48 protein-coding genes are annotated in these 43,063 nt (G+C 38.6%); 17 read left to right on the top strand and 31 right to left on the bottom strand.

Translation table 11 applies throughout. The annotated features are described in order from the left end of the window. Nucleotides 1-325: 325 nt before the first annotated feature. From JF53_RS17120 to ytzI, 3 genes are read right to left on the bottom strand one after another with little or no spacing between them, the layout of a single operon-like run. A complete protein-coding gene (locus JF53_RS17120) occupies nt 326-631 on the bottom strand; it encodes a hypothetical protein (RefSeq protein WP_083443513.1) in 306 nt (101 codons plus the stop codon). Nucleotides 632-641: 10 nt separating this feature from the next. Next, nucleotides 642-1,301: a Gfo/Idh/MocA family protein gene (locus JF53_RS00230; RefSeq protein WP_083443512.1), complete on the bottom strand. Its 660-nt coding sequence runs from the start codon at nt 1,299-1,301 to the stop codon at nt 642-644. Beyond that, nucleotides 1,302-1,469, bottom strand: a complete 168-nt coding sequence (ytzI, locus tag JF53_RS17115; protein WP_083443511.1) for a YtzI protein — start codon at nt 1,467-1,469, stop codon at nt 1,302-1,304. A gap of 399 nt (nt 1,470-1,868) precedes the next feature. Between ytzI and ehuB the strand changes: the two genes are divergently transcribed. The 4 genes from ehuB (at nt 1,869) to ehuA (ending at nt 5,102) form a co-directional block, all read left to right on the top strand. Next, complete coding sequence (gene ehuB, locus JF53_RS00225) at nt 1,869-2,747, top strand: ectoine/hydroxyectoine ABC transporter substrate-binding protein EhuB (RefSeq protein WP_047980995.1); 879 nt, start codon at nt 1,869-1,871, stop codon at nt 2,745-2,747. Between the two features lie 164 nt (nt 2,748-2,911). Further along, on the top strand, nt 2,912-3,574 hold the full coding sequence (gene ehuC / locus JF53_RS00220; protein ID WP_169750773.1) for an ectoine/hydroxyectoine ABC transporter permease subunit EhuC: 663 nt from the start codon (nt 2,912-2,914) through the stop codon (nt 3,572-3,574). Between the two features lie 20 nt (nt 3,575-3,594). Next, nucleotides 3,595-4,287: an ectoine/hydroxyectoine ABC transporter permease subunit EhuD gene (gene ehuD / locus JF53_RS00215; protein WP_157052426.1), complete on the top strand. Its 693-nt coding sequence runs from the start codon at nt 3,595-3,597 to the stop codon at nt 4,285-4,287. After that, a complete protein-coding gene (gene ehuA / locus JF53_RS00210) occupies nt 4,284-5,102 on the top strand; it encodes an ectoine/hydroxyectoine ABC transporter ATP-binding protein EhuA (RefSeq protein WP_047980994.1) in 819 nt (272 codons plus the stop codon). The genes ehuD and ehuA overlap by 4 nt, the downstream gene beginning before the upstream one ends. Before the next feature lie 37 nt (nt 5,103-5,139). On the opposite strand, the gene murB is transcribed toward ehuA, so the two are convergent. The 10 genes from murB to JF53_RS00160 all read right to left on the bottom strand — a co-directional run bounded on the left by murB (nt 5,140) and on the right by JF53_RS00160 (nt 15,034). Next, the gene (gene murB, locus JF53_RS00205; RefSeq protein WP_269083290.1) at nt 5,140-6,057 is read right to left on the bottom strand and encodes a UDP-N-acetylmuramate dehydrogenase; all 918 of its coding nucleotides are present in this window, start codon (nt 6,055-6,057) and stop codon (nt 5,140-5,142) included. Between the two features lie 473 nt (nt 6,058-6,530). Further along, on the bottom strand, nt 6,531-7,232 hold the full coding sequence (locus tag JF53_RS00200; protein WP_047980993.1) for a SurA N-terminal domain-containing protein: 702 nt from the start codon (nt 7,230-7,232) through the stop codon (nt 6,531-6,533). 209 nt (nt 7,233-7,441) lie between these two features. Beyond that, nucleotides 7,442-8,401 carry a siderophore ABC transporter substrate-binding protein gene (locus JF53_RS00195; protein WP_047980992.1) on the bottom strand — a complete coding sequence of 320 codons (960 nt, stop codon included), beginning with the start codon at nt 8,399-8,401 and terminating at the stop codon, nt 7,442-7,444. A 367-nt stretch (nt 8,402-8,768) separates the two neighbouring features. Next, nucleotides 8,769-9,524, bottom strand: coding sequence for an iron ABC transporter ATP-binding protein (locus tag JF53_RS00190; protein ID WP_047980991.1), 756 nt, complete (start codon nt 9,522-9,524; stop codon nt 8,769-8,771). Continuing rightward, nucleotides 9,518-10,468 (bottom strand): iron chelate uptake ABC transporter family permease subunit, encoded by a 951-nt coding sequence (locus tag JF53_RS00185; protein ID WP_047980990.1) that lies wholly within the window; start codon nt 10,466-10,468, stop codon nt 9,518-9,520. The genes JF53_RS00190 and JF53_RS00185 overlap by 7 nt, the downstream gene beginning before the upstream one ends. Further along, nucleotides 10,458-11,411: an ABC transporter permease gene (locus JF53_RS00180; protein WP_047980989.1), complete on the bottom strand. Its 954-nt coding sequence runs from the start codon at nt 11,409-11,411 to the stop codon at nt 10,458-10,460. The genes JF53_RS00185 and JF53_RS00180 overlap by 11 nt, the downstream gene beginning before the upstream one ends. Nucleotides 11,412-11,617: 206 nt before the next feature. Further along, on the bottom strand, nt 11,618-12,337 hold the full coding sequence (locus JF53_RS00175) for a DsbA family oxidoreductase (protein WP_047980988.1): 720 nt from the start codon (nt 12,335-12,337) through the stop codon (nt 11,618-11,620). A 76-nt stretch (nt 12,338-12,413) separates the two neighbouring features. Next, a complete protein-coding gene (locus JF53_RS00170) occupies nt 12,414-13,256 on the bottom strand; it encodes an MBL fold metallo-hydrolase (RefSeq protein WP_047980987.1) in 843 nt (280 codons plus the stop codon). Between the two features lie 83 nt (nt 13,257-13,339). Continuing rightward, nucleotides 13,340-14,398: a type 2 isopentenyl-diphosphate Delta-isomerase gene (fni, locus tag JF53_RS00165; RefSeq protein ID WP_047980986.1), complete on the bottom strand. Its 1,059-nt coding sequence runs from the start codon at nt 14,396-14,398 to the stop codon at nt 13,340-13,342. 102 nt (nt 14,399-14,500) lie between these two features. Further along, the gene (locus JF53_RS00160; protein ID WP_047980985.1) at nt 14,501-15,034 is read right to left on the bottom strand and encodes a 2TM domain-containing protein; all 534 of its coding nucleotides are present in this window, start codon (nt 15,032-15,034) and stop codon (nt 14,501-14,503) included. Between the two features lie 110 nt (nt 15,035-15,144). Here JF53_RS00160 and JF53_RS00155 point away from each other — a divergent pair, with 110 nt between their 5' ends. Continuing rightward, a complete protein-coding gene (locus JF53_RS00155; protein ID WP_053071889.1) occupies nt 15,145-15,684 on the top strand; it encodes an HD domain-containing protein in 540 nt (179 codons plus the stop codon). 41 nt (nt 15,685-15,725) lie between these two features. Here the strand turns inward: JF53_RS00155 and rsgA are convergent, their stop codons facing one another. Then, nucleotides 15,726-16,778, bottom strand: a complete 1,053-nt coding sequence (rsgA, locus tag JF53_RS00150) for a ribosome small subunit-dependent GTPase A (RefSeq protein ID WP_047980983.1) — start codon at nt 16,776-16,778, stop codon at nt 15,726-15,728. Between the two features lie 267 nt (nt 16,779-17,045). After that, on the bottom strand, nt 17,046-17,870 hold the full coding sequence (locus tag JF53_RS00145; protein ID WP_047980982.1) for an aldo/keto reductase: 825 nt from the start codon (nt 17,868-17,870) through the stop codon (nt 17,046-17,048). A gap of 188 nt (nt 17,871-18,058) precedes the next feature. Here JF53_RS00145 and JF53_RS00140 point away from each other — a divergent pair, with 188 nt between their 5' ends. From JF53_RS00140 to JF53_RS00130, 3 genes are read left to right on the top strand one after another with little or no spacing between them, the layout of a single operon-like run. Next, a complete protein-coding gene (locus JF53_RS00140) occupies nt 18,059-18,841 on the top strand; it encodes a helix-turn-helix domain-containing protein (RefSeq protein ID WP_047980981.1) in 783 nt (260 codons plus the stop codon). 52 nt (nt 18,842-18,893) lie between these two features. Then, nucleotides 18,894-19,265 (top strand): VOC family protein, encoded by a 372-nt coding sequence (locus JF53_RS00135; protein ID WP_047980980.1) that lies wholly within the window; start codon nt 18,894-18,896, stop codon nt 19,263-19,265. A 2-nt stretch (nt 19,266-19,267) separates the two neighbouring features. Further along, nucleotides 19,268-20,167, top strand: a complete 900-nt coding sequence (locus JF53_RS00130) for a DUF899 family protein (RefSeq protein ID WP_047980979.1) — start codon at nt 19,268-19,270, stop codon at nt 20,165-20,167. A 101-nt stretch (nt 20,168-20,268) separates the two neighbouring features. Here JF53_RS00130 and JF53_RS00125 read toward each other — a convergent pair whose 3' ends face one another. Further along, on the bottom strand, nt 20,269-20,784 hold the full coding sequence (locus JF53_RS00125) for a GNAT family N-acetyltransferase (RefSeq protein WP_047980978.1): 516 nt from the start codon (nt 20,782-20,784) through the stop codon (nt 20,269-20,271). A 183-nt stretch (nt 20,785-20,967) separates the two neighbouring features. Here JF53_RS00125 and JF53_RS00120 point away from each other — a divergent pair, with 183 nt between their 5' ends. Beyond that, on the top strand, nt 20,968-22,743 hold the full coding sequence (locus tag JF53_RS00120) for a methyl-accepting chemotaxis protein (protein WP_047980977.1): 1,776 nt from the start codon (nt 20,968-20,970) through the stop codon (nt 22,741-22,743). Nucleotides 22,744-22,795: 52 nt separating this feature from the next. On the opposite strand, the gene JF53_RS00115 is transcribed toward JF53_RS00120, so the two are convergent. Both JF53_RS00115 and JF53_RS00110 read right to left on the bottom strand, forming a co-directional pair. Beyond that, the gene (locus JF53_RS00115) at nt 22,796-23,368 is read right to left on the bottom strand and encodes a DNA-3-methyladenine glycosylase I (protein WP_201777885.1); all 573 of its coding nucleotides are present in this window, start codon (nt 23,366-23,368) and stop codon (nt 22,796-22,798) included. Then, nucleotides 23,352-24,203 (bottom strand): sulfurtransferase, encoded by an 852-nt coding sequence (locus JF53_RS00110; protein ID WP_047980975.1) that lies wholly within the window; start codon nt 24,201-24,203, stop codon nt 23,352-23,354. The genes JF53_RS00115 and JF53_RS00110 overlap by 17 nt, the downstream gene beginning before the upstream one ends. A 160-nt stretch (nt 24,204-24,363) precedes the next feature. Between JF53_RS00110 and pepT the strand changes: the two genes are divergently transcribed. Next, nucleotides 24,364-25,593, top strand: coding sequence for a peptidase T (gene pepT / locus JF53_RS00105; RefSeq protein ID WP_047980974.1), 1,230 nt, complete (start codon nt 24,364-24,366; stop codon nt 25,591-25,593). 63 nt (nt 25,594-25,656) lie between these two features. Here the strand turns inward: pepT and JF53_RS00100 are convergent, their stop codons facing one another. Next, nucleotides 25,657-26,688: a serine hydrolase domain-containing protein gene (locus JF53_RS00100; protein WP_047980973.1), complete on the bottom strand. Its 1,032-nt coding sequence runs from the start codon at nt 26,686-26,688 to the stop codon at nt 25,657-25,659. A gap of 205 nt (nt 26,689-26,893) precedes the next feature. On the opposite strand from JF53_RS00100, the gene JF53_RS00095 reads away from it, so the two are divergent. Continuing rightward, nucleotides 26,894-27,964, top strand: coding sequence for a D-alanyl-D-alanine carboxypeptidase family protein (locus tag JF53_RS00095; RefSeq protein WP_047980972.1), 1,071 nt, complete (start codon nt 26,894-26,896; stop codon nt 27,962-27,964). Nucleotides 27,965-28,024: 60 nt separating this feature from the next. Here JF53_RS00095 and JF53_RS00090 read toward each other — a convergent pair whose 3' ends face one another. The 4 genes from JF53_RS00090 to JF53_RS00075 form a co-directional block, all read right to left on the bottom strand. Beyond that, complete coding sequence (locus JF53_RS00090; protein WP_047980971.1) at nt 28,025-28,774, bottom strand: amino acid ABC transporter ATP-binding protein; 750 nt, start codon at nt 28,772-28,774, stop codon at nt 28,025-28,027. A 15-nt stretch (nt 28,775-28,789) separates the two neighbouring features. Continuing rightward, nucleotides 28,790-29,500: an amino acid ABC transporter permease gene (locus tag JF53_RS00085; RefSeq protein WP_047980970.1), complete on the bottom strand. Its 711-nt coding sequence runs from the start codon at nt 29,498-29,500 to the stop codon at nt 28,790-28,792. Continuing rightward, on the bottom strand, nt 29,484-30,302 hold the full coding sequence (locus JF53_RS00080; RefSeq protein ID WP_047980969.1) for an amino acid ABC transporter substrate-binding protein: 819 nt from the start codon (nt 30,300-30,302) through the stop codon (nt 29,484-29,486). Before JF53_RS00080 ends, JF53_RS00085 begins: the two co-directional genes overlap by 17 nt. 173 nt (nt 30,303-30,475) lie before the next feature. Next, the gene (locus JF53_RS00075) at nt 30,476-30,925 is read right to left on the bottom strand and encodes an SRPBCC family protein (protein ID WP_047980968.1); all 450 of its coding nucleotides are present in this window, start codon (nt 30,923-30,925) and stop codon (nt 30,476-30,478) included. 164 nt (nt 30,926-31,089) lie between these two features. Between JF53_RS00075 and JF53_RS00070 the strand changes: the two genes are divergently transcribed. Continuing rightward, complete coding sequence (locus tag JF53_RS00070) at nt 31,090-31,653, top strand: nitroreductase family protein (RefSeq protein WP_047980967.1); 564 nt, start codon at nt 31,090-31,092, stop codon at nt 31,651-31,653. Between the two features lie 41 nt (nt 31,654-31,694). On the opposite strand, the gene ddlA is transcribed toward JF53_RS00070, so the two are convergent. Then, nucleotides 31,695-32,795, bottom strand: coding sequence for a D-alanine--D-alanine ligase (gene ddlA, locus JF53_RS00065; protein ID WP_047980966.1), 1,101 nt, complete (start codon nt 32,793-32,795; stop codon nt 31,695-31,697). Nucleotides 32,796-33,016: 221 nt separating this feature from the next. Between ddlA and JF53_RS00060 the strand changes: the two genes are divergently transcribed. Continuing rightward, a complete protein-coding gene (locus JF53_RS00060) occupies nt 33,017-33,574 on the top strand; it encodes a hypothetical protein (protein ID WP_053071888.1) in 558 nt (185 codons plus the stop codon). On the opposite strand, the gene JF53_RS00055 is transcribed toward JF53_RS00060, so the two are convergent. Beyond that, nucleotides 33,562-34,068, bottom strand: coding sequence for a D-alanyl-D-alanine carboxypeptidase family protein (locus tag JF53_RS00055; RefSeq protein ID WP_047980965.1), 507 nt, complete (start codon nt 34,066-34,068; stop codon nt 33,562-33,564). The two genes, JF53_RS00060 and JF53_RS00055, sit on opposite strands and share 13 nt — an antisense overlap. 573 nt (nt 34,069-34,641) lie before the next feature. On the opposite strand from JF53_RS00055, the gene JF53_RS00050 reads away from it, so the two are divergent. After that, the gene (locus tag JF53_RS00050) at nt 34,642-35,184 is read left to right on the top strand and encodes a CotY/CotZ family spore coat protein (protein WP_053071887.1); all 543 of its coding nucleotides are present in this window, start codon (nt 34,642-34,644) and stop codon (nt 35,182-35,184) included. Between the two features lie 96 nt (nt 35,185-35,280). On the opposite strand, the gene JF53_RS00045 is transcribed toward JF53_RS00050, so the two are convergent. Genes JF53_RS00045 through JF53_RS00020 form a run of 6 tightly spaced genes read right to left on the bottom strand, consistent with a single transcriptional unit; the run spans nt 35,281 to nt 40,542 of the window. Next, entirely contained in the window at nt 35,281-36,615 is a 1,335-nt protein-coding gene (locus JF53_RS00045) for an ABC transporter permease (RefSeq protein WP_047980964.1), read from the bottom strand. Then, entirely contained in the window at nt 36,612-37,304 is a 693-nt protein-coding gene (locus tag JF53_RS00040; RefSeq protein WP_047980963.1) for an ABC transporter ATP-binding protein, read from the bottom strand. Before JF53_RS00040 ends, JF53_RS00045 begins: the two co-directional genes overlap by 4 nt. 17 nt (nt 37,305-37,321) lie before the next feature. Then, the gene (locus tag JF53_RS00035) at nt 37,322-38,635 is read right to left on the bottom strand and encodes a hypothetical protein (RefSeq protein WP_047980962.1); all 1,314 of its coding nucleotides are present in this window, start codon (nt 38,633-38,635) and stop codon (nt 37,322-37,324) included. Between the two features lie 4 nt (nt 38,636-38,639). Further along, the gene (locus tag JF53_RS00030; RefSeq protein ID WP_047980961.1) at nt 38,640-39,470 is read right to left on the bottom strand and encodes a hypothetical protein; all 831 of its coding nucleotides are present in this window, start codon (nt 39,468-39,470) and stop codon (nt 38,640-38,642) included. Beyond that, entirely contained in the window at nt 39,467-40,156 is a 690-nt protein-coding gene (locus tag JF53_RS00025; protein WP_047980960.1) for an ABC transporter ATP-binding protein, read from the bottom strand. The genes JF53_RS00030 and JF53_RS00025 overlap by 4 nt, the downstream gene beginning before the upstream one ends. After that, entirely contained in the window at nt 40,153-40,542 is a 390-nt protein-coding gene (locus JF53_RS00020) for a GntR family transcriptional regulator (RefSeq protein ID WP_047980959.1), read from the bottom strand. Before JF53_RS00020 ends, JF53_RS00025 begins: the two co-directional genes overlap by 4 nt. 259 nt (nt 40,543-40,801) lie before the next feature. Here JF53_RS00020 and JF53_RS00015 point away from each other — a divergent pair, with 259 nt between their 5' ends. From JF53_RS00015 to JF53_RS00005, 3 genes are all read left to right on the top strand, one after another. Continuing rightward, nucleotides 40,802-41,557 carry an exodeoxyribonuclease III gene (locus JF53_RS00015; protein ID WP_047980958.1) on the top strand — a complete coding sequence of 252 codons (756 nt, stop codon included), beginning with the start codon at nt 40,802-40,804 and terminating at the stop codon, nt 41,555-41,557. Between the two features lie 86 nt (nt 41,558-41,643). Next, nucleotides 41,644-42,693, top strand: coding sequence for a selenide, water dikinase SelD (gene selD / locus JF53_RS00010; protein WP_047980957.1), 1,050 nt, complete (start codon nt 41,644-41,646; stop codon nt 42,691-42,693). A 25-nt stretch (nt 42,694-42,718) separates the two neighbouring features. Further along, the coding region (locus JF53_RS00005; protein ID WP_269083289.1) for a rhodanese-like domain-containing protein at nt 42,719-43,063 on the top strand (345 nt) is incomplete at its 3' end.

The raw sequence follows: 43,063 nt of genomic DNA, 5'->3' as shown, positions 1-43,063 counted from the left end.
GCACGATACCCGCTCCGGGAATATACTTCGCTTTCACTTCCAGCACAGGGGTGACATCTGCTCGAAACTACCTCGCAGTGTCTACCTTGCCGCGGGGCTGCTGAGCCTCCTCGCGCTGAAAAGCAGTGCGCCTGTGTCTGCTAGTATCGCTTCGGAGTATGCTTCCTCAGCGCAAGGGAACGAAGAAGGTTATTCAAGTAGCACCCTCACTGCGGGGGCTCACCTAAGCCCTTCCTCCCGCAGGACTCTACGTATATTCCCTACGCTAAATCAGTGCATTGTTCGTCCTTGTATCTTCTCATTTTACTTATGTCCCAGCCTGCTTTTACTCACCTGGAAATAAGATTCCGTTCTGTTTTCGAGCTATCTCCGTCCATTTTGCTACTTGAATACTGCGGTTCATCCACTTTTCAAAGCTTAAACGGTCGTTTGATTGAATCATTTGTACAAATTCATTAATTTCATAAACCATATCTAATTCTTCTTGGGAACCAGCTAATTCAATGGTTTGCTTATCCGTCCGAATCGTTAAGCCAATGCTTTCGATTGGGGCAATATGATCAATTATTAGCGTTCCATCCTCACCCTGAATTTCAGCAGCAAGCGTTGAATCCGTAATTTTTGAGGTCAAAATTGTTACATTAATCTTTATACGTTAAGACAAGGGTTCCACTGCCATCAATTCCATTGGATAATAACACAGGGGAATACTTTACTTCAGAAGGCTTTCCAAATAAATCAATAGCCATACTTACTGGATACACCCCTAAATCCATTAAAGCGCCTCCTGCAAAATCCCGTGAAAACACATTTGCTATCGTGCCTTCTTTAAAAAGATCATATCGAGAAGAGTACTGTAAGTAGGGCAATATAGCTCCGCGTACCTGCCCTATTTTACGAAGCGCTTCTTTTAATACGTTATAGTTTGGTGAAAACAAATGACGATAACCCTCGAACACAAATACATTTTTCTCCTGTGCCGCTTGGAAAATTGCTTCTGCCTGAGCTTTTGTGTAAGCCATCGGTTTCTCACAAAATACATGCTTGCCCTTTTCAATACAATCCATTACATGCTCATAGTGGAGCTTATTGGGGGATGCAATGTAAACAAATTCTGACTCATCCGCTAACAGCTCGTCCCAATTTGTGATTACTTGCTTACCACTATTTTTAGTCGCAAATGTACGAGCAGTTTCTTCATTCCGAGAATAGACCGATACTAATTCTGCCTGTTTTGTTTTTCTTGCCGCATGTATAAACATCTCTGTTATCCAGCTTGTTCCTACCACCGAATATCTCATCTAGGATTGTTCCCTTCCATTATGATCATTTTGTTGTTCTTCCTTCTCTTGAACCGTTGGTAATGGATCAACCGTATGCTTATAGGCATAACCCTTTGACGTAGTCATAACTGACAATGCTAACACGCCGATCACAATAATAATTCCTAATATAATAAACCAGATCATTCCTGACTCTCCTTTTCCATCCTGTATGACTCCTATTTTAACATAATTGTTAGATAAGTAAGACGCAAATTAATGCTAGTATTCTGTCAAAATATAAGGATTTTGTAGCATTTAATACGATATTTCAGTATCTTTTCGAATACACGAGCTGTTCGATTCTCACTCCATGAAACGGCAATTAATTTAAAATAATCTAACTATATCACGTTTGAACCTCCTACCTTGAACCGATACCATGAAACTATAACTGTTTGCAGCCAACTATTCTATCTTGCATGCAATAGGTAATTGGTAATTTTTACATACTTATCGGAACGTTCCTGAAAGTAAGCATACGTCATTCAAGCAGTTGACAGCTTGTCATTACAACTGAAAATTATGAGGAGGATTTTTCATTTTATGAAAAAAGTATTACTAGCTTCGATTGTATCCATATCAATCCTGTTAGCAGCTTGTGGTTCAGGCGAGACAAGTGGTAATGGGGAAGAAGATAAATTAGCCAGACTACAAGAAGAAGGAAAGGTAACCATTGGATTCGCCAATGAAAAGCCCTATGCCTATCAAGGAGAAGATGGTGAATTAAAAGGGGCAGCAGTAGATATTGCAAAGGCCGTATTTACTGAACTTGGTATTGATGAAATGGATTCACAGTTATTAGAATTCGGCCAGCTCATCTCTGGACTAAACGCTGGACAATTTGACGTGATTACGGCGGGTATGGCAATTCAGCCAAATCGTTGTGAGAATGCTGCATTCGCCGAACCGGAAATGATGTATGGGGAAGGTTTAATTGTGGAGTCTGGTAATCCACTTAATCTAGAAAGCTACGAGGATATTGCAGCGAATCCTGATGCCGTGATTGCGGTGATGACTGGTGCAACGGAAAATGACTTTTTAACAGACGCGGGTGTTGATCCTGATCAGATTCTAGCTGTTCCTGATATTCCAGCATCTATTGCCGCAGTGGAATCAGGGCGAGCTGATGCAACAACAGCAACAGAAATGACGATTAAGGATGCCATGAACTCGGCTAATTCGGATAACTTAGAGTTTGTGGAGACCTTTGAACAGCCTGATGTAGAAGGGGTACCAAGCTATGGTGCTGCGGCATTCAATTTAGAGGATGAAGCGTTAGTCGATGCCTATAATGAAAAGCTTGCTGAGCTTAAAGAAGATGGTACTATAGCTGAACTCTTAGAAAAAAATGGCTTTAGCGCACAAATGAATATGGTGCCTGATGACATTACAACCGAAAAAATTTGTAATGGTGACATATAAGACAAACTAACATGAGATGTAAACAAGACTCCATAGGGTTCACCCCGTTTAGGGGGTCTAACCCTATGGTTTTTGTCTGTTACGATACGTATTTTCACAAAAAATAAGTGAAAAATCAGCGATTGTTCAAGCTGTACTCATCATTTTTAGAAGGAGTGATTAAGATTAATGCCATTATAGATGTTTTTCCTATTTTAATGAAAGGGATCGATATAACCATTACTGTACTTGTCCTATCGGTCATTTTTGGTTATTTGTTTGCCTTTATTGCAGGGCTTTGCCGACTATCAAACAATCGGTTAATTAGTGGCTTAACCACCTTTTACGTTGAAATCTTTCGTGGGACGTCGTTAATCGTACAATTGTTTTGGTTATACTATGCCATTCCGATGCTGTTTGATTTATCAATCGATAACCAATTGTTTGCTGGCGTTCTTGCCATATCGTTAAATTATGGTGCCTATATGTCTGAAATTGTACGTGGCTCCATTTTGGCAGTGGATAAAGGACAATCAGAAGCCTCTATCGCCCTTAATTTATCTCGATTTCAGCGCATGCGCCTTATTATTTTTCCGCAAGCTGTTCGGATGATGCTACCTGAATTCGGTAACTACCTTATTCAAATGCTTAAAGCAACCTCACTTGTTTCCTTAATTGGTATGACCGATATTTTATACCATGGTAACATTTTAAGAAGTACTGACCTATCACAGGCACCAACTGTTTATCTATTACTATTAATTTTCTACTTTATTATGGCATTGCCATTAATCTTCCTTACTAGAAAAGGAGAACAAATTTCTAAAAGAGGGGTGGCGAGACTTTGAATATCAATTGGAAATGGGAGATGTTCTTTGAAGCCTTCCCAATCATTTTAAAAGGGATTGGTGTTACAATAGGATTAACATTTGCTTGTTATGTATTTGCACTAGTATTTGGATTTGTCTGGACCTTTCTAAGAAGAATCCAATTTAAACCAATCCATTGGCTCGTGACGTGGACAATGGAATTCATTCGCTCTACCCCACCACTTGTACAGCTTTTCTTTCTATTTTATGCTTGGCCAATGATTCCTGGAATTGGTGTAACACTCGCGCCTATTCCTTGCGCCATTATAGGGCTCGGTATACATTTCAGCACATACATTGGCGAGGTATATCGATCAGGAATTGAAGGTGTGGAACAAGGACAATGGGAGGCATCTAGAGCACTCAACTTTTCTACTAGGCAAAAATGGACTAAAATTATATTACCACAAGCAATTCCGCCTACTATACCAATGTTAGGAAACTACTTAATTATTATGTTTAAGGAAGTACCTTTAGCTTCAACCATTGGTGTAGTCGGAATTCTAGCGATGGCAGAAACATATGGTGCCAACAATTTCCGTTATTTAGAAGCCTATACAATTGTTGCAATCATTTTCTTAGTATTAAGCTATCCTTCAGCAATACTAATTAATAAATTGGAAACGAAATTAAATCGCCGCTTTGATAAAAAAGCTGCACTTCAAGAAAGTAAAGGAGCGATAATCTCATGACCATATCCGTAGATAGGAAACGAAACCATGTTACCACTAATACCAACACAAAACCGATTGTAGAATATAAGAATGTCCATAAATCATTCGGAGATGTCGAGGTTCTAAAAGGGTTGAACTTGGATATTATGCCGGGCGAAAAGGTGGCATTAATCGGACCAAGTGGATCTGGGAAAACAACTATTATCCGCATGCTTATGACCTTAGAGCAACCAACTTCAGGAGAAATTATTGTGGATGGACAAAACTTATGGCATATGGAGAAAAACGGCAAACTAGTTCCTGCAAATGAAAAGCATCTACGTGCGGTACGTGGTGATATCGGGATGGTTTTTCAGCATTTCAATCTCTTCCCACATATGACAATCCTACAAAATTGTATGACAGCACCTATTCAAGTGCAAAAGGAAGATAAGGAAAGTGCTAGAAAACGCTCCATTGAAATGCTTGAGAAGGTTGGGCTTGGAGATAAATTGGAACAATATCCGAATCAATTATCTGGTGGGCAAAAACAACGGGTTGCGATGGCTCGTGCGTTAGTAATGCGACCAAAAATCATGCTATTTGATGAGGTTACCTCGGCGCTTGATCCCGAATTAGTTGGCGAGGTGCTAGAGGTCATTCGCGATATTGCCAAAGAAGGCGAAATGGCGATGGTTCTTGTTACGCACGAAATGGAATTCGCACTTGATATTGCCGATCGCGTTATCTTCTTAGATAATGGTGTCATTGCCGAACAAGGAACACCAAGTGAAGTACTGGAAGAGTCTACCAATGAACGATTACAGCAATTCCTGCACCGGTTTAGAAACTAATAAAGAAGCTGCGCGATTGAAATTGCGCAGCTTCTTTTTACTCTAAATCTTCCCCAATAATGCGTACCTCACGTTCTAGCTTCACACCGAATTTTTCGTTTACGGTTGCTTGTACGTGACGGATTAAGCGAATATATTCCTCCGCAGTGGCATTGTCTTTGTTTACAATAAAACCTGCATGTTTTAAGGACACTTGTGCCCCACCAATCTGCGTACCCTGTAATCCACTATCTTGTATCAATTTACCTGCATAATAACCTGGCGGACGTTTAAATACGCTACCACAGGAAGGATATTCGAGAGGCTGTTTTGATTCTCGTTTATAGGTCAAGTCGTCCATAACCGCTTTTATTTCTTCATATTCTCCTGGCTTTAGTGAGAAGGTTCCCTCTAAGACAATATATCCGTTATCCGGGATATTACTTCGACGATATTCTAAGTTGAGTTCGGCAGCATTCAAGGTTACTAAATCACCATTTGAGTCGACAACAACCGCACTTTCTAGAACATCTTTTATTTCACCACCATAAGCACCTGCATTCATGTAAAGCGCACCACCGACAGATCCAGGAATGCCACAAGCAAATTCCAGCCCTGTTAGTCGTTGCTTTAAAGCTTCTCTCGACACATCAATAATCCGAGCACCACTTTGTGCAACCACTTTATTGCCCACCGTTTTAATGTCAGCTAAGCTATTCAAATTCAATACAATACCCCGAATGCCACCGTCTTTAACAATTAGGTTCGATCCGTTACCAAGTAAGGTAAATGGAATAGAATCTTGTTTGGCTAGCTTTACGATTTGTTGGACTTGTTCATAAGTCTCTGGTGTCACATAAAAATCAGCAGCTCCACCAAGACATGTATACGTATGTTTTTTTAAAGGCTCATTAACCATCACATTTTTCTCTGATGTAATGTTAATTAACTTTTCCAGTACATGATGATTGATCAATTAAATCATTCCTTTAACAAATTCCTTCGTTTCCATTCATCATCTGTTTTATTGTAAGGTATTTCCCAAATTCTTGCCACTTATTGAGGTGCTAAGTACATTTTTGAATATAGAAGACCTTTATAACTATATGGTAGGTAGCTCCTCTTTATGATTCGTCATGCTTATAGCCTGTTTAGTTGGACGGATACGGACTGGATTCAGCGATGATAGCTCTTAATTCAGCGGGAACCAAGCTATTTTAGCGTAAATAATGATTAATCAGCGTTGCCAACAATAATTCAGCGTACCTACCTAATATGAGAGGCGGGAAAAGTAACAGAAGAGACTGGTCAATAAGTGTCTATGGTTAGATAAAATCCGAACGTTGGTGCACGATACCCGCTTCGGGAATATACTTCGCTGAATCAGTGCATTGTTCGTCAATTCATCTTCCCATTTTACTTATGTCCTAGCCTCTTCCGTAACAAAACTTATATTAGTTTTTCAATTTCTGATTCTTTCATTAATGCTTCTACTTTTGCTTGTAGTGCATCTGCTTCACGTTGCTGCGCTAGCTGTTCCTTAATTAGCGGCTCCGCTTCTTCAAAAGCCATCATGTCATCCATTTCTTCTTTTAACTGATCATAGGTTTCTTTAATATCATCATCCGTGACTTCTTCTGTCTCAATGTGATCTGCCATATATTTTTCCAACGTAGTAGAGAAACGGATTTGATCCTTCAACGTTTCCTCCGTTAAATTATATTGCTCTAGATAGGAGGCAAATGACTCCTCGTTCTCTGATTTTAATTTATCAAATTCTGTTTGTACTTCCTCATCCGTTACTTCTACACCTTGCTTATCTGCTTCTTGCTTAATAAGCTCTTGTGCAATAATTTCATTTAGGGTTACTTCTTTAATATTGTCTTTATCCTCAATGTCTTGTCCAAATTGGTAGACACGCATTTTTGTTTGTAGGTATACCGTGTTATAGCGCTCACCAGTAATTTCGGTATCATTGATACGTACAACCACTTTATCATTTTCTACCTTTTCGTCTTCATTCATGGTAATTTCGGTTGGTGCAGCTTCTTCTTCCTTATCCTTCTTACTTTCTTCTTCCTTATCATCACCGCAAGCTGCTAAAACGACTATTAAACCAAGTATCATTAGTAAACTAAATAGTTTTTTCATGCTATTCCTCATTTCCTAAACGTTGTATTACTATTCAACCATACTTCCCACTAGTAACGCAAGGCAGAGGTATAGGCTAGAAGCGTCAGCGTCCCTGCTATATCAACCATTTAAGGCACTATTAACAAGTTCATTACAAATAAGACGATTTTTACAAACTGATTGCATAGAAAAAGCAACCCACAATTTGTGGATTGCCTTTATTTGTTTTACTCTACACTTGCAGTAATTTCCTCAACCATTTCAGCAACAGAGATTAATCCGCCACCTGATAGGTACCAGTAATCTGGATTTAGATATACGATATTGTCGTTTTGATATGCTTTCGTATTCTCTACTAATTTATTTTCTACAAGCTGTGATGCTGTAGTTTCACCAGCGTCAATAGCAGCGCCTCGGTCAATAACATAAAGAATATCCGGATCCTTCTCGACTACATATTCAAACGTTACATTCATCCCGTGAGTTGAAGCTTCAATATTAGTATCAACCGGTTCTAAACCAAATACATCATGAATAATACCGAATCGAGAATTAGATCCGTATGCACTAATCTTATCGTCATTCGCTGAAATGATAAGGGCATTATTCCCACTTGCTTCTGCTTTTTCTTTCAAACCTGTAATTGCATCTTCAATTGCAGTTAACTCTGTTTGTACTTCGTCTTCTTTTTCAAAAATCTTTCCAATTACATCTAGATTTTCTTTAAAGGAATCCATATATCTAGTTGTATCCACTCCTAAATAAATGGTTGGCGCAATTTCCGTTAGTTGATCATACAGCGAAGATTGTCTACCAGAAATGATAATAAGATCTGGATCAAGTTCTGCAATTGCTTCAAAATCAGGTTCTTTTAGCGATCCTAGATTTGTATAGTCATCACTTTCATATTTTGCTAGATATTCTGGAATATTTCCTTGTGGCACACCAGCTACCTCAACACCTAGCTTATCTAGTGTATCTAAAGTACCAAAATCAAACACAGCAACTTTCTCAGGATTAACTGGCACATCTGTTTTGCCAAGCTCGTGTTCAATGGAAATGGTTGTAGCAGTTTCAGCACCATCCGTTGAGCTTCCCTCACCTGAGTTTCCTTCATCTGTACTTCCACAAGCTGCCAATATAATAAATAGTATACTGATACCTAATAATAATGATAGTTTCTTCATATTTTACTGCTCCTTTTTAGATAATATATTTTAAGCTAATGTTGCGGATGAAACGAATGAGAAGAACCTAACTCTTCATAGTAAAAACAAGTAACAATCGTATCTATGGTTAAAAAGTTTGACCAACTACTCCAGCAAATGAGCTGAATAGGAGAAATTTGAGCGCTCAAAATTTCTAATTATGTACGTTGGATCAACATAAAAACGTAAAACATAATCATTTACCAAACCATTTAGATAAGGTAAGATAAAGTTGTAAGGGTCCTTTATAATGGCTTGGTGATGATTATCATCCCTCTATTATAGAGGGCTTTTTTTGAAGGTTCATTCTTTCCATTCGCTTAACCACAGCATTAGTTCTTAACCATTAGTAATAAACACAAATCCTCTTGTCGCCTACTTCTTGGATTTCAATATCCATGTCATATAATTCCTTTAAGACACAGGCATCGATAATATCGCAAGTGCGACCTTGTTTCATAATCTTCCCATCCTTAAGTGCAACAATATTGTCTGAATAACAGGATGCAAAGTTGATATCATGGATGACGATTAGTATCGTTTTTCCTAACTCATCGACTAATCGTCGTAATATCTTCATGATTTGTGTTGAGTGACGCATATCTAAGTTGTTCAGTGGTTCATCCAAAAAGATGTACTCGGTATCTTGGGCGATGACCATGGCAATATGGGCGCGTTGGCGCTGACCACCACTAAGTTCATCCAAGAATTTATCCTGCATGCTCCCTAGCTCCATATAGTCAATTGCTTCGTCAATTTTTGTTTCATCTTCTTTGGTCAGCTTCCCTTGTGAATAAGGAAATCGTCCAAACGAAACGAGCTCTCGAACAGTTAATTTCAGATTAATGGAATTCGACTGCTTCAATACGGATATTTTCTTGGCTAGCTCATTACTATTTGTCGCTAATACATCTTGACCATCAATCTCAACATTCCCCTCATCCTTTGTGATTAACCGGGTGATGATAGAGATCAAGGTACTCTTACCAGCACCATTTGGACCGATAAATGACGTCATGGTACCTTTTTCGATTGTCAAGGTAACATCATCGACTACCTTTTTACGGTTATAGGTCTTTAACAGGTTCTTTACCTCTACCATGATCGATTCTCCTTTAACAATAGATATAGGAAGTACACACCACCGACAAAGTTAATAATCACACTGATTGTTGTTTGGAAGGTGAATATTTTTTCGACTATAAATTGTCCACCAACTAGCGCGATAATACTCATAAATACCGCTGCTAGAATAATATAAAAATGCCGGTATGTTTTCAAAAATTCATAGGTTAAATTAACAATTAGTAATCCTAAAAACATCATCGGTCCTACTAATGCTGTAGCAACCGCCGTTAGAATGGACACGATTATTAATAATCGTTTCACAACGTAATCATAGCTAACTCCTAAGTTAACCGATTCGTCTTTCCCTAACGCCAATACATCTAAATACTTGTAAAACCGGATGAAGTATAGAAAAACAATTACAATAATTCCAATCGATAAGTACACTAAATCTTTATTAACATTATTAATACTAGCAAAGCTTCTATCTTGCACAATCATAAACTCATTCGGATCAATGAGCACTTCCATAAACGATGTAAAACTATTGAAAAATGTTCCTAAAATCATTCCGATGAGTAGCAGGAAGTAGATATTATTCTTCTCACCCTTAAATAAAAACCGGTAAAGAACTAAGGAGAATAGTATCATCATGCAAATTGATAGTAGATAGTTAATACTACTATTCATCATAACAATAGAATTTGATCCAAAGACAAAAACAATGAAGGTTTGAATTAACAGATAGAGCGAATCTAATCCAAGAACACTTGGTGTTAAGATTCGATTATTCGTAATCGTCATAAATACAACTGTAGAAAACGCAATGGCTCCACCTGTTAAGATAATTGCCAATACCTTAATGATTCGTCTTGGCAATATGTAGCCAATATTTCCACTTAAATCATAAAATAAAAATAGCATGGTAAACACTACTGCGATTGCGGCGAGAATGATTGTTTTTTTCTTATAGCCCATATTTCTTTCTCCTTAACAACAGGTAGATGAAAATAGCACTACCTATAACACCAACCGTCAAGCTAATCGGAATCTCATATGGATAAATCAATGTTCTACCGATAATATCACAAGCTAAAACGAAGATGGCACCTAGTAAGGCAGTATGCAGTAATGTTTTCTTTAAATGGTCTCCCTGGTAGATGGTTACAATATTAGGGATAATCAAGCCTAAAAACGGAATGACACCAACCGTTAAGACCACTGATGCTGTGACAAGTGCTACGATGACTAACCCAAGATTGACAACCTGCCGGTAATTCAAGCCAAGATTCTTGGAAAAATCCTCACCCATTCCGGCAATGGTAAACTTGTTTGCATAAAAGAACGCAATCGCTAATATCGGGATACTAATATAAATCGCTTCATAATTTCCACTCATAATCATGGAAAAATCGCCTTGCATGAACGAAGACATATTCTGGATTAAGTCATTCTTGTAGGCAATAAACGTTGCGATGGAGCTAATAATATTCCCAAACATGAGACCGACTAACGGAATAAATATTGCATCCTTAAACTTAATACGATCTAGCACCTTCATAAAGATAAAGGTACCAGCTAGCGCGAATGCAAAGGATATCAGGATTCGTTGTAATGGATTTGCAGCCGTAAACACAAGTAAGGAAACCAATATTCCTAATCTCGCAGCATCTAACGTACCCGCTGTTGTCGGCGAGACAAATTTATTACGACTGAGCTGCTGCATAATTAGTCCGGCAACACTCATACTCATTCCTGCTATTAAAATACTAACTAACCTTGGAATTCGACTAACAACTAAAATTTGCGCCTGCTCATCGGTCAGATGAAAAATATCTAGTGGCGTTAGATTGGAAACACCAAAGAAAAGTGAAGCAACCGATAATATGGCTAGTATAATAACAAAATATCGTAATTTCATAGAATATAATCCTAACTATACCTTTTTTGAACTCCAACTAAGAATGAGATTCATTATCAATTAACTTTCTAAATTGAGTATAGCACAATTGCCTTATCCGTCAATACAATTCCACACACAATTTTCAACATTTTCTGAACGAATCGAATGTAAAAAAGCCTGTGCGCGGGATTCTAATAGATTCCGGGGCACAAGCTTTTTTTCAATTACTCATTAACTTCGCATCCATCATCCGTACAATAAGATGTTTTAGAATCGTTTGGGTTTAACGATTGAAGGGTTGGCTTAGCACTTTCTTCTTCCCAAACTTTTTCTAAAACCTCAGCAAAGACTTCTTTCGGTTGTGCGCCAGACACGGCGTATTTTTCATTGAAGACAAAGAATGGTACGCCTTGAATACCAATTTGCCCTGCCATCTCTTCATCTGCTCTTACGCGGTTGGCATACCGATCTGTTGCTAATAAATCTGCTACTTCATCGCCACTGAGACCTGCATCTGTTGCTAATCTCACTAATGTCGCATGATCACTTATTAATTCGGAATCAGTAAAATACGCACGGAAGATTTTTTCCGTTAGCTCTTTGCCTACATTTTGTGTTTCTGCGTATTTTAAGACGCGATGCGCATCAAATGTATTCGTATGCTGCATCGTATCGAAATTATAAGTTAACCCAACTTCAGCAGCTTGTTTCCCAACACTCTCATTCATTTGTTTCGCGTATTCAACGGACATACCTTTATTAGATGCTAAATATTCATGGATAGATTGGTTCGGGTTTATTTCAGCATTTGGATCTAACTCATAGCTTTTAAATTCTATTTTCACATTATCTTTATGATCGAATGCTTGCAATGCTAATTCAAATCTGCGTTTTCCAATATAACAAAAAGGACAGACAAAATCAGACCATACTTCAACTTTCATAGACTGCACCTCACTTTATTTAAGAATATTTTAGCATACCTACGAATACGGCAGTTAGTTATGTGCTTAAACAGAATTAGCTATATTTCCCGTAATCAGGTACGGCCATATCGTCAAAGTTGTCTACTAAAAAGGTGAGCCCTTCTTGTAATATATTTCCCGATAAGGAAACCCCATGCCCCGGAATCATTATGTTAGGATGCAGGGCATGTATCGTCGCTACAGATTGTTTCGCTGCCTCCCAATCCGTTGTGAAATATCTAGGAGGGCCGTTCACCTCTGCCTTTTGTAATAATACTTGATAGAAGGAATCCTGTCTCACGGTGATACAGGCATCCCCAGAAATTAACAATCCATCGATCGAACGATAAAACGATACGTGCCCAGGACTATGCCCTGGAGTATGAATCCACTCCCAGTCAGTCATGCCTGGAATGCGATGATCATTAGGTAGGGCTTTCAACTGTGAACCAATAGTAATCGGTTCATTGGGATATATCGCAGAAATTTTCGCCAGCAACCCGCCCTCCACCGTGCTGTCGGGTTCGGGATAGCTTTGCTTGCCGGTAAGATACGGAAATTCCGCTTCATGCGCATATACCGGAACATCCCATTTCCCAAGTAAATCAACTAACCCGCCAACATGATCAAAATGACCATGGGTTAATAAAATTGCCTTTGGTTTAGCACCAACACCATAGCGTTCCTCTGCCACCCGCCAGATTTCCTCAGCAGATTTTGGCATGCCTGCATCAACTAAATACCAGTATTCGGATGCTGGTTCACCGATAAAAATTACATTTACAAGTTGATTCGTATAATAATAGACATCCGCTGTTACAGCTTCTCCAACTGTACTTTTGATTGACGTCATCGGTATAAATTTCATATCACTACCTTCATGCATACCTTTATTCATCGTCAACCTCCTTTTTATCCTTAGTATTTGAAAGAGCGGATTATTCATGCCAAAAAGAAACAAGGCTAAAGCGTTTGGTTGCTTTAGCCTTGTTCATCTAATAGTGATCGCCCCATAATCGAAACGCGATTCGTATTTTTTAATTCCGTTAAATCCTTTGCCCCAATACCAAACATGGTAATTTTCAATTCGAATTCGATTTGTTCCATTACTTGTAAGACCGCTTCCACAGATTCTGTTGCTGCTTGGAGCAATGATCTCGCAAATCCAATAACATCGGCGCCAATCGTTAATGCTTTCGCTGCATCAAGACCTGTTTTCATTCCGCCACTTGCAACAAGCGGGGAATCTTCTAATTTACTGCGAACAGATACAATACAATCCTTCGTCGGTATTCCCCAATTATTAAATGCCTCTGCTGCCGCTTTTCGTAATGGATCCTTTGATCGTAACTTTTCAACCTGACTCCAGGAAGTTCCACCGGCACCTGCCACGTCAATGAAGGAAATACCAACATCCGCTAACTGTTTCGCCACTGTTCCATCGATTCCAAAGCCAACTTCTTTCACACCAACAGGTACGGATAAAGCTTTACAAACCGCTTCGATTTTCGGAAGTAACGTATCGAAGTTCAAATCCCCTTCATCTTGAATAACTTCCTGAAGTGTATTCAAATGCAGATAAAGTGCATCTGCTTCAGTCATATCGACAATACGCTGCGCTTCTTCTGCGCCGTACCCGTAATTCAGCTGTACCGCACCAAGATTAGCAATCAACGGAACCGTCGGAGCTTGCTTTCGAATTAAGAAGGAGTCTTGGTGTTTATCACTTTCTAACAATGCTCTCGTTGATCCTAATGCAATTGCCCATTTCCGTTCCTCAGCAGCGACGGCTAGGTTTTGATTGATTTCTGTTGCTAACTCTGAGCCACCTGTCATCGAGCTCACCAAGAATGGCGCCCCGAGTGACTTATTCAAGAAGCTAGTTTCAATCGATATATCGTTAAAATTAATTTCTGGTAACGCATTATGTATAAAGGAAATTCCCTCTAGTCCAGTCGATTTATTAACACCTTCCACTTGATCGGTTAAGCACAAGCGAATATGTTCTGTTTTACGTTTATTAATTCCTTGTTCTGTCATGTTCACACTTCCAATCCACAATATGTCCCCTTTAGTGTACTTGTTTTTCAACTCGATGGAAAGCAATGTGCAAGGAAACACACCTCACACTATCCCATGCATCTAACTCTCTTTTTTAGGAAAAAAAGTGTAGCTAAACGCAATGATAAAATCAATCGCCAGTACAAGTGACCAAATCCGAATCGTCCCGAGCAACGCCTCTGTTTGTGCTTCGTTGTTTATATATAAGATAATACCAAACAAGAGCACACATCCGATTGCCCATGCTAGTAAGTGTCGGTACCAACCTGCTCGTTCTTGCCTCGCATATTCTTTCCCAAATTTTTTCTTGCGCGGTGGTTTTGCGCCACCAGCAAAACGATAAGCAAATTGCTTATCCGCCCACTGAATCATTTGATGTCCAAATGCCACACTAACACCTATATAGACTGCCGCAACGCCATGAACTGTACTGGCAACAGAACCTTGATTCAAATCTATGACGGTTGCAACCAGCAATACCAAATCAACAATCGGTGTACAAATAAGTAACACATTACTCAACCGCTTCTGTTTAAATACATACCTCGAAATAAGACCAGCTAGAACAAACAGCCAAAAGCCTACTTCACAGGCAACTATTAACCAAGCTAGCAAAACACTTCCCCCTCTACCTTATAAAATGTTACACCAACCATACCTTATTATTTTAATCTAGTCCATCTTCGTTATAATAATATTACGGTAAATGGAAAGGAGATATTCATTTGAAAGAAAAGGCAAAGCAATTCGCCACCAAGGCACATGCTGGACAAACACGAAAGAACTCAGACGCAGCCTATATCACACACCCAATTCGCGTTGCTGAGCGCCTCGAGCAGGAGGGATTCTCCGAGGAATTGGTTTGTGCTGGATACTTGCACGACGTCGTCGAAGATACTATTTATGAGATTGAGGATATTGAAAAACTGTTTGGAAAGAAAGTTGCTGCCCTAGTAGCTGCACACACGGAGGACAAATCAAAATCATGGAGAGAACGGAAACAACATACGATTGATACTATTAAACACGCTAACAAGGAAGTCAAATACTTGATTATAGCGGATAAACTCGATAATTTATTAGGACTGGAAAAGGATCTTAACGAACAAGGCAATGCGGTTTGGGAGAAGTTTAACGCAGGTGTGGACGAGCAAAAATGGTATAACGAATCATTAGTTCAGAATATGCGTATTGGACTAGCGGATCATGAAATACCTTCTTATTTTCTAGAATATGAAGAAGCTGTAAAACGTGTTTTTAGATGAACAAAGGGATACTCCAACTAATTGGACTATCCCTCTTTATTTTATCTATGCTTATAGTTTTCTTTTTGGTATTTGCTAATCTTTTTCCATTTATTCTTATCTTCTAGCTTTGCTTTCATATCCTGCTTGCGTTTTTCAAATGCAAGCTCCCTCTGTAGCTTCAAATAGCTTTGATAACGTTCCTCGGTTAATTCGCCCTTTTCGATTGCTTCCTGCACACGGCATCCAGGTTCTGTTTTATGCTTACAATCGGAGAATCTACATTCATCAATCAATGACTCAATATCTTGGAATGTCGTCTCCATCGCAGCTTCCCCATCCCAAAGCTTTATTTCACGCATACCGGGCGTGTCAATCAGCAATGCCCCATTCGGTAATACGAACATTTCCCGATGTGTCGTTGTATGACGCCCTTTACTGTCATCTTCACGAATTCCCTTTGTTTCTTGAATCTCTTCATCGAATAAGGAATTAATTAAGGTTGATTTTCCAACCCCAGATGAACCGAGTAATGCAGCCGTTTTACGAGGCGGTAAATAACGAAGAAGCTCTTCCATCCCGTCACCAGTAAGACTGCTAATGGCAATAATCGTAACTCCAATCGCAACCTCACTTACCCGAGCAATAGCAGCTTCTACCTCTTCCTCGGACACTTGATCCTTCTTCGTAAGTAATACGATAGGTGTTGCACCGCTCTCATAAGCCAATAAGACATAGCGTTCAATTCTTCGTTCATTTAAATCGTGATTTAATGAATTAACGATAAAAACGCTATCGATATTCGCAGCTACAATTTGTGCTTCTGTAACTAAACCCGCTGCTTGACGGACAAATTTACTTTTTCGTGGTAATACTTGGTGAATTACTGCTTTCTTTTCTGCTGGTAGTTTCTGTACTTTTACCCAGTCACCTACCGCCGGGAAATCTAACGTACCCGCAGCTTCATTTAAAAATTTCCCACTCAGATGAGCTAGATAATCTGTTTCCCCATCTGAGATACGATAACTATTTTTTTGCACGGTGAAAACACGTGCTAGTTGTTCTTCATTTTGGTCTTCTGCTTTTTCCCAACCTAGTGTTTCTAAATTTTGCAATTAATTTCCTCCTGATTTTAAGGAGGATACGTCACTCATTACGCCGAACGTTCCTCCATTTTAATACCTGTATTCTGTTTTACTGTAGTTTGATTAAGTTCTCTCATAAAACATCACTCCTTTAAAATGGATGAACCATAAATTTATTATAGTCTACTACATTTCCCCCAAAATGTAACTAGTTTATTGTCCAAAAACTGCAATAGTTTCGATTTAATTTAAAAAAGAAGCGTTAGGCATCGATTTACCTAACACTTCTTCATTCACTTATCGTACATTCATCTCAGCAGGATCTGCACCATTTCGTTTGTTTTCATTCAGTGCTGCGATTTTGTTCATATCCTCAGCGGTTAATTCAAAGTCAAACACATCAAAGTTTTCTTCGATTCTAGAAGGTGTTACAGACTTTGGAATCACAATATTATCATATTGCAGATGCCAACGAAGGATAGCTTGTGCAGGTGTTTTACCATGAGATTCAGCAATCTCCTTCACAACTGCATTATTTAATACTTCCCCACCATTCATCAATGGGCTCCATGCCTCTACATAAATATTATGCTTCGCACAGAATTCTTTTAGTTCTGCTTGTTGTAATAACGGATGACATTCCACCTGATTTAACACAGGAACTACGTCACATTCTTTAAGCAAGCGCTCCAGGTGCTCAATATGGAAATTGCAGACCCCGATTGCTTTTACTTTACCATCGTTGTAAAGCTTCTCTAGCGCTTTGTATGTCTCCACATAGTCATCAAACTGCGGTGTTGGCCAGTGGATTAAATATAAATCTACATAATCAAGTCCAAGTCTCTCAAGACTCTCATCAAAAGCTTTTAATGTATTGTCATAGCCTTGATCACTATTCCACACTTTTGTTGTAATAAAGAGTTCTTCACGCGGAACGCTCGATGCAGCAATAGCTCTACCAACACCTTCTTCATTCCCGTAAATCTTAGCCGTGTCAATTGAACGATACCCAACCTCAATTGCTTTCTTTACTGCCTGTTCTGCTTCATCATCTGGCACTTTCCAAACACCAAAGCCAAGCTTAGGCATTTCTAAACCATTGTTTAACGTAACAAACTCCATCCATATCGCTCCTTCTATGTAGAATAGTTTCTATCTTACCATATCCAATATCAGAGAAAAAAGTATCCTGCTTATACCCATATGTACCCAAAATAACAACTAACTAGCAGGGATTTTTTCATCAAATGTTGAATTAATTAATAATTACAGATTTTTCAGTTCACAACGTTTAAGATAGGGGAATTCATATGAGGAGCGAAAAAGAACAACTTATTATCCGAGCTATTTCATATATGAAAGAACATTTAGATGAAGAACTCACCTCTGAAGAACTAGCTAGTCATATTGGTTATAGCCCTTACCATTTTAGTAGGGTTTTCAAAGAAATAACTGGTGTATCCCCACGACATTATCTATCCGCATTACGGATTGAAGCAGGAAAAGAACTATTAGTGGACCCCTCAAATTCCATATTAAAAACACTATTAAATGTTGGGTTCCGTAGTATCGGTACCTTCAGCTCTAAGTTTAAACAATTTGTTGGACTATCTCCTAAGCAGTTCCAAAAGAGCATGAAACCATTACACCAGTTCATAAATGAGTATGATTTTTCAAAAGAACTACAGCCATTAAATCTGTTAACACCTTCTGTCACTTGTCGGGTTGTTACACCAACTTCATTTAAAGGTATTGTATTTATTGGCTTATTCCCTAGGCCAATTCCAGATCAAGAGCCGATTGTCGGAACTGTCTTAAATCATCAAAAGGCAAGCTGCACCTTTTCCAATGTACCGATTGGAACCTATTATATTCTGGCTACCACTCTACCAAAGAGCCTAAATCCGAAAAGTTATTTTGTATTAACCAACACATATAGAGGGAAAGGAGATTCACCGGTTGTAATCGAACAACATACCTCTCTATACACCGAAATTGTGTTACGAGAGCCATTGCCATTCGATCCACCAATCCTAATTAATCTACCTAAACTTCTATTAAGTACCGAAAAGCGCAAACAAGAAGAAAAATAATCTGCTTTTAAATGGTAAATTAGTCTTACATAACACTATTGGGGGTATGTACATGCTAAATCAGGTTTGTGTTTTAACGGTAAAAGTGCAAAACATAAAAGAAGGAGTTCATTTCTACACAAATCTCCTTGATTTTACCGTCTTAAAACAATATGGGGAGAATATCATCAGCCTTAATAATAACGGGCTTCCACTGATTTTAGAGAAAGCTGAAAAATCTGATACGCCATCCTCATCAACTTTATTATTTGGAATTCAATCTACTAATATTCAAGAAGATTTTAGAAGACTTCAAGAAAAGGGAGTCAAGATTATATCTGACGAACCGATTCCGTGTCCACCTGGTTACTATTTTGTTGTTGAAGATAATTCTGGAAATCAGATCGAAATTGTTGAATATGTCAATCATTCACTGGAGGTATAACGATGGAAACTACTAATTTAGCATCCGAAATTAAAGCATTAGAGCAAGAATTGCATGAAAAGAAAAACCGATTAATGGAGTTACGGAAATCTGTTCCACGGAAAGAAGTTAAGAACTACCAGTTTTTAGACTCTACTAATCAGAAAAAAAGCCTACTGGAGTTGTTCGGAGAAAAAGAAGAACTCATCATGATACAGAACATGGGAAAATCATGTTCCTATTGCACAATGTGGGCTGACGGATTCAATGGGGTATATCATCACCTTACTGAGAAGGCAGCATTTGTTGTAGCAACCCCGGACATACCAGAAGTTCAAGATGCATTTGCAGCAGAACGCAGGTGGCAGTTCCCTATGGTGTCAACAGCTGGCACGACATTTAAAGAGGACCTTGGCTTTTTGAAGAATGGGGTTCAATATCCTGGTGTTTCTACATTCCAAAAAGATGAATCTGGTGCTATATTTCATGTTGCCGATGCTCCATTTGGACCTGGAGATGACTTCTGTTCCGTATGGTATTTATTCGACCTGCTACCATCCGGTTCAAACAATTTCCATCCAACAAAGAAAATGAATAAAAACGCCGACTATCAATTAACGAACAATATTGCGGTACAGGTGACAAATAGCGCAGCGGCGGTTGATTTCTACACAAATACGCTTGGTATGACAAAGGTTACGCAAGGCAAAACCGATACAAAATTACAAATTGGCGGGCAGAATTTTTATATTGAAGAAAGTAGCGCAAATAATGTGTTTTTCGAGCTTGCTGTTAAAGATTTTCAAGAAGCAAAACAAGAGCTGCTTGCAAAAGGTTGTACTATAACCAATACGTTTCACGAGAAAAGTATGATGTTTTCTGATCCTTATGGTTTACATTTTCATTTATTTGAACGGGTTTGATTGCGATAACTATCGGGCAATCCTTGCATCATAAGGATTGCTTTTTTTCACCCATTGTAAAGCAAAAAATAAGACCACCTTTATTCAAAAGTAGTCTTTGTTCATTCATCATTCCAAACTATTTCTCCGCACTGTTCTTCATGGTCTACCGTTACATCAAAGTTATGTTTCTCATAGAAATGCTGTAGACGGTCTACATGATCAAAATCACGTTCTACCAGGTCGCCAGTAATATACTGTACATTTTCTTCCCTTGCAATTTCTTTTAAGTGTTTCATTAAAACGGAGCCATAACCCTTATTCTCTTCTCCTTTTATTGCTGCGATATGAATGGTACTATCGTCCTTCACCTCAGCCTGCAGTGCTGAATTCCAACTTCCGCGAAAGGCACGTTTGCAGCTGTGAAGCATGATTTGCCAGTTATCTTCTTCCCAATCAGCATAAACCACTACCCATTCATCATTTGGGGTTTGATCAATACTGATTACTTCTGCTGCTGTTTTAGCGATTTTCTTTATATTATCTTTCATTCGAAATAGTTGTATTTCCAACGAATCCAGCTCTTGCTTCAATTCTTCTTTATTTTTTTCCTCTTGTATAAATGCTGATTTTGCCACGTTTTGTCACCTCCATTCTTAGTAGTTAGCGAAGCACACAGTTTGCTATTTTACTAGAAATCATGTGATAATATCAAGTGTTAGAAAATTCCGTTTCAAATAATTTAAAATAATACTTCAAAAACTGAAAAATATGTCGATATAGAAAGAAAACCGTTTATATCTACAATTGGGGGATACATAATGAAGAACAAAAAATTAAAAGTACCAAAAATCAAGCGAGAAAAGAAAGAGAAAAAACAAAAAAAATCTATATCTTTTCTTAACTTTCAAAACGTAAAGCTAAGTCGCAAGTATTTATATGTATTTTTAGTAGCGATTGTTCTCTTCTTACTTTCCGGGGCTGTTGTCTATTATCAATTGAGTAAGGGACAAAGTGATGTTGATTCAATAGACCAATATAGTGCTCGTGTAAATGAAATGGCAGATCTGGCATCGATTATTCAAGTAAAGGACGTTCAGATAGCAGATTACTTACTTGCTGGTAAATCACGTTATGTCGATTCCTTTGAGCAATACAAGAGTGAATTAGATGGATTATTTGGCGAAATTGAACCTACCTTGGAAACAGAGGAACAAAAACAGATTTTCACTAAAATTGTAGAAAACGATACAAAAGTTAACGAAATGTTCTACGGTGAAATTAGTGAAGCGGTAAAGAATAGCCAAACATACATGGCTGCATCTATTAGAACACGTTCAACTGAATTACGTACAGAAACGGTAGACCTTGTGAATCAACTCATGAACATGGTTAAAGTAGATCAACAAGCAACTGTTAAAAATTCAAAGAATAGTTTACAAACTGGTGTTATCGTATTAAGTGTCTCAACCATATTAGTAATTGTACTTGGTACCCTGCTCTTATTAACGGTCAGCAAACGAATTACTACTAGTCTCCGAAAAGTTGTGGAAATGACAAACGAAGTTGCAAACGGAAACTTGCTAGTAGAGTCAGTAGATTATAACGGAAAAGATGAAATCGGACAGCTTGCAAGTGCAGTTAATTTAATGAAGGATAATATACAAGGTATTCTTTATAAAGTAGCTTCCGCCGCTAATACGCTCTCCACTCGAAGTGAAGAGTTAACCCAATCAGCAGGAGAAGTTCGCGAGGGTAATGAGCAAATTGCTTCTACCATGGAAGAATTGTCCTCCGGAACAGAAAACCAAGCAAATAGTGCTTCGAATTTAGCAGAACGAATGAATGATTTCGTACACAAAGTTCGTACATCTGAGGAAAACGGACTTGAAATTTCAGGAACCTCTGAAAATGTCCTAGCGTTAACCAATGAAGGTACAGAGTTAATGAAGACTTCTGTAGTTCAAATGAAACAGATTGACGCAATCGTTTCTGAAGCAGTGGAAAAGGTTCAAGGACTCGATAAGCAATCAAATGAGATCTCCAAACTTGTATCCGTGATCAAGGATATCGCCGATCAAACTAATCTTCTATCTCTGAATGCAGCGATTGAAGCAGCTAGAGCCGGAGAGCATGGTAAAGGATTTGCTGTTGTTGCTGAAGAAGTTAGAAAGCTTTCCGAACAGGTAGCATCATCTGTTGGTGAAATTACGACGATTGTGACAAAAATCCAAGGTGAAACTGGACAAGTTGTCAACTCCCTAAATAGTGGTTATACAGAGGTAAAAGAAGGTACGGCGCAAATCGAAGAAACCGGAAAGAACTTTGCATCCATTCAGAACTCTGTCTCAGAAATGGCCGCAAAAATCTCTACGATTTCTGCAAGCTTACGTGAAATTGCAGACAATAGTAATGATATGAATAATTTAATTGAAGACATTGCAGCTGTATCAGAGGAATCAGCTGCTGGTGTTGAACAAGCTGCAGCATCTGCAGAGCAAACATCAAGTTCTATGGAAGAAGTATCCAACAGCGCAGAAGAACTAGAAAAACTAGCCGAACAGCTAAACAATGAATTAAAAGTTTTTAAATTATAATTCAGAATCTAAAAAGCTACTTTCAGGATTGAACTGAAAGTAGCTTTTTCTTTTATGCTTGAAATAAAAAACAGTCCATTGTATGATCATTTACCATACCTGTTGCCTGCATGAATGCGTAGCAAATGGTTGGACCAACAAAGTTAAACCCTCGTTTTTTCAAATCTTTGCTTAAAGCTTGCGATTCCTTTGTTTGAGCAGGAACTTCAGCTGAGCTTTTCCAATGGTTGTATATCGGCTTTTCCCCGACAAAACTCCAGAGGTACTTGTCGAAGCTACCAAATTCTTTTTGTATCAGCAAGAATGCTTTTGCATTGGCAACAACAGATCTAATCTTTCGTTCATTACGGATAATTCCTTCATTCTCACGAAGCGATTGAATCTTTTCCTCATCATAATGCTGAATAACAGTCGGATCGAAATCGTCAAATGCCACGCGGTAATTCTCTCGCCTTCTAAGAATCGTTATCCAACTAAGACCAGCTTGTGCTCCTTCTAATATAAGCATTTCAAAAAGTTTGCGATCATCATGTACAGGTCTTCCCCATTCCTCATCATGATAGGCGGTGTATAACGCATCTTGCTCGGGTACCCATGCACATCTTTTTTTACCCATTTGTCTCATCCTCTGTCTCTATTCTATTATCCTCGTAGGAAATCCAATCACTGAAGCTACCTGGATACAATTTCACATTGGTATAACCAGCCATTTTTAATGCAACAACATTCGGGCAGGCAGAAACACCAGATCCACATGATACGATGATCTCAGATTTTTTATCTAAATTGGCAAAGTGTTGTTCTAATGCTGCTTTATTTTTCCAATTGCCTTCCTCATCCAATACATCCATCCAGAAGTAGTTCTTGGCTCCTGGAATATGCCCAGCTTTTTTATAGAGGGGCTCTGTTTTCCCAAGGTAACGCTCCTTACTCCTGGAATCTATCAAAATAGCCTCATCTGAAGTTAATTTTCCTTTCACTTGCTCGATATGGACAACCTCATCATGACGGACGCTCGGGATAAAGCTTTTCGGTTCATGAACTGGAACTTCTTTCGTTACCATGTTCCCTTCTGCAACCCAACGCGCATAACCACCCTCCAGTATATATACAGCATCATGCCCTAGATAATGTAATAGCCACCAAAATCTCGGAGCAAACATATCATTTCCTTGATCATAAACGATTACGGTTGTTTGCTGATCAATTCCAGCATTACCGAGCTTTGTTGCTAACATAGTAATAGCTGGCAGTGGATGATTTCCACCATGTTCGTTTGGTACCGCTGAGAGATCTTTTTCTAAATCAAAATAGATAGCACTTGGTAGATGTCCTTCATCATAGTCTCTCTTCCCTGCGTCAGAGTCATGTAATTGAAAGCGAGCATCTACAATAACAACATCATTTTTAGGATTCGATATGATTTCTTTTACTTCTTTACCAGTTAGCAAATAGGACATAACTAAATTCCCCCTAATCGATTACTTCCTATACTTATTCGGCACATGTATTCGTTTTTCCTTTACCCTAACATAATCCAGCGAATTAAATTTCAATTTATTTCGTGTTACGGTATAATTATAGTCAGAAAAATAAAATTCCAGCAAGGAGAGAAGTCAATTGAAGCAAGAAATTATTAAACGATTTACTACCTATGTAAAAGTTGACACGCAATCAAACGAGGACAGCCAAACAATCCCATCGACTCCAGGTCAGCTAGACTTAGCGAACTTACTTGTAGAAGAATTAAATGCAATCGGTATGCAGGAAGTTACCATCGATGATAACGGCTATGTCATGGCAACATTACCATCTAATACGGATAAAGAAGTGCCAACAATTGGATTTCTCGCCCATGTGGATACAGCTACCGATTTTACTGGAAAAAATGTAAACCCACAACTGATTGAAAACTTTGACGGAAACGATATTGTCTTAAACAAAGAACTTAATGTTGTGTTATCTAGCAAGGAATTCCCTGAGCTTCCAAGCTATAAAGGCCATACCCTGATTACAACAGATGGCACAACACTACTCGGCGCTGATAATAAAGCCGGTGTTGCTGAAATTATGACCGCAATGGACTATCTAATTAAGCATCCGGAAATCAAGCACGGTAAAATTCGTGTTGCTTTCACACCTGATGAGGAAATTGGTCGTGGACCACATCATTTTGACGTTGAACGTTTTGGTGCAGACTTTGCTTATACGATTGATGGTGGGCCATTAGGGGAGCTTCAATACGAAAGCTTTAATGCCGCTGCAGCAAAGGTAACGTTTAAAGGAAATAGTGTACACCCTGGTACTGCCAAGAACAAAATGGTTAACTCCGGAAAGATGGCAGCAGAGTTTGTAAATAAATTCCCTACCGAGGAAACTCCAGAGCGTACAGATGGCTATGACGGCTTCTTCCATCTCATCTCTATTACTGGTGATGTAGAACAAACACGTGTTTACTACATTATTCGTGACTTTGATCGTAATAGCTTTGAAGAGAAAAAGGCTAGAATGGAACGTTATGTTAACGAAATGAAAGCTACTTACGGGGAAGAAAGCGCCGTGTTGGAGATGAAAGATCAATATTACAACATGCGTGAAAAAATTGAACCGGTAATGGAAATCGTTGATGTTGCAAAGCAAGCCATGCAAAATCTAGCTATTGAACCGGTCATCGAACCAGTGCGTGGTGGAACAGACGGATCACAGTTATCATACATGGGATTACCAACACCAAACATCTTTACTGGTGGAGAAAACTTCCACGGTAAATTTGAATACATCTCTGTGGATAATATGGAAAAAGCAACAAACGTAATTGTTGAAATTTGTAGGTTGTTTGAAGCAAGATAACAAAAAGAAGCTAAGAGGCTGGCGTTCCCTGTTCTCTTAGCTTCTTTTTTTCATTCTCCCATTTTACCGTTTGGGCTCAGTTGCCCCAATAAATTCTTCAATAGCCTTCATAATACTAAATGCACCATCATTTTTATTCGAGGCAATAACCACCTTCGCACCATCTAGATATACCGCGGACCGAAAATTCACCCCTGGGTCATAGCCCATCACATGGTATTTGGTAATTTCATTATCACGCATTGAAATCCAAATACCATAGCCATAAGCAAGCTCACGATTACTGTTAGCATGGGGCGTTAATAATGTCTCAGTAGTTTCCTTCGTTAACAACTCGTTCGCAAACAACGCTTCCCAGAAGTTCATCATATCGCCAGCGGTAATAAAGGCACCACCATCTGCCCCGCCTTTTACCGGTATCGAATATAGATTACTTTTCCACTGCCCAGTTTCTTCATCATCAATGTACCCAATTGCCGTATTAGCTGGTAGCTGGTCCAGTGAAAAATAACCCGATTGATGCATCTTTGCTTTCCTAAACACATTTTCCTCGATAAAATCTGTGAATGACATTCCCGTTACCTGTTCAATGACTAGTCCTAATACAATATAACCCGCATTATTATATTGGAACTTTTCACCAGGCTGAAACAGCATTTCCCGATCTTGAAACATGAAAAGAAAGTCTTGTAGATGACGCATTGTGTACATGGGACGGTTAATCCAAAGCTCTTCAAAGTCATCCATTACCGATTCATCAAAATAATCGGGTATGCCAGCGGTATGTGTTAACAGATGGTGGATCGTTACATCCTCTGAAAAATTAGGAAATGAAATGTCTAAACAATCTTTTAAGCTTGTTTGGAAGGATAGTTTTCCTTGATCCACTAATAGTCCAATCCCTACTGCCGTAAAAATTTTGCAGCCTGAGGCAATTCCAAATCTCGTGTTCACTGTGTTTGCTACCTGATCGGAGCGATTGGAGTAGCCATAAGCAGCCTCAAAAAACTCATCCTTATTTCGAAATTGTATTGCTCCTGAAAACCCTACTTCTGATGCAACTTCTGTAATTATTTTCTCTATTGATTTACCCATAATACTCATCCTCACTACCTGAAAAAGCACAATTAATCCCTGCATTTTCTATCATATCATAATTATATAAAAATTCCGATGTTTCCCATTAGAATTAAACCGTCACACCATTGACCTATTTTTACTAGTTCCTGAGGTAATTCTAATTGCTTCATAGTATAATAGAATAGTTAGGTGTAATTATCCTAAAAGGGAGAGACTTCATATGACCAACAACAAAATCATTCACATACTTATAATAGGCAGTATATTAGTTTCCCTTACTGCTTGTAATCTATTAACCAACAGCGACGATGCTGCTTTGCAAATAAATGAAAATAATCAAGAACAAGTAACAGATAACGAAGAAACCGAAACGACACCAGAACCAGAAGAGGAAGTCATCACCCTTCCAACCGAAGAACTTCAAAAAGGTGACCAAAGCGATGAGGTGAAAGAACTTCAAAAGGCACTAGCTCAAATTGGCTATCCAGTCGAATTGTCCGGTATCTATGATTCTAAAACAGTTTGGGCAGTTACAGATATCCAGCTACAAGAAGAACTAACCGTAACTGGAATATATGGCCAAGATATGAAACTAGTACTGGAAAAAATACTTGCTGAAGAAATTAAAATAACCGTCGGAAAAGGATTACCTTACCAAGCGGATAAAGTATTAGATGATGACACCGTCCTACTCGGCAACCCTTATGAGGCACTTGCTTTAGTCAATAAGCAACACGCGCTACCTGAGGATTACATTCCAAGTGATCTTGTGATCCCAGATGTCCGTTTCCCATTTGTAGAAGACGTTCCCAAAAAACAAATGCGGAAGGTCGCGGCGGAAGCACTCGAAAAATTGTTTGCTGATGCAGACGCAGAAGGTCTTGATCTATTCGCACAGTCTGGTTACCGTTCCTACGCGAGACAGGATGTGCTTTTCGCATCGTATGTGAGCGTGAACGGGGAAGAAGAGGCGAACAACTTTAGTGCTAAGCCTGGTGAGAGTGAGCATCAAACTGGTTTATCCATCGATGTAACAAGTCCACATGTGAATTATGAATTAGTTATTGAATTTGGTGATACAGAAGAAGGGAAATGGCTGAAAAAGCATGCAGCGAAATATGGTTTTATCATCCGTTATCCTGAAGGTAAAGAGGATATTACCGAGTATCAATACGAACCATGGCACATTCGCTATGTCGGTGTAAAAGCAGCAACAGAAATTATGAATCGTGGCATCACATTAGAGGAATATTTAGCGGAAATATTACCAGAACAGACGAGTCAGAATTAATTTTCTGGCTCTTTTTTTGCATACAAAAGGACATTCACCAAATGATGAATGTCCTCTCTATTATGCCGGGTTCAAAATCCGATGTAGGAACTGCTTTGTTCTTTCTTCTTTCGGATATTTCAAGACTTCTTCGGGTGGTCCTTGTTCAACAATATAGCCACCATCCATAAAGATGACATGGTCTGACACTTCACTAGCAAATTGAATCTCATGGGTAACAATCACCATCGTCCAATTCTCCTTAGCTAAATCCTTGATGACGCGCAGGACTTCCCCAACAAGCTCTGGATCAAGCGCTGATGTCGGCTCATCAAATAGCATGAGTTCAGGTTCCATGGCTAGTGCTCTAGCAATCCCAACGCGCTGCTGTTGTCCGCCAGATAATTGATGCGGATACAAATCCATCTTGTCCTCAAGCCCCACTTTTCTCAATAGCTCACGAGCCAGTTCTTCTACCTCGGTCTTCTTGCTTTTTTGAACGTTGATTGGCCCTTCTGTAACATTTTGGAGAGCCGTTTTATGCGGAAACAGGTTATAGGATTGAAACACCATGCCTGATTTCCTTCTCAGTTCAAGTAGCTCTTTTTTCGTTACTTTTTTTTCGAAGTTTAATTGAAGCCCATCATCAAAGAGAAACATTCCCTTATCTGGTTGTTCTAATGCATTCAAGCATCGTAGCAAGGTCGTTTTCCCTGAACCAGAAGGGCCAATAATGGAGACAACTCGCCCTTTTTCAACCGAAACATCAATATTCTTTAAAACTTCATTAGCGCCAAATGACTTTGCTAATCCATTAATCGTTAAAAACATATGCAACCCTCCCCTTTACTTGGCTACGAACCGATCATACCGCTTTTCAAGTTGATTTTGGAATAACGATAGGATAAAACAGATGACCCAATAAATTAGTCCTGCCTCTGTATATAACAACAGAAAATCAAATGTGCGGGCGGCAATTTCCTGTGCTTGACGAAATAACTCCGCAACTAAGATAAGCGAAGCTAATGAGGTATCCTTAACTAAGCTTATAAAGCTATTTGATAAAGGCGGAATCGAAACCCTTGTAGCCTGCGGAAGAATAATTCTTCTTAACGCCATTGATCTCGTCATACCAATTGTAAATGCTGCTTCCCATTGCCCTTTAGAAATCGATAAAATAGATGCCCGAACAATCTCCGAAGCATAAGCACCAACATTCAGTGTAAACGCAATAACTGCACTCGGAAATGGATCGATTGTTACTCCAATAGAAGGTAAACCAAAGAATATAATAAATAATTGCACCAATAGTGGCGTCCCTCGAATTGCCGATACATATACCACTGCAGGAATCCGCAAGATCCTTGATTTTGATAGGCGCATCATAGCTGTTAATAAGGCAACGAGTAACCCTAATATAAATGCAATAATTGTTAATGGAATCGTATATTTAACGGCACCTAAAATCATAGGGAGGAGAGAATTAACGAATAACTCCCACGCTCCCATACCTTGATACGAAACTGTAGCATAAATCATACTATTTAGTTGAAACATCTTCACCAAACCATTCAGATGAAATTTCAGCTAGTGTACCATCTTCACGCATCGCTGCTAGTTGTTCGTTGATAGCATCTACTAATGCTTCATTTCCTTTATTAAATGCAAATGCCATTTCTGAAACATCGTCAGATTCGGCAACAATTTTAATACTTTCATCACCCTGTTGCTTGGTATACTCTAGAACAGCAAGCTTATCGTTTACCGTTACATCAGCACGTCCCTGTTTAATTAATTCAATTGCTTGAGCAAGACCTTCGATACCAATTAACGTAGCACCATTTTCTTCTGCAGTTGCTGCGTAGTTACTTGTTAATGATTGTGCAGACGTTTTACCATCTAAGTCTTCAAATGATGTAATGTCATTATTCTCTGCTGGTACAACAACAACCGATGAAGAATACGTGTATGGTGTTGAAAAATCATAGTTTGCCAGACGTTCTTCATTAATACCAACCTGATTTGCAATCAGATCAAATCGCTCGGAATTAAGACCCGCAAACATGGAATCCCACTGTGTTTCCATAAATTCAACCTCAAGTCCCAAACGATTAGCAACTTCTTTGATTACCTCGACATCATAGCCAGTTAATTCGCCTGCCTCATTGTGGAAGGTAAAAGGTGCATAAGTTCCTTCCGTTCCCACGGTTAAGACCCCTTTCTCCATTACTTCATCATAAAGATTTGCAGTTGAATCTTGATCATTTGCTGCTTCATTATTTCCCTCTTCATTATCTGAACCACATGCCGCAAGTAGAGCTAGTAGTAATAATAAAATACCTAAAGTAATTTTTTTCATGTTATTAACCCCCAGTAAGTTTATCGGAATTATCAAGATACCACGGTTTCAAGATATTGTAAACGAATTTGCTTTTTAGTATTTACCTTTTTTTAGAAAACAAACAAAGTAGTTGCAATCTGGCTATATAAAAAAAGCATTAAACGAAAATATGTTTAATGCTTAGAACTTCATTATTCTGCTTCCGCCACTCGCTTTACACGTTCCACAAATTGGACTACAACCTTATCACTGTTTACTAGTTTCAATAAAATTTTTAAAAACCATTTTAATGGAGTGTTTGTTGTCGTATACCGAAAATAGGTCTTGTTATTCGCTAGTTTTCTTACCTCATACGTGGTTGTAATTTCAAACATATTCGCTAATGTGAAACCTACCTTCATTTTCTTAAAGTCTATCTCATTTTGATAGAAGAGTGTCTCTACATCATACTCTTGAACACGCTTGCCTTCGCGATACTTCTGACGATAAACCGTCCCTATCCCATCTTTCGTCTCACTGATTAATTGATTTTCAACCACGTTTGGCATGATTTTTTGCATATCCTGTAAGGAGCCTTCAAAAAGCTTCCATACTTGATCAATTGGTGCATTAATTTCCGCATCCTTAGTCCATTCCTTCATTGGAAAATTACTCCTTTAAGCATTTAATAATTTCATTCTATCATAAGTATACATTACAAGAGGAACAGCATATTGCTTTTCCAATTCAAATCATATACTATGTTAATTGAAAATGATTATCAATCGCAAAATGTACGTTAATCCAACAAAAGAGGTGGTTATTCATGCAAGTTTTAAACGAACAAGCATTGCTTGCTGATGTCATACGAGAGCGGCGTTCCATAAAAAAAGGCTATACTAAACAGCCTGTACTAAAAGAAACGGTCATTGAATTATTAGAGGTTGCGATTTGGGCGCCTACCCACGGAATGAGGCAGCCATGGCGATTTCTCTTTGTAGGTGAAGAGCAACAGAAGCAATTTGCGAAACAGATTGCCAGCACCTATCCAGAGGAACGCCAACAAAATCGTGAAGCTTACTTAAATGAACCAAGCGCGATTCTAGTCATGATCATGCAGTCAGGCGAAAACCAGAAGCAACAGGATGAAAATTTCGGTGCAACTGCTTGCATGATTCAAAACTTCCAGCTACTAGCTTGGGAACAGAAGCTAGGTGTCGTTTGGAAGACCAATCCTCATATCTATGACCCTACAGTTGCAAAAATGCTTAACGTACAGGATAACGAAAGAATTATCGGATTCCTGCATATGGGGTACTTTGATGAACTTCCAGAGAATAAAGAGCGTATTCCAGTAATTGATAAATTCTCTACGTTTCACGTGGGATAAAATAAGCGTCTTGTCCGTTTTTTGGACAAGACGCTTATTCTTTATTCCCACATGGTGCTCTTTAATTTTGAATCATTTTGATGACGTTCAATTGCTAAGTCAATTAATCGACTAATCAGTTCAGAATATGGGACCCCACTAATTTCCCAAAGCTTCGGATACATGCTAATTTTTGTGAAACCAGGAAGTGTATTTACTTCATTAACATATAGTTGATTATCCTCGGTTAAGAAAAAGTCTACTCGTGCTAATCCTTCACACTCTAATGTTTTAAATGCTTCAATAGCAGCTTCTTGGACCAGTTTAATTTGCGCATCGGTTAGGTCGGCTGGAATAGCTAAGTCAGCGCCTTTTTCATCGATATACTTTGATTCATACGAATAAAAGTCCGTATTTGGCAAGACTTCTCCTGGAACAGAAGCGATTGGTTCATCATTTCCTAATACGGCGCACTCGATTTCACGTCCGACAATATTTTCTTCAATAACAATTTTATGATCATATTGGAATGCTGATTCCACCGCAGCATCGAATTCTTCTTTTGTAGTCACCTTGCTAACCCCTACAGATGAACCTTGGTTAGCTGGCTTGATAAACATTGGGGTACCTAAGTATTCACTTGCTTTCTCAAAACTAATATTGGGCAGGTTCACTCGTTTTACCGTTATACCCTTAGCAACGTTAATTCCCGCAGCATTTAATAATCTTTTGGCAATGTCTTTATCCATGCATACGGCTGAACCAAGTACATTCGGACCTACAAAAGGTAGGTTTGCTAAGCGAAGCATTCCTTGTAGACTACCATCTTCTCCAAGTGTTCCATGAACAATTGGAAATACAACATCAAGCTGTTCCAGTACACCAGCATTTTCAGCATGGATTAGCTGATTATTTGCACTACCAGGGACAATCGCAATATTATCCTCGGATTTATTTAAAGCAATTAATTTTGGATTTTCAGCATGTAATAAATAAGAAGATTGATCATTTAAATGCCACTTCCCCTCTTTATCAATACCTACTAACACAACATCATAATTATCCTTATCAATTGCATCTACTATATTTTTGGCAGATTGAAGTGAAACCTCATGCTCTGCAGATTTACCACCAAAGATAATTCCTACTTTAGTCTTTTTCAATTTTGGACGTCCTTTCCATTTACAAACTAAAAAATGTATAGCCATTTTATCAAAAAGCTTTCCATACAATTAAAATAGCATAGATTGGCTTGTTTTTAATAGTAGCAAAACAAAAAAATGAGAAGAATATTTCCTTATACCTATATAGGGTATATCATATTTAATTTCACATCGGAATATAGTTAATACTGGACAACCAACCTATGATTGGAGCTAATCGAATGACCCCTACATTAATCCTAATTCTTTCATGTAATTTGTTACAAGTTATTGGAATTTTCTTTTGGAATACCTACTATCGCAAAGAGCTGACACCGATGCACGGAATGGTCGTATCCATGACACTAGGGATGACGACAGGTACTTTATTTGGACTAATACTAGGAATGATGCTGAATGGTGAATTATTTACTTCGACCATCATTGCTATCTTAATCGGCTTAACGATTGGTTATTTAGCTGGCTTACCCTTTGGCATAGTTGCCGTTATTGATGGGGCTGTTTCAGGCTTAATGGGTGGCATGATGGGTGCAATGCTTGGCGAAATGATGCCGATGGCCAATCCAGATGCCTTCTTCAAATTAGTAGCATTTTTCATTATGCTGCTATTACTAATTGTTCAATATGCGATGGAGCATTCCATTAAAACCAACAACGCACGCGTTCTATTTTCCATCTCAAAACATCCATATGTCTATCTTTTTGCCATTGTTATTCTATTTTTCCTACTAAAAAATGTTGACGTTATCACGATAGAATCTCATGATCATCGCTTTTGAAAAACGCGAATACGGATTTGTATCCATGCAAAAATTAGCACGATACCAATGATATTCAAATCTACTGAGATATCATTCCGAGTTGTCGCCTTAGTTAGAGAAGAAGCTGTATGGGTTTGCGCTCTTGCAACAGCAAGGCCATTAGTTGTTTTAGTTGGAGATTCTAGCGACATTTGAGCAGTTAGCACTGCTCTATTCTCTAGTTTCCTGAGCTCCACAGCTGGATTTCCATGTGTATCTACTAGTTGATTGTTTTCGAATTTAAAATGTTCAAATCCATAATCTAATAATGTTACTGTATCTTCATAGGAACCTGATTGGTTTGGCGAATTCAGTATAATAGCTATTAAGCTCAAGCCTTCTTGTTCGGCAGTTGTCGCAAGTGTAAATCCAGCTTCCTCAATATACCCTGTCTTTCCACCAGTAATTCCTGGATACGGCGTTTCTCTTAGTAGTTTATGATGTGTATAAGCTCGTATCCCAGTCCTTTCCATCCCACTCGTATGCCCCCCTTCATAGGGGTATGTCGGCGTTGCCCGCTAAGGGCGGTTCTAGTCGACCTTCCTTCTCCATAAAGCAGATATTGACTTATCGTACGAAGGTGAAGGAAGTCAGTTAGTCGTTGGCGCCTGGAGTTAGACATAAAAACAAACATCACGTCCTTTTATTTTAGTAGACAGATATTACGAACATGTTAAATTAACCAACCTGTAATGCTTATTTAACATTGTTATCTATTCGTAAATACTTCGATAAGAAAAGTGCCCGACGCCTGCTTCTAAATCTAGACATCTTTTGACATATAAAAGAAGCCAGTGGCTAGCTGGCTACAAGATTCATAGGTTGTCGGGCAAAAATCTAGTAATGCCCTATGAGTAGATTAGAATAAAGTATTCCAATATTCCTTATCAGTGTTGGCAATTGACTTGATTGAACCACACATTTTTCTATTATTTCCAGGGTATCTTCCTTATTTTTACTAGAAATAGACTATTAAACAAGCATGATAGATATTCCAACATAGATTGTAGTGTATTAAAAATTTAACAGATAAGGAGAGATATAGCATGAGTTGTTCACATGGCAAGCAATCCGGTGAATGCGTTTGTGATGTTGTTCGAAAAATTGTAGCCGCTCAAAATGAAGTTGCTGCTCAGGCTCAAGGCGACTGTTGTAACACAGGCTGCCATCGTGCTATCGAACAATTATTGTCACCAGCAACCGCCCCAATCGTTGACGGCCCAACAACTATTCCATTCCTACTGTATTGTAAAGGCGATTGTGATCTATTCTTTGCAACAGGAGTCTCACAGAGTAACGGAGATTTTGAGTGTATAGAGTCTGCCGTATTCAAAGCGAAGCAATTCAAAAAAGGCTGTTGTGTTGAGCTAGAATTACTGGAATTCGAAACAGATTCTGTTGGATCTACTGTCTTATCAAATCACGATGCTTGTGACTTCATCCCAAACAATACAACAGGTAATTTTGTGGAATCTGGAATTTGTATTACAGTAGATTTACACCACTTTATTGCAATCCAATGTCTAGCTCCAACAACACCAATTGCACAAGTCTCACCAATTGCAAACAATAACCACAAGCACTACTAATGCAAAGAACCTAGATCCGTTAGAATGGATCTAGGTTCTCCTTTTTCAATCTATAGTGCTAGTGCTATATATCAACAAATTATTTTAGAAATGGTACTATAACTCTCTTCGCATCGCTTTTAATACATCAATTTGTGTCGCGCGTTTTGCTGGACGCATTCCAGATAGAATGGTCACGATTAAACAAATTCCAACCGCAATTAATACGAGACTCCATGGGATAGCAGAGAACTGTAATCCTTCTGGCATCTCTTCTCCAAATGCCGATTCTAATATTAATGGCAAGCCAAAATTCACAAGCACACTCGTCGCATACGCAACAATCGTTCCAATCACAGCGCCAATTATCCCGATATAACTGCTTTCTAATAGGAAAATTTGTTTAATGGTTTTCGGATTAGCTCCAATGGCTTTCATGATGCCGATATCAGGAGCACGTTCTGTCACCGCCATGGTCATCGTATTATAAATACCGATGGATGCAATGATTAACGCGATCGTACCAACAAGAATTAATCCTGCTTTTGCAATTGTGAAAAGCGTATTAATCTGCTTCATTTCACTTACAACCGAATACGACGCATAGTTCTCTTCATCCAGTTGATCGACAATCCCTTGTACAGACTCGAGGTTATCTGCAAAAACATGGACTTCATCATACGTTTCGGTTTGCGTAGTCTCTAAATCTTCTGGATCAATTCCCAATTCCCCACCTGGAGTCCCGGTAATTTCCTCCACCTGTTCAAATACGTCTTGTGAAATATAAACATTTACATCACTTGCCCATTCTTTTGTTGGTTTTTCTAATATACCAACAACCGTTAATGGAATTTCTTCTGTCGTTTCTCCTTCTGAATCCTTCTGAACAGTCATGGTAATTGTTTTCCCGACTAACTCGTCTGAATAACGAAATTCTTCCTTCACTTCTCCAGTTTCTTCATCGTAGATCTCATCTTCGTCCATATCAACTATTAGCTGTTCAACAAACTGATACCCGACAACTACCTCATTTGCCTTCTCTGGTAATCTTCCCTCTGAAAGTTCGAGTCCTGATTTAACCTCTGATGGAAAATGGGTTGAAACAGCTATTGTCTCTGCTTTGTAATTATCAATGGTATAACTAGGCATTTGTCGTAGCTGATTTTTTCTCGTTACAGCTTTTACATGATCTAGTTGTTCCAGATTTTCGATATCGTCCATTGTCAACGCTTGATAGTTTTCATCTACTTCTTTACCATACAAGTCAATCTCGGTAACAATTTGTTGCTCTAGCATGTCATCTACAACACTCTGTTGTAACCCATAGCCTACTGAAGCTAATACAATCAGGAATGCACATCCCATTGCCGTAGCAAGGATCGTCATGAAGGTACGTACTCTGTTTTTCTTGATGTTTTGCTTAATAAAGCGAAATTGATCCATTAACTTCATAGCACTGCACCACCTTCCATTAGGCTGCCATCTTTAATGGAAATAGTACGATGACCAATTCGAGCAACTTCCTCGTCATGGGTAATGATTAAGAAGGTGATCCCTAATTCTTTATTTAGATTCTGGATAATTTCTAAGATCTCTGTTTCTGTTTCACTATCGAGGCTACCTGTTGGTTCATCGGCAAGGATAAGCGCAGGTTCTAACACTAATGCCCTGGCAATACTAACCCGTTGCTGTTGTCCCCCAGAAAGTTCACTAGGGTAATGTTCCTTAAAGGCTACCAATCCTACTTTTTCCAGTAATTGATCCACTATTTCTTTTCTTTTCTTCTCACTTTCTCCCCTTAAAATTAATGGGAGTTCAATATTTTGATAGGCGGTCATACTCGGTATTAATTGAAAGCTTTGAAAGATAAACCCGATATGATTCAAGCGAAAATCCGCAAAACCCGATTCGGTCAAACTCGTTACATTTTGACCCGCAATCCATATCTCACCTTTTGTTGGATGAATAAAACCGCTGATTAAGTTTAAAAGCGTCGATTTCCCCGAGCCGCTTTTTCCAACAACCGAAACGATTTCTCCTTTTTCCACTTGGAAGGATATATCCTTCAGGACAGGTAGGATTGTCTTCTGCCCTTTTTTCCCTAATTCAAATTGATGACTTAGTTCTTTGATTGTTATCAAAACTTCTCCTCCAATGATTAGTTGATTATCATGTCGTATACAAATAATATTTCCTCAACATTTTTAGGTAGATTCTTCATTTCTATTTCACCTTTGTATAACAGCTCACCAGAATCAATATCACCTACATAAATATTCATTGGATTCTGCTCGTTATTTGACATCTCAACAACATAGAGACGATTATCCACGATTCGAATAGTAGAATTGAAGACATCTTCATATGGTAGTTCAAACGTTTGATTGATTACTTCTGCTTGTGTATCCATATCATAACCAACCACTTTCAGACCTGTTTCTGTTAGAACTGTAAAAAGTGCTGTCCCATTATAGATACTGGATGTTGCAGTTGAATAAAAAGAATCTGTTTGAATAGCCGCTTTGATTTCCTCGGACAACTCCAATTCAGTCCGTTCTTTTGCCTCAACATCATAGACGAATACTTTACGCTCTGTAGTGGTATTCACAACTGATTGTGTTACATATTCACCATTTTCTTTTACCTGATTCGATACCATATCTTCCGCTTCATTAACTGTTGATTCTATAAATTTTTCTTCTACAAATAACAGATATTTTTGTTTGCCAATCTGATCCCGATTATTTAGATCGGCAATGTTATACCAACCGTTTGAAGCTTCTATATCAGCGATTGATAGGTTGCTTATCGTCTCATCACCTATCAGCTGTTCCGCTTCCAAATCAAAGATATACATACGAAGTGATGTCTCGTTTTCCTGTGAACGATAAGCTTCAGTACGTGTTATCACCTGCAGATTTCCATCTATTACTTGAACATCCCAGACTTCCATAAACGATACGTTCCTCTGATCTGGCACATTAATTTTAAGGGAAGTTGTTTCCTCTGATTCTTTATTTAAAACAGTAATATCAAATGTAAAATTCTCCTGATAAACCGATGTAAAGTTTCTTTTTGATTCAATCGTTGCATAGGCAACAAATGAATCATCTTCAAAATACAGCGCAGGATCTCCCTGCTTGCCGCGCATGAAGTTTCGGTAACTATCTCTTAGTGTTGTTAAAGCATCCATCGTAAAAGTAGTAGGATCGATTTTTTTAAAATAGGACTGTTCTTCTTTATAAGAAATTCCATCTAATGAAACTTTGAATGTACCGTGAAGATTGGTTGGATCAGAGTAATCCCCCAAAAGCGTCAACCCTTCTACCGCAGCTTCGTCCCCACTTATTGTTTTCATAACCAATTCAGGATACTGCTTACTAGCAAGCGCTGAATTGATATAGAAGGTTGCTAATACGACTACAATAACCAATACTATCGAAAGTAATTTCCAATATCGCTTTAGTATCATCTCATCACACCCTTATCTTCTTGTTAAGCAAGTAATTACTAGTCCATATCGTTCCTGCAATAACAATTAGTCCAGTAATCACAGCTAAAATGAATAACTCAATTGGATAAAAGAATTCCTTTAAAACAAACGCTTGAACTAGGAATGGTGATAGAAAAACCACCGCTGCTAGCCCGGCAAACAAAGCACCTAGCAGTATTCCTTTCCAACGAAAGCTTCGTTCCATTAGAATTGCTGTAAACACGACTAGTACTGCCATAAAACCAATTCCATAATTAATCATAAATTGGATGAATGAGTCCGGATAAAGAACCTGGAAATTGTCGAAGCTATTAATCATTTGCGCAATCGTTAAATCCAATCGCACTTCAGATGGAACCAATACGTTCATAAGACTTCTCTCAATCGATAAGAATACAAGTTGCAACGCAATTAGCCCTAGCACCATCAAGAATATTGACGTTGCTTTTGCTAAAAACACATTAATACGGGCTGTTGGTAGCATGAATAAACGGTAAGCAAACGTATTTTTCCCAAACCAATCACGGTACCAGATAAAGAATATATAGATGAAAATAGAAGCCGCACTAAGGGCAATAGGAGCGAAAAACCAAAAGCCACGCGTGATATCAGCAAACGAGAAAGCTCCCCGTTCCATTAAAAATTCCGCTTGCGTCGTGCCACCTTTCATTACCTCTTCCAGTTCTCCCATATAACCATTTGCCCCAATTACAACACCAATAAGCTGTAATACCAATGTAAGTCCGATTAAGACAAGATATATTTTAAAGAAACGACTTAATTCAAAATTAACTAGCTTTAGATAGCGATTCATGCTCGGTACACCTCTCTCATGACATCAATTACCGATTTCCCTTCATTTTCACGTACCTCTTCGGCATTGAATTCCTTTAATACAACACCTTCATCAAGCAAGACGACCTTATCAATTAAATGCTCAATATCATTTATTTCGTGGGTGGTTATAATAACGCCTCGGTCCTCCACTAAATGAGACGTGAACACTTCTGCGATTTGTTCCCTGCTGAAAATATCGATTCCAGAGAAGGGTTCGTCCATTAGGATATAATCCACATCCATCGCCAGTCCAAGCATCATATTAACCTTTGCTGTGTTCCCTTTTGACAATGTTGAAATACGATCAGTTGGATTCAATTTAAAAAACTGAAGCATTTCATCTGCCCGCTTCTGATTCCAAGTATTATAAAAATCGGCCATGAACTGCATCGCATCCGTTATCCGCATTTGTGGAAGCATGGTGATTGCATCTGGAATGAAGGTTATTTTTTCATAACTTCCTTTATGAATCCTTTCTCCATCAATTAAAATTTCACCAGAACGAATCGGCGTAAGTGCCATAATTGCATTTAGAATGGTTGTCTTCCCAACTCCATTGATTCCAATTAAGCAGGTGATTTCCCCTTTATTCGCTGTAAAGGAGACCCCTTTTAATACGTTCTTCCTACCAAATTTCTTCGTCACTTCGTTAACTTCAATCATGCGTTCCCCTCCTGTTCATCGCGGGTTTTCGTATAATTATCTTTCACTAATTGCAGTGCTTCGTCTAATGGAACATTGATGGATTGAACGGATTCGATAAATGAATCTACCGCTCCAAGTATCAATTCTTCTCGTACCTTTTTAATGACCGTTTCATCTTTTGTAATACGACTTGGTAAATTTCGCTCCGTAAATATCAACCCTTGTTCCTCCATTTCCTTATATGCCCTTTGTGCTGTATTCGGATTTATTTTCAACTGGTTTGCTAGTTCCCGGCGAGACGGTATTTCTTGTCCTGCTTCAAAACCACCAGTAGCAATCTGTTCTTTAAAATGCTGAACAACCTGTACATACACCGGATCTCGATTGTTAAACGTTACATTCATAGCGACAACTCCTATTTTTCATGGTGACTCCACTTCTCTCTGTATTATCCACTTAATACACCAACCGCAAAAAAAATATGTATTAAGCCCTTAGTACACCTCTACGTGTATTATATGTGCAATACACTTTAGAAGTCAACAGTAATTTCGATCCTTTTTTCCAAATAGCTTCGGATGACGGTTTGTTCTGATAGGTGGTATGATGAATAACGTATTTATCATTTCGTTATAGAAATTTACTAGATAGAAGGGGATTAATATGAAGCTCATATCATGGAATGTCAACGGACTACGCGCATGTGTCCGCAAAGGCTTTTTAGACTATTTTAATGAAATAAATGCTGATATATTTTGTGTGCAGGAAACAAAGCTACAAGCTGGACAGATCGACTTAGATTTAGATGGTTACTATCAATATTGGAACTATGCAGAGAAAAAAGGTTATTCTGGTACAGCTGTATTCACGAAGAAAAAGCCAATTTCCGTAACATATGGGGTTGGTGAAAATGAAACACAGTCTGAAGGTAGAATTATTACGTTAGAATTTGAAGATTTTTACTTAATCAATGTGTATACACCAAACTCTCAGCGTGATTTAGCACGACTCGATGTGCGCTTGGAATGGGAAGATGCCCTATTCCAGCACATAAAAGAGCATGACCAACGAAAGCCTGTCATCTTATGTGGTGACCTAAATGTTGCCCATAACGAAATTGATATCCGAAATTACAAGACCAATTACGGAAATTCAGGGTTCACCGTGGAAGAACGCGGAAAAATGACGCGTTTTCTGGATGCCGGATTTATCGATACACTTCGCTATTTCCATCCAGATACTGACGGAATTTATACTTGGTGGTCTTATATGAAAACCGTTCGCGAACGGAATATCGGATGGCGGATTGACTATTTTATCGTATCGAATCGCTTGAAGGATCAGCTCGTCGATTCAGAAGCTCATATGGCTGTACTAGGAAGTGACCATTGCCCGATTGCACTGGAAATGAACGTATAAGTATACGCAAGCATTCCAGCGTATAAGAGATAACTTACTATGCTAAAATGATGGTAGAAAAAGATTCAAATTGAAGGGTTGATATCATGGAAAATTCAAATGCAATTAAACTAACCTCTTTATCATCAAAAGGTGGATGTGGCTGTAAAATTGGCCCTGCCGATTTAGCCCAAGTATTACGTAATCTCCCCACTCCAATCGCAGATCCCAATTTATTAGTTGGGCTGGATACGAGTGATGATGCCGGTGTTTATAAACTAAACGATGATATTGCACTCGTACAAACACTCGACTTCTTCACACCGATTGTCGATGATCCGTACGATTTCGGCCAAGTAGCGGCAGCTAATGCAATTAGTGATGTTTACGCAATGGGCGGGAAACCACTTACTGCTCTTAATATCGTTGCTTTCCCAATTTCCATATTGGATAAAAGCATATTATCTGAAATACTACGTGGTGCAGGAGATAAATTAAAAGAAGCAAATGTTACACTAGTTGGTGGGCATTCAATTGATGATAATGAACCAAAATTCGGTCTAGCCGTGACCGGAGTTGTCCATCCTGATAAAGTACGAACCAATGCAGGAGCAAAACCAGGTGATAAGCTTATTTTAACCAAACCAATCGGTGTTGGGATTTTAACAACCTCGATTAAAAAGGATTTGCTAACAGTTGAAGAAGTTAAACGTGTAACCGCAGTAATGGCAACCTTAAATAAAACCGCAGCAGAAGTAATGGAAAACTACGATGTTCACGCAACCACAGATGTAACAGGATTTGGGCTACTTGGACATAGCTCAGAAATGGCTATCGGCAGTGATGTCGGATTAACCATCTATTCTAAAAACGTACCTATATTACCTCGCGTCCGGGAATTAGCAGAGGCTGGCTCCATGCCTGGCGGGACTAAAAACAACTATAAACATATCGCGGATGTTGTTACGTATCCAGAGGAAATGGATTCAATTGATCGTCACATTTTATGTGATGCCGTCACATCAGGCGGACTCCTCATCTCTGTAAACGGCCAAGAAGCTGAGAAATTATTAGCTGACTTACAAGCTAAAGGCGTAGAAGCAAGTATAATTGGTGACGTAACCGCAGAAAACAAAGGGAAAATAACTGTTTTATAATGTTGAGAAATTAGAAGGTGTAAGTATGTTTCAGGATATTACATTACCTGAGTTGTTGGAAAAAAGAGCACAAGGAGAGCACACGATAGTCGATGTCCGTTCTCCACAGGAATTTGAGGAAGCAACGATTCCTGGTAGTATTAACATTCCTATTTTCACGAATGAAGAACGTGCAGAAGTTGGAACACTATATAAACAAGTAGGTCAAGAAGCAGCCAAAGAACGTGGACTAGAAATATTTTCACAAAAGCTTCCTACTTACATTGCCGAGTTCAAAAAAATTGATACCGCCATATCGGTATTTTGCTGGGAAGATGAAGTAACAAATGAAGAAGAAACAGAAGCTACTGACAACACGGCGCAAGAATTA

Source organism: Ornithinibacillus contaminans, from assembly GCF_001038425.2.
Lineage (GTDB): Bacteria > Bacillota > Bacilli > Bacillales > Amphibacillaceae > Ornithinibacillus > Ornithinibacillus contaminans.
The sequence above is the reverse complement of the archived record's forward strand: the minus strand, read 5'-3'. Positions and strand labels throughout refer to the sequence as shown.

Coding starts and splice junctions, on each gene's coding strand:
- JF53_RS00230 (WP_083443512.1), bottom strand. CDS start 1,301: ATGAGATATTCGGTGGTAGGAACAAGCTGGATAACAGAGATGTTTATA.
- ytzI (WP_083443511.1), bottom strand. CDS start 1,469: ATGATCTGGTTTATTATATTAGGAATTATTATTGTGATCGGCGTGTTA.
- ehuB (WP_047980995.1), top strand. CDS start 1,869: ATGAAAAAAGTATTACTAGCTTCGATTGTATCCATATCAATCCTGTTA.
- ehuD (WP_157052426.1), top strand. CDS start 3,595: ATGTTCTTTGAAGCCTTCCCAATCATTTTAAAAGGGATTGGTGTTACA.
- ehuA (WP_047980994.1), top strand. CDS start 4,284: ATGACCATATCCGTAGATAGGAAACGAAACCATGTTACCACTAATACC.
- JF53_RS00200 (WP_047980993.1), bottom strand. CDS start 7,232: ATGAAAAAACTATTTAGTTTACTAATGATACTTGGTTTAATAGTCGTT.
- JF53_RS00195 (WP_047980992.1), bottom strand. CDS start 8,401: ATGAAGAAACTATCATTATTATTAGGTATCAGTATACTATTTATTATA.
- JF53_RS00190 (WP_047980991.1), bottom strand. CDS start 9,524: ATGGTAGAGGTAAAGAACCTGTTAAAGACCTATAACCGTAAAAAGGTA.
- JF53_RS00185 (WP_047980990.1), bottom strand. CDS start 10,468: ATGGGCTATAAGAAAAAAACAATCATTCTCGCCGCAATCGCAGTAGTG.
- JF53_RS00180 (WP_047980989.1), bottom strand. CDS start 11,411: ATGAAATTACGATATTTTGTTATTATACTAGCCATATTATCGGTTGCT.
- JF53_RS00175 (WP_047980988.1), bottom strand. CDS start 12,337: ATGAAAGTTGAAGTATGGTCTGATTTTGTCTGTCCTTTTTGTTATATT.
- JF53_RS00170 (WP_047980987.1), bottom strand. CDS start 13,256: ATGAATAAAGGTATGCATGAAGGTAGTGATATGAAATTTATACCGATG.
- fni (WP_047980986.1), bottom strand. CDS start 14,398: ATGACAGAACAAGGAATTAATAAACGTAAAACAGAACATATTCGCTTG.
- JF53_RS00145 (WP_047980982.1), bottom strand. CDS start 17,870: ATGGAGTTTGTTACGTTAAACAATGGTTTAGAAATGCCTAAGCTTGGC.
- JF53_RS00140 (WP_047980981.1), top strand. CDS start 18,059: ATGAGGAGCGAAAAAGAACAACTTATTATCCGAGCTATTTCATATATG.
- JF53_RS00135 (WP_047980980.1), top strand. CDS start 18,894: ATGCTAAATCAGGTTTGTGTTTTAACGGTAAAAGTGCAAAACATAAAA.
- JF53_RS00130 (WP_047980979.1), top strand. CDS start 19,268: ATGGAAACTACTAATTTAGCATCCGAAATTAAAGCATTAGAGCAAGAA.
- JF53_RS00120 (WP_047980977.1), top strand. CDS start 20,968: ATGAAGAACAAAAAATTAAAAGTACCAAAAATCAAGCGAGAAAAGAAA.
- JF53_RS00115 (WP_201777885.1), bottom strand. CDS start 23,368: ATGAGACAAATGGGTAAAAAAAGATGTGCATGGGTACCCGAGCAAGAT.
- JF53_RS00110 (WP_047980975.1), bottom strand. CDS start 24,203: ATGTCCTATTTGCTAACTGGTAAAGAAGTAAAAGAAATCATATCGAAT.
- JF53_RS00100 (WP_047980973.1), bottom strand. CDS start 26,688: ATGGGTAAATCAATAGAGAAAATAATTACAGAAGTTGCATCAGAAGTA.
- JF53_RS00095 (WP_047980972.1), top strand. CDS start 26,894: ATGACCAACAACAAAATCATTCACATACTTATAATAGGCAGTATATTA.
- JF53_RS00090 (WP_047980971.1), bottom strand. CDS start 28,774: ATGTTTTTAACGATTAATGGATTAGCAAAGTCATTTGGCGCTAATGAA.
- JF53_RS00085 (WP_047980970.1), bottom strand. CDS start 29,500: ATGTTTCAACTAAATAGTATGATTTATGCTACAGTTTCGTATCAAGGT.
- JF53_RS00080 (WP_047980969.1), bottom strand. CDS start 30,302: ATGAAAAAAATTACTTTAGGTATTTTATTATTACTACTAGCTCTACTT.
- JF53_RS00075 (WP_047980968.1), bottom strand. CDS start 30,925: ATGAAGGAATGGACTAAGGATGCGGAAATTAATGCACCAATTGATCAA.
- JF53_RS00070 (WP_047980967.1), top strand. CDS start 31,090: ATGCAAGTTTTAAACGAACAAGCATTGCTTGCTGATGTCATACGAGAG.
- JF53_RS00060 (WP_053071888.1), top strand. CDS start 33,017: ATGACCCCTACATTAATCCTAATTCTTTCATGTAATTTGTTACAAGTT.
- JF53_RS00055 (WP_047980965.1), bottom strand. CDS start 34,068: ATGGAAAGGACTGGGATACGAGCTTATACACATCATAAACTACTAAGA.
- JF53_RS00050 (WP_053071887.1), top strand. CDS start 34,642: ATGAGTTGTTCACATGGCAAGCAATCCGGTGAATGCGTTTGTGATGTT.
- JF53_RS00045 (WP_047980964.1), bottom strand. CDS start 36,615: ATGAAGTTAATGGATCAATTTCGCTTTATTAAGCAAAACATCAAGAAA.
- JF53_RS00035 (WP_047980962.1), bottom strand. CDS start 38,635: ATGATACTAAAGCGATATTGGAAATTACTTTCGATAGTATTGGTTATT.
- JF53_RS00030 (WP_047980961.1), bottom strand. CDS start 39,470: ATGAATCGCTATCTAAAGCTAGTTAATTTTGAATTAAGTCGTTTCTTT.
- JF53_RS00025 (WP_047980960.1), bottom strand. CDS start 40,156: ATGATTGAAGTTAACGAAGTGACGAAGAAATTTGGTAGGAAGAACGTA.
- JF53_RS00020 (WP_047980959.1), bottom strand. CDS start 40,542: ATGAATGTAACGTTTAACAATCGAGATCCGGTGTATGTACAGGTTGTT.
- JF53_RS00015 (WP_047980958.1), top strand. CDS start 40,802: ATGAAGCTCATATCATGGAATGTCAACGGACTACGCGCATGTGTCCGC.
- selD (WP_047980957.1), top strand. CDS start 41,644: ATGGAAAATTCAAATGCAATTAAACTAACCTCTTTATCATCAAAAGGT.